The 57,478-nt window shown below is 68.3% G+C and carries 46 protein-coding genes and 1 tRNA gene (2 of these 47 only partly in view); 15 read left to right on the top strand and 32 right to left on the bottom strand.

Annotated features, from left to right (window positions below):
- The 4 genes in view from ureC to AC07V5_RS20220 are tightly spaced (at most 12 nt apart) and all read right to left on the bottom strand, a layout consistent with a single transcriptional unit that may run on beyond the window.
- A protein-coding gene (ureC, locus tag AC07V5_RS20235; protein ID WP_495117507.1) for an urease subunit alpha crosses the window boundary here: on the bottom strand, positions 1 to 677 show its beginning. Its footprint begins 1,042 nt before the window's first position; only the first 677 of its 1,719 coding nucleotides appear in the window; the start codon lies at positions 675 to 677; the stop codon falls past the left edge of the window.
- Positions 674 to 979: an urease subunit beta gene (locus tag AC07V5_RS20230; protein ID WP_495118014.1), complete on the bottom strand. Its 306-nt coding sequence runs from the start codon at positions 977 to 979 to the stop codon at positions 674 to 676. Before AC07V5_RS20230 ends, ureC begins: the two co-directional genes overlap by 4 nt.
- Complete coding sequence (locus tag AC07V5_RS20225) at positions 979 to 1,140, bottom strand: hypothetical protein (protein ID WP_495117506.1); 162 nt, start codon at positions 1,138 to 1,140, stop codon at positions 979 to 981. Before AC07V5_RS20225 ends, AC07V5_RS20230 begins: the two co-directional genes overlap by 1 nt.
- Before the next feature lie 12 nt (positions 1,141 to 1,152).
- On the bottom strand, positions 1,153 to 1,455 hold the full coding sequence (locus AC07V5_RS20220) for an urease subunit gamma (protein WP_495117505.1): 303 nt from the start codon (positions 1,453 to 1,455) through the stop codon (positions 1,153 to 1,155).
- A gap of 222 nt (positions 1,456 to 1,677) precedes the next feature.
- On the opposite strand from AC07V5_RS20220, the gene AC07V5_RS20215 reads away from it, so the two are divergent.
- Positions 1,678 to 3,177: a peroxidase family protein gene (locus AC07V5_RS20215; RefSeq protein ID WP_495117504.1), complete on the top strand. Its 1,500-nt coding sequence runs from the start codon at positions 1,678 to 1,680 to the stop codon at positions 3,175 to 3,177.
- Here AC07V5_RS20215 and AC07V5_RS20210 read toward each other — a convergent pair.
- The 12 genes from AC07V5_RS20210 to apbC all read right to left on the bottom strand — a co-directional run bounded on the left by AC07V5_RS20210 (position 3,161) and on the right by apbC (position 15,855).
- On the bottom strand, positions 3,161 to 3,751 hold the full coding sequence (locus AC07V5_RS20210; RefSeq protein ID WP_495117503.1) for a nitroreductase family protein: 591 nt from the start codon (positions 3,749 to 3,751) through the stop codon (positions 3,161 to 3,163). The genes AC07V5_RS20215 and AC07V5_RS20210 overlap by 17 nt on opposite strands.
- Positions 3,748 to 4,620 carry a putative selenate ABC transporter substrate-binding protein gene (locus AC07V5_RS20205; RefSeq protein ID WP_495117502.1) on the bottom strand — a complete coding sequence of 291 codons (873 nt, stop codon included), beginning with the start codon at positions 4,618 to 4,620 and terminating at the stop codon, positions 3,748 to 3,750. The genes AC07V5_RS20210 and AC07V5_RS20205 overlap by 4 nt, the downstream gene beginning before the upstream one ends.
- 34 nt (positions 4,621 to 4,654) lie before the next feature.
- Positions 4,655 to 5,032 carry a DsrE family protein gene (locus tag AC07V5_RS20200; protein ID WP_495117501.1) on the bottom strand — a complete coding sequence of 126 codons (378 nt, stop codon included), beginning with the start codon at positions 5,030 to 5,032 and terminating at the stop codon, positions 4,655 to 4,657.
- Entirely contained in the window at positions 5,029 to 5,454 is a 426-nt protein-coding gene (locus AC07V5_RS20195) for a glycine cleavage system protein H (protein ID WP_495117500.1), read from the bottom strand. The genes AC07V5_RS20200 and AC07V5_RS20195 overlap by 4 nt, the downstream gene beginning before the upstream one ends.
- 165 nt (positions 5,455 to 5,619) lie before the next feature.
- A tRNA-Sec gene (locus AC07V5_RS20190) sits at positions 5,620 to 5,712 on the bottom strand.
- A gap of 4 nt (positions 5,713 to 5,716) precedes the next feature.
- The gene (gene selB, locus AC07V5_RS20185; RefSeq protein WP_495117499.1) at positions 5,717 to 7,582 is read right to left on the bottom strand and encodes a selenocysteine-specific translation elongation factor; all 1,866 of its coding nucleotides are present in this window, start codon (positions 7,580 to 7,582) and stop codon (positions 5,717 to 5,719) included.
- Positions 7,579 to 9,003, bottom strand: a complete 1,425-nt coding sequence (selA, locus tag AC07V5_RS20180; RefSeq protein WP_495117498.1) for an L-seryl-tRNA(Sec) selenium transferase — start codon at positions 9,001 to 9,003, stop codon at positions 7,579 to 7,581. Before selA ends, selB begins: the two co-directional genes overlap by 4 nt.
- On the bottom strand, positions 9,003 to 9,995 hold the full coding sequence (gene fdhE / locus AC07V5_RS20175) for a formate dehydrogenase accessory protein FdhE (RefSeq protein ID WP_495117497.1): 993 nt from the start codon (positions 9,993 to 9,995) through the stop codon (positions 9,003 to 9,005). Before fdhE ends, selA begins: the two co-directional genes overlap by 1 nt.
- Positions 9,992 to 10,606, bottom strand: coding sequence for a formate dehydrogenase subunit gamma (locus tag AC07V5_RS20170; RefSeq protein WP_495117496.1), 615 nt, complete (start codon positions 10,604 to 10,606; stop codon positions 9,992 to 9,994). The genes fdhE and AC07V5_RS20170 overlap by 4 nt, the downstream gene beginning before the upstream one ends.
- Before the next feature lie 12 nt (positions 10,607 to 10,618).
- Complete coding sequence (fdxH, locus tag AC07V5_RS20165) at positions 10,619 to 11,509, bottom strand: formate dehydrogenase subunit beta (RefSeq protein ID WP_495117495.1); 891 nt, start codon at positions 11,507 to 11,509, stop codon at positions 10,619 to 10,621.
- Between the two features lie 2 nt (positions 11,510 to 11,511).
- A complete protein-coding gene (fdnG, locus tag AC07V5_RS20160; protein ID WP_495117494.1) occupies positions 11,512 to 14,583 on the bottom strand; it encodes a formate dehydrogenase-N subunit alpha in 3,072 nt (1,023 codons plus the stop codon).
- 177 nt (positions 14,584 to 14,760) lie between these two features.
- Positions 14,761 to 15,855 (bottom strand): iron-sulfur cluster carrier protein ApbC, encoded by a 1,095-nt coding sequence (gene apbC, locus AC07V5_RS20155; RefSeq protein ID WP_495117493.1) that lies wholly within the window; start codon positions 15,853 to 15,855, stop codon positions 14,761 to 14,763.
- 129 nt (positions 15,856 to 15,984) lie between these two features.
- Between apbC and AC07V5_RS20150 the strand changes: the two genes are divergently transcribed.
- The 3 genes from AC07V5_RS20150 (at position 15,985) to AC07V5_RS20140 (ending at position 19,621) form a co-directional block, all read left to right on the top strand.
- Positions 15,985 to 16,878 (top strand): DUF3034 family protein, encoded by an 894-nt coding sequence (locus AC07V5_RS20150; protein WP_495117492.1) that lies wholly within the window; start codon positions 15,985 to 15,987, stop codon positions 16,876 to 16,878.
- A 10-nt stretch (positions 16,879 to 16,888) separates the two neighbouring features.
- Positions 16,889 to 17,341: a group I truncated hemoglobin gene (locus AC07V5_RS20145; protein WP_495117491.1), complete on the top strand. Its 453-nt coding sequence runs from the start codon at positions 16,889 to 16,891 to the stop codon at positions 17,339 to 17,341.
- Positions 17,342 to 17,404: 63 nt separating this feature from the next.
- Complete coding sequence (locus tag AC07V5_RS20140; RefSeq protein WP_495117490.1) at positions 17,405 to 19,621, top strand: TonB-dependent receptor plug domain-containing protein; 2,217 nt, start codon at positions 17,405 to 17,407, stop codon at positions 19,619 to 19,621.
- A gap of 645 nt (positions 19,622 to 20,266) precedes the next feature.
- Here AC07V5_RS20140 and AC07V5_RS20135 read toward each other — a convergent pair.
- Together AC07V5_RS20135 and AC07V5_RS20130 are read right to left on the bottom strand one after the other, a co-directional pair.
- Positions 20,267 to 22,186, bottom strand: a complete 1,920-nt coding sequence (locus tag AC07V5_RS20135) for a bifunctional diguanylate cyclase/phosphodiesterase (RefSeq protein ID WP_495117489.1) — start codon at positions 22,184 to 22,186, stop codon at positions 20,267 to 20,269.
- 13 nt (positions 22,187 to 22,199) lie between these two features.
- Positions 22,200 to 22,835 carry a transglutaminase-like cysteine peptidase gene (locus AC07V5_RS20130; protein ID WP_495117488.1) on the bottom strand — a complete coding sequence of 212 codons (636 nt, stop codon included), beginning with the start codon at positions 22,833 to 22,835 and terminating at the stop codon, positions 22,200 to 22,202.
- Between the two features lie 111 nt (positions 22,836 to 22,946).
- Between AC07V5_RS20130 and AC07V5_RS20125 the strand changes: the two genes are divergently transcribed.
- Together AC07V5_RS20125 and AC07V5_RS20120 are read left to right on the top strand one after the other, a co-directional pair.
- Positions 22,947 to 23,855 (top strand): HDOD domain-containing protein, encoded by a 909-nt coding sequence (locus tag AC07V5_RS20125; RefSeq protein WP_495117487.1) that lies wholly within the window; start codon positions 22,947 to 22,949, stop codon positions 23,853 to 23,855.
- Entirely contained in the window at positions 23,855 to 24,427 is a 573-nt protein-coding gene (locus AC07V5_RS20120) for a hypothetical protein (RefSeq protein ID WP_495117486.1), read from the top strand. The genes AC07V5_RS20125 and AC07V5_RS20120 overlap by 1 nt, the downstream gene beginning before the upstream one ends.
- Positions 24,428 to 24,429: 2 nt before the next feature.
- Here AC07V5_RS20120 and AC07V5_RS20115 read toward each other — a convergent pair whose 3' ends face one another.
- From AC07V5_RS20115 to aceE, 5 genes are all read right to left on the bottom strand, one after another.
- Complete coding sequence (locus tag AC07V5_RS20115) at positions 24,430 to 24,642, bottom strand: hypothetical protein (protein WP_495117485.1); 213 nt, start codon at positions 24,640 to 24,642, stop codon at positions 24,430 to 24,432.
- Between the two features lie 63 nt (positions 24,643 to 24,705).
- Complete coding sequence (locus tag AC07V5_RS20110; protein ID WP_495117484.1) at positions 24,706 to 25,569, bottom strand: BPSS1187 family protein; 864 nt, start codon at positions 25,567 to 25,569, stop codon at positions 24,706 to 24,708.
- An 8-nt stretch (positions 25,570 to 25,577) separates the two neighbouring features.
- The gene (lpdA, locus tag AC07V5_RS20105) at positions 25,578 to 27,371 is read right to left on the bottom strand and encodes a dihydrolipoyl dehydrogenase (protein WP_495117483.1); all 1,794 of its coding nucleotides are present in this window, start codon (positions 27,369 to 27,371) and stop codon (positions 25,578 to 25,580) included.
- 14 nt (positions 27,372 to 27,385) lie between these two features.
- Positions 27,386 to 29,038 carry a dihydrolipoyllysine-residue acetyltransferase gene (gene aceF / locus AC07V5_RS20100; RefSeq protein WP_495117482.1) on the bottom strand — a complete coding sequence of 551 codons (1,653 nt, stop codon included), beginning with the start codon at positions 29,036 to 29,038 and terminating at the stop codon, positions 27,386 to 27,388.
- A gap of 20 nt (positions 29,039 to 29,058) precedes the next feature.
- Positions 29,059 to 31,770: a pyruvate dehydrogenase (acetyl-transferring), homodimeric type gene (gene aceE / locus AC07V5_RS20095; protein ID WP_495117481.1), complete on the bottom strand. Its 2,712-nt coding sequence runs from the start codon at positions 31,768 to 31,770 to the stop codon at positions 29,059 to 29,061.
- A gap of 195 nt (positions 31,771 to 31,965) precedes the next feature.
- On the opposite strand from aceE, the gene AC07V5_RS20090 reads away from it, so the two are divergent.
- The 6 genes from AC07V5_RS20090 to AC07V5_RS20065 all read left to right on the top strand — a co-directional run bounded on the left by AC07V5_RS20090 (position 31,966) and on the right by AC07V5_RS20065 (position 40,314).
- Complete coding sequence (locus AC07V5_RS20090; protein WP_495117480.1) at positions 31,966 to 34,557, top strand: PAS domain S-box protein; 2,592 nt, start codon at positions 31,966 to 31,968, stop codon at positions 34,555 to 34,557.
- A complete protein-coding gene (locus tag AC07V5_RS20085) occupies positions 34,554 to 35,177 on the top strand; it encodes a response regulator transcription factor (protein WP_056195018.1) in 624 nt (207 codons plus the stop codon). Before AC07V5_RS20090 ends, AC07V5_RS20085 begins: the two co-directional genes overlap by 4 nt.
- A 63-nt stretch (positions 35,178 to 35,240) precedes the next feature.
- The gene (folD, locus tag AC07V5_RS20080; RefSeq protein WP_495117479.1) at positions 35,241 to 36,098 is read left to right on the top strand and encodes a bifunctional methylenetetrahydrofolate dehydrogenase/methenyltetrahydrofolate cyclohydrolase FolD; all 858 of its coding nucleotides are present in this window, start codon (positions 35,241 to 35,243) and stop codon (positions 36,096 to 36,098) included.
- A 1-nt stretch (position 36,099) separates the two neighbouring features.
- Entirely contained in the window at positions 36,100 to 38,088 is a 1,989-nt protein-coding gene (locus AC07V5_RS20075) for a M3 family metallopeptidase (protein WP_495117478.1), read from the top strand.
- A 34-nt stretch (positions 38,089 to 38,122) separates the two neighbouring features.
- A complete protein-coding gene (locus AC07V5_RS20070; RefSeq protein WP_495117477.1) occupies positions 38,123 to 39,793 on the top strand; it encodes an amidohydrolase in 1,671 nt (556 codons plus the stop codon).
- 5 nt (positions 39,794 to 39,798) lie between these two features.
- On the top strand, positions 39,799 to 40,314 hold the full coding sequence (locus tag AC07V5_RS20065) for a DUF1697 domain-containing protein (protein WP_495117476.1): 516 nt from the start codon (positions 39,799 to 39,801) through the stop codon (positions 40,312 to 40,314).
- 217 nt (positions 40,315 to 40,531) lie between these two features.
- Here the strand turns inward: AC07V5_RS20065 and AC07V5_RS20060 are convergent, their stop codons facing one another.
- From AC07V5_RS20060 to AC07V5_RS20030, 7 genes are all read right to left on the bottom strand, one after another.
- Positions 40,532 to 41,680 carry a zinc-binding dehydrogenase gene (locus AC07V5_RS20060; protein WP_495117475.1) on the bottom strand — a complete coding sequence of 383 codons (1,149 nt, stop codon included), beginning with the start codon at positions 41,678 to 41,680 and terminating at the stop codon, positions 40,532 to 40,534.
- 206 nt (positions 41,681 to 41,886) lie between these two features.
- On the bottom strand, positions 41,887 to 43,008 hold the full coding sequence (locus AC07V5_RS20055; RefSeq protein ID WP_495117474.1) for a patatin-like phospholipase family protein: 1,122 nt from the start codon (positions 43,006 to 43,008) through the stop codon (positions 41,887 to 41,889).
- Complete coding sequence (locus AC07V5_RS20050; RefSeq protein ID WP_495117473.1) at positions 43,008 to 43,634, bottom strand: glutathione S-transferase family protein; 627 nt, start codon at positions 43,632 to 43,634, stop codon at positions 43,008 to 43,010. The genes AC07V5_RS20055 and AC07V5_RS20050 overlap by 1 nt, the downstream gene beginning before the upstream one ends.
- On the bottom strand, positions 43,631 to 44,152 hold the full coding sequence (locus AC07V5_RS20045; RefSeq protein WP_495117472.1) for a hypothetical protein: 522 nt from the start codon (positions 44,150 to 44,152) through the stop codon (positions 43,631 to 43,633). The genes AC07V5_RS20050 and AC07V5_RS20045 overlap by 4 nt, the downstream gene beginning before the upstream one ends.
- 8 nt (positions 44,153 to 44,160) lie before the next feature.
- Positions 44,161 to 44,691: a hypothetical protein gene (locus AC07V5_RS20040; RefSeq protein ID WP_495117471.1), complete on the bottom strand. Its 531-nt coding sequence runs from the start codon at positions 44,689 to 44,691 to the stop codon at positions 44,161 to 44,163.
- Positions 44,688 to 45,110, bottom strand: a complete 423-nt coding sequence (locus tag AC07V5_RS20035) for a VOC family protein (RefSeq protein WP_495117470.1) — start codon at positions 45,108 to 45,110, stop codon at positions 44,688 to 44,690. The genes AC07V5_RS20040 and AC07V5_RS20035 overlap by 4 nt, the downstream gene beginning before the upstream one ends.
- Positions 45,111 to 45,141: 31 nt before the next feature.
- Entirely contained in the window at positions 45,142 to 47,937 is a 2,796-nt protein-coding gene (locus AC07V5_RS20030; RefSeq protein WP_495117469.1) for a M16 family metallopeptidase, read from the bottom strand.
- Positions 47,938 to 48,103: 166 nt separating this feature from the next.
- Between AC07V5_RS20030 and AC07V5_RS20025 the strand changes: the two genes are divergently transcribed.
- Both AC07V5_RS20025 and AC07V5_RS20020 read left to right on the top strand, forming a co-directional pair.
- Positions 48,104 to 52,717, top strand: a complete 4,614-nt coding sequence (locus AC07V5_RS20025; RefSeq protein WP_495117468.1) for a beta strand repeat-containing protein — start codon at positions 48,104 to 48,106, stop codon at positions 52,715 to 52,717.
- Between the two features lie 41 nt (positions 52,718 to 52,758).
- A complete protein-coding gene (locus AC07V5_RS20020; RefSeq protein ID WP_495117467.1) occupies positions 52,759 to 53,352 on the top strand; it encodes a pyridoxamine 5'-phosphate oxidase family protein in 594 nt (197 codons plus the stop codon).
- Positions 53,353 to 53,355: 3 nt separating this feature from the next.
- Here AC07V5_RS20020 and AC07V5_RS20015 read toward each other — a convergent pair whose 3' ends face one another.
- The gene (locus tag AC07V5_RS20015) at positions 53,356 to 54,918 is read right to left on the bottom strand and encodes a hybrid sensor histidine kinase/response regulator (protein WP_495117466.1); all 1,563 of its coding nucleotides are present in this window, start codon (positions 54,916 to 54,918) and stop codon (positions 53,356 to 53,358) included.
- Entirely contained in the window at positions 54,896 to 56,404 is a 1,509-nt protein-coding gene (locus AC07V5_RS20010) for a DUF7125 family protein (RefSeq protein ID WP_495117465.1), read from the bottom strand. The genes AC07V5_RS20015 and AC07V5_RS20010 overlap by 23 nt, the downstream gene beginning before the upstream one ends.
- A 312-nt stretch (positions 56,405 to 56,716) precedes the next feature.
- Here AC07V5_RS20010 and AC07V5_RS20005 point away from each other — a divergent pair, with 312 nt between their 5' ends.
- Positions 56,717 to 57,478 carry the 5' end (the start) of a hypothetical protein gene (locus tag AC07V5_RS20005; protein WP_495117464.1) on the top strand. Its footprint extends 1,617 nt past the window's final position, so the window shows 762 of its 2,379 coding nt (coding positions 1-762); the start codon lies at positions 56,717 to 56,719; its stop codon lies beyond the right edge, outside the window.

The following is a 57,478-nucleotide window of genomic DNA, read 5'->3' as shown; positions in this document are numbered from 1 at the left end:
TGCAGTTTCAAGCCGATGGCGCCGGCGTCGATCTGCTGCATCAAGGCCTCGGGGCGGCTGGCGTTGCCCTTGCCCATGAAGCCAAGGTTCATCGGGAAGGCCTCAGCCGCCTTCAGCATCGTGGCGATGTGGTGCGGGCCGGGCGTGCAGGTGGTGGCCAGCGTGCCGGTGGCGGGGCCGGTGCCGCCGCCGATCATGGTCGTCACGCCGCTCATCAGCGCCTCTTCGATCTGCTGCGGGCAGATGAAGTGGATGTGGGTGTCGATGGCGCCGGGTGTGACGATGAAGCCCTCGCCCGCGATGATCTCGGTGCCCGGGCCGATGACGATGTCCACGCCGGGCTGCACGTCGGGGTTGCCGGCCTTGCCGATGGCCGCGATGCGGCAGCCGCGCAGGCCGATGTCGGTCTTGACGATGCCCCAGTGGTCGAGGATGACAACGTTGGTGATGACGGTGTCGACCGCGTCACCGGCGCCGGGGCCGTTGATGCGCTGGGACTGGCCCATGCCGTCGCGCACGGTCTTGCCGCCACCGAACTTGACCTCTTCGCCATAGCCGCCGGCACGCAGCGTCAGGTCCTGCTCGATCTCGATGATGAGGGCGGTGTCGGCCAAGCGCAGCTTGTCGCCAACGGTCGGGCCGAGCATCTCGGCGTAAGCACGGCGGGAAATTCTCATAGCTTGCCTTGAACCAAACCGCGGAAGCCGTAGACCGTGCGGTCACCGGCCAGGTCCACCAGCTCGACGGTGCGTGACTGGCCGGGCTCGAAGCGCACGGCGGTGCCGCTGCAGATGTTGAGTCGCATGCCGCGCGCGGCCTCGCGGTCGAAGCCGAGGGCCGCGTTGGTCTCAGCGAAGTGGTAGTGCGAACCGACCTGGATGGGCCGCTCGCCGGTGTTGGACACCTTCAGCGTCAGCGTGCGGCGGCCGGGGTTGAGTTCATGTTCACCTTCCGCGGTGATCAGCTCGCCGGGGATCATCACTTGCGGCCCTTGGCGAACCACCAGACGGCGATGCCGGCCGCGACGGCCAGGGCCAACGTGGCCATGCCATCCCAGCCATGCATGTGCGGGCCGCTGGGGCCGTGGCCTTCGTGCGCAAGCGCGGGGGCGGCGATCAGGAGCAGGGCAAGTGCGCGCATGGTTCGGGCTACTCAAGGAATGGGTTGGTGAACGGTGACGAGCTTGGTGCCGTCTGGGAAGGTGGCTTCAACCTGGATCTCCGGAATCATCTCGGCGATGCCGTCCATGACGTCGCCCCGGGTCAGGATCTCGCGGCCCTCGCTCATCAGCTGCGCAACCGTCTTGCCGTCGCGCGCGCCTTCGAGGATGGCGGCACTGATGAAGGCAACGGCCTCGGGGTAGTTGAGCTTCAAGCCACGAGCCTTGCGCCGTTCAGCCAAAAGCGCTGCCGTGAAGAGCAGCAGCTTGTCTTTCTCTCGGGGGGTGAGTTCCATCTCGCTTTGCTCGATTTCTTTCAGTCAGTCCGGGCGGCCGCAAAGGCCGCCTGAGCACGGGGAGTCAGCTCCATGTTGGCTTGGCGACAGCTTCAGGGCAACGGGTGCTACCTGACCCCTAGCTTGAAGCATGCCAGAGGCGTTTCTTCCGCAAGGCTGGGGATTTACCTGCGCAACCGCAGGTTCACGATGCCCTTCCGCTTGCTCATTCAGGAGACTGCCATGACATCCCCCAACAACGGCCACGGCCTGCTCGGCACGCGCGAACAGAAGTTCACCCGCCTGCTGCCCGAGAACCACAAACCCTTCAGCGACGCCAGCCTCGATGCCCTGGCCCGGCTGATGATCATGGAGGACGACGAACTCAACGACGGTGCCGATGCCGAGGAGAACCTGAAGGTACCCGCCGGCTATACCTATTTCGGCCAGTTCATCGACCATGACCTGACGCTGGACACGACCTCGTCCTTCTCCAGGCCCACAGACGCGGCCTCCAACCTGCGCACGCCGGCCATGGACCTGGACTGCGTCTACGGCGCCGGCCCGCAGGACCAGCCCTACATGTACGCCGCCGACGGCGCCACGCTGCTGATCGACCCGAGCGGCCAGGACCTGATGCGCCAGCCAGCCAATGGCCGCGCCATCATTGGCGACAAGCGCAACGACGAGAACTCCATCGTCTGCCAGATCCAGCTGGCGATGATCAAGTTCCACAACGCCGTCGTTGCCAAGCTGAGCGCCGGCGGCGACACCGGTAACCTCTTCGAGCGGGCCCGCGCCGAGGTCACCTGGACCTACCAGCGCGTCGTGCTGGAGGACTATCTGCTGCGCATCATCAACACCCACACCTACGACTTCTTCACCCAGCGCCGCGCGGCCCTCGGCGACGCCGCCTACGACCTCTACGTGCCGACGCTGCGCACCCAACTGCCCAAGGAATTCGTCGGCGCGGCCTACCGTTACGGCCATTCGATGGTGAGGCGTGGCTACCGGCTCAACACCGCAACCAAGAAGCTCATCTTCGACGGCGGCGACCTCACCGCCGACAGCCTCATCGGCTTCCAGCCATTGCCGGCGGCGCATGTCATCGACGACTGGGGCCGCTTCTTCACGCCAAGCTTCGGCATCCCCGTCAAGAACGGCCCTGAGCCGGTGGAAAACAACCCCGCCGTGCGCCTGCAATGGGCCTACAAGATCGACACCTCGCTGGTGGACCCGCTGGCCCAGCTGCCGCCCAGCGTGGGCAACGGTGCGTCGCTGGCGGCGTTGAACCTCAAGCGCGGCAACCTGCCAAGCTATGCCATCGCCACCGGCCAGGCCTTTGCGGCCAAGCTGCACGAGGAGCCGCTGGGCGCGGACAACCTGATGGTGCGCGCGGAGGGCGCCGACGGCTTCACCTTCAAGAGCATCGAGAGCGCCGACAAGCGCTTCCTGACCGAGACACCGCTGTGGTTCTACATCCTGGCCGAGGCGCAGAAGCCCGTGCTGGACTACTGGCGCGAGGTGGGCAAGCGCGACCTGAACGACGAAGACTTCGTCAGCGGCCCGTGCTCGGTCTCCCAGCTCGGCCCGGTGGGCGGGCGCATCCTGATGGAGGTGTTCAACGGCATCGTCGATGCCGACCCACGCTCCTTCCGCAATGCGGCACCGGCGGGCTGGGTGCCGATGATCGGCAAGGAAATCAGCTTCTGGAACGTCTTGAAGTTCACCGGCCTGGTTTGAACGGCTGCCACTCCACAAGCACCTGATCGGCAGCCGGCTTGCGCGCCGGCCCTGCCGGTTTGCGCACCGGCGTGCCGAGGGCAATCCAGCCGATCAGCGTCTCGCCAGGCTCGCAGAAGGCTGCCGCGATGGCGGGGTTGCGCACCTTGGCGCCGCTGAGCATCTTGCCGCCAAAGCCCAGCGCGTGAGCCGCCGTCAGGAAGTTGGCGATGGCGCCGCCGATGGCCGCCCACTGCTCGTGCGCGGGCACCTGGGGGTGGCCCGGGTCGATGCGGGCCACGACGGCCACCGTGACCGGCGGTTTCAGCGCGCGCTCGGCGTCCAGCGCGGCACCCTCCTCGCCCTTGCCGGCGGCACGGGCCGCGTCGGCAAACAGGGCGGCCATGCCCTGCTTTGCGTCACCACGCACCAGTTTGAATCGGTACGGCACCAGTTCGGCGTGGTCGGGTGCGCGCAGCGCGGCCTGGGCCATCAGCGCCAACTGCTCGTCGTTCGGCCCCGGCTCGACGAGGTGCTTGGGGCCGACCGAATAGCGCGTCAGCAGCGCTTCGAGGCTGAGCGGCGCCGTGCTCACTTCAGCAGGCCAGCGTTCTCGGCGGCGGCCTTGATGCCGGTGTAGTTCTCAGGCTTGCTGGGAATGAACTTCGTCGCGCGCTGCAGGCCGAGGATTTCCTTGCCTTGCGGGGTGTTCGGGTCCAGCGCCAGGAAGGCGGCCTTGATCTTGTCCTGCAGGGCCTGCGGCATGTCGGCGTGGACGGACCAGTTGTAGTCGAAGTAAGGCGGCGTCGTGTAGAAGACCTTGACCTGGGCCGGGTCCACCTTCTTTTCGGTGACGAACTTCTCCCACACCGAGATGTTCAGCGCGCCGGCATCCACCTTGCCGCTGGCAACGGCGGCGATGGTGGCGTCGTGCGCGCCGCTGAAGGCCACGCGCTTGAGGTCCGTGTCGGGGTCGATCTTGGCGGCCAGCAGGAAGCTGCGCGGCATCAGGTGGCCGGAGGTGCTGCTCTGCGAGCCGAAGGAGAGCGTCTTGCCCTTCAGGTCTTCCAGCTTGGCGACGCCGCTCTTGGCGTCGGTGATGAAGACGGAGCGGAACTTCTCGTCCTCCTCGCGCTGCACCAGCGGCACGATCTTGCCGCCCGAGCGCACATTGGCCTGCACGAAGGTGAAGCCACCGAACCAGGCCAGGTCGATCTTCTTGTTGACGACGGTTTCCACCGCGGCGGCGTAGTCGGTCACCGGCGTCCACTCAACCTTCATGCCGAGCTTGCTCTCCAGGTAGGCCCCCAGCGGCGCGAACTTGCGCGAGAGCTCGGTGGGCGACTCGTCGGGGATGGCGGTCACGCGCAGCACCTGCTGGGCCTGGGCCGCGGCGCCGGCCAAGGCCAGCACGGCCACCAGGCCACGCGCCACACGGGCGACGGAGAGGGGGAAGGCAGTCATCGTGAGTCTCCTGTTGAAGGCAAGCCGTTGGGGGTCAGAACACCAAGGCGGTCCAGGCCGGGTCGGCCGCGCGAACCGCGTATTGAACCGCACCGCCGTGCTGGCGGCCGGCAGGGATGAGATCGGCATGCACGAGGCCCTGGGCCGCGAGCGCATCGGTGCAGACGAAGAAGCGCGCGCCGTGGTCCAGCGCGTCCTGCATCCAGTCGGCGATTGACTTGTCGAAGCGCTCCGAAGCACGCAGCCCCTCGGCCACGCCGGGCAGCAGCAGGCGCACGGAGCGGGCCGAGAAATAGACCTCGACCTGCAGATCCATCGCCGCGGCCGCGGCGGCGTGGGCGAAAGGCGTGGCCAGCCGCACGGGGTCGTCGGGGTCAGCCGCCCAGAGCAGCAGCGCGAGGCCGGTCTTCATGCCGCACCGCCCAGTTGGTTGAGCCAGGCCCAGCGCGCCATCGCGTCGCGGATGGCCGCTTCGCCGATGGCGAGCCCGGGTTTTTCAGCGTCGAGCCGTGACGGCGCCAACTCGACCAGCCAGCCGGCCTCGTAGGGCGACTGATGGACCAGCTCGGGCCGCGCTTCCAGGGCTTCGTTCACGCGCGTGACGACGCCCGACAGCGGCGACTTCACCGCCACGATGGACTTGGCCAGCTCGACGACGCCGATGGAACGCCCCTGCTCCACCTCGCTGCCAACGGGCTTGGGGCGGCACATGTAGATGTCGCCCGAGGCCTTGAGCCCCAGCGCTGTGATGCCGACGCGAACGTTCCCGTCGGGCAGGGGCTCGGCCCAGGTCTGGTCTTCGGCCCAGAGCCAGAAGCTCTGGGGCATCGACATTGCAATCATCGACATGAACCCACGCGAATCAGACAAGAGCGTTGGGTGTTCAGTCGGCGTCGCGAGCGGCCCGAGGTTGCGTCGAGAAGCGGAGCCGTACTGGGGTACGGTGAGCATCGCAGGCGCAAGATCGGGCCGCGCAGTAGCCGAATGAATACCCAACGGCGGAGGGGCGAGGGAGTCGAACCCTCCCAGGAGCGCGTGGCGCCCCCCACCGGGTTTGAAGCCCGGCCGACACACCGGTGTCGTTGCCCCTCCAAGTTCATGCGGCGCCCTCCGCAAACAGCGCGCTGTCTGCCCGGACCCGATGTTCGTCGCCCACCCGCCGCAGCAGGCCGACGCGGTCGAAATGCTCCAGGTGCTGGATGGCGCGCTTGCGGCCCAGGCCCGTCGCGTCGCGGAAGGCTGCGGCCGTGACGTTGCCGTGCTGCGCACCGATGCCGCGCGCGATGGTCGCGAGCCGCGCCATCGTCGCGGTGTCGCAGTACAGGTCTTTCACCACCTGGTGCAGCTCGCCTTGCTGGGCCAGGCGGGCAAGCGTGGCGCGCATCAGCGGCTCGGGTTCGGCGCAGTCCTTGGCGAGATCGCGCGCCCAGGCGCCCTCGGCCCCGGCGGCAATCAGGCGGGGGGCGATCTTCTGCGCGATGCGCTGCTCCACGGCCGACAGCTGCACGCCATGCTCGGGCAGGTGCACGAAGGCGCCCCGCACGGCGACGCGGCCCGTGGCGCGCAGGTTGGCCAGCACCTCACGCCACAGCGGCTCAGCGATGCGCGGCGCCACCAGCCGGCGCAGGCGGGCGGCGTCGGGGCCGAGTTCGTCGGGCGACCTGGCGTGGAAGTCGGCCAGCGTGGCGAGCAGCCTGGCCGTCAGGGCCGCACCCGCTTCGTCGCCCAGGGCCCAGCCCTGTAGCGGCTCGGCCAGGCCTTCCGCCTGCGCAAAGCGGGCCAGGTCCAGGCCCAGCGTCGCCAGCGTCAGCAGGCGCTCGCGCCGGCGCGCAGCGGTGGGCAGTTCGCAGGCGGCCAGCTCGGCCAGGCGCTCGGGCGTGCGGCGATAGCGGGTGGGCGCGAAGGGGTCGAGCACCGTGCCGCCGGCCAGCGTGCGCGTGGCGCCGGCGTCGCGCAGCACGAGGCGGTCGCCCCGCCAGGCACCGACCGGCCCGTGGCAGACGAGCTGCACGCGGCCCGAAGCGCCGGGTTCGATCTGCTCGCCGTCCAGCACGGCGACGCTGGCCATCAAGCTCTGCGCGCCGAGGTGGAGGTGAACGCGTGCGCCGGAGCGCAGCGGCTTGGCCTCGCCGGGCCAGAGGCGCAGGTGGGCATCGACGCGCTCCGTGGCCAGGGCCACGTGAGGCGCCGTCAGCCAGGCGCCGCGCGGGGCGTCTTCCTTGGCGATGCCGGCCAGGGCCACCGCGCAGCGCTGGCCAGCGTGGGCGCGCTCGACCGCACGGTTCTGCGCGTGCAGGCTGCGCACACGGGCGCGGCGGCCGGCCAGCATGAGCTCGTCGCCCACGGCGATCTCGCCGGCATGCAGCGTGCCGGCAACGACGGTGCCAACGCCGTCCAGCGTGAAGGCCCGATCCACCGCGAGGCGAGGCGCCAGGCCGTGCACATGGCGCGGCGGCAGGTGGCGGGCAGCGTCGAAGAGCAGCTCGCGCAGCTCGGCCACGCCCTGCCCCGTCTGGGCTGACACGACGAGGATGGGCGCGACGGCCAGCCCCGTGCCGGCGAGCAGCGCACGGACCTCGTCGGTCAGCGCGGCGATGCGGGCGGGCTCGGCGCGGTCTGCCTTGGTGATGGCGACGGCGCCTTTGTTCAGTCCCAGCAGGCTGAGCACGGCAAGGTGCTCGCGGGTTTGCGGCATGACGCCGTCGTCGGCTGCGACGAGCAGCAGCGCGAAGTCGATGCCACTGGCACCGGCCAGCATGGTGTGGACGAGCTTCTCGTGGCCGGGGACGTCGATGAAGCCGAGGCGCTCGTCCAGGCCCGGCACGTCGAGGTAGGCATAGCCCAGCTCGATGCTGATGCCACGCGCCTTCTCCTCGGGCAGACGGTCGGTGTCGACGCCCGTGAGCGCACGGACGAGCGTGGTCTTGCCGTGGTCGATGTGGCCGGCGGTGCCAACGATCACGCCAGCGCCTCCTTCAGCGTGGCCAGTTGCGAGGTCAGCAGCGCGGGCTCTTCGAGGCAACGCAGGTCCAGCAGCAGGCGGTCGTCGTTGATGCGGCCGATGACCGGGCGGGGCAGTTCGCGCAGCGCGGTGGCCAGGGCTTCGAGGCTGCGGCCGCGGCCGTCGACGGCGGTGATGGCGAGCCCGGCGGATGGCAGGCGATCGACAGGCAGCGAGCCGGAGCCGATCTGGCTTTGCAGCGCAACAACCTCGACGGTGAAGCGCGGCGATACAGCGGCGGCAACCTCGTGCGACAGGTGCCGGGCCAGCGCGGCGATCTGCTCCTGCGGGCGGGTCAGCAGGCGCAACGTAGGCAGGTCCTGCACCAGGCGCTCGGGGCGCAGATAGAGCCGCAGCGTTGCCTCCAGCGCCGCGAACGGCAGCTTGCTCAGCCGCAGCGCGCGCTTCATCGGGAACTTGCGGATGCGCCCCACGGCGGCCTTGCTGCCCACGATGAGGCCGGCCTGCGGGCCGCCCAGCAGCTTGTCGCCGCTGAAGGTGACGACATCGCAACCGGCCGCGAGCATGGCCTGCGGCAGGGGCTCGGCGGGCAGGCCCCACTTGGCGAGGTCCACCAGCGCGCCGCTGCCAAGGTCGGTCATCAGCGGCAGGCCGGCGGCGTGGGCGATGGGCGCGAGCGTGGCCTCGTCGACCGACGCGGTGAAGCCCTGCACCGCGTAGTTGCTGGTGTGGACCTTGACGATGAGCCCGGTGCGCGGCGTGATGGCACCCTCGTAGTCGCGCGGGTGGGTGCGGTTGGTGGTGCCCACTTCCACCAGCGTGGCGCCGGCCGCGCTCATCACGTCGGGCATGCGGAAGGCGCCGCCGATCTCGACCAGCTCGCCGCGCGACACGATGGCCTCCTTGCCGCGCGCCAGCGCCGCAATGCCCAGCAGCACCGCGGCGGCGTTGTTGTTGACGACAGTGGCGGCCTCGGCGCCAGTGAGCTCGCAGAGCAGACTCTCGATAAGGTCGTCGCGGTCACCGCGGCTGCCGGTGTCGAGGTCGAACTCCAGGTTGTTGGGCGAACCCATCAGCGCCAGCACCTGCTGCAGCGCTGCGTCGGCCAGCAGCGAGCGGCCGAGGTTGGTGTGGATGACGGTACCGGTGAGGTTGAGCACCGCGCGCATGGCCGGCTGCATGCGCGCCTGCACGCGGCTGGCGAGGGCCTGGGGCAGCGTGTGCAGTTCGCTGCGCGGCAGTTCGCCGGCAACGGCGCGTGTGCGCAGGCCGTCCAGCAGCGCCCTCGCCTCGTTCGCCACCAGCGTGTGGCCGTGTTCGGCAACCAGCGGTGCGCAGTCGCGCAACAGCTTGTCCAGCGCCGGCAGGTCTTTTGGACTCGCCTTGGAACCGTGGACCACGGATTCGTCGGGCGTTGCCATCAGTGCTCTCGGCCGGGTGGGGGTGCTTCGTCGGGCTCGCCGAACAGCAGCAGCAGGTTGACGCCATGGCGCTGCAGGCCCGCCTCACTGACGAGCAGGTCCAGCGTCAGGCTGGCGAGGTCGTCGGCCAGGGGCTCGACGCCGTTGTCCCGCGCCGGATGCATGAGCTTGAGGTAGTGGCCGCACTCGCTGCAGCACTCGGCCTGCACGACAGCGCCGGTCGTCGTCGAGGCCTCGTCGGCCGCAACCACGCTTTGCAGCGAGATGCCCTTGGTGCTTTGGCAATGGGTGCACTTGATGCGCACGTAATGCCACTGCGTGGCGCACAGGCCGCAGGCGAGGTAGCGCGCACCCTCGGAGCCGAGGCGCTCGACGGAGGCGACCGGGTGCGAGCCGCAGCAAGGGCACACGGTTGCGTCATCAATGCGGCCGAAAGGCGCCAGCGCGGGGCCTGCGTGGGCTGCGGCTGTCTGCTGCACGAGGCGAACGAAGTAGAGCTGCAGGCCGGCGGCGATCAGCGGCGCCGTGGCCATGTCCAGGCCCAGCATGACGCCGGACAGCAGGCGGCCGGCCTGTGTTTCCAGGTGTTCGTCGCTCGCGGCGGCGAGTTCCAGGGCTACCGTTTTGGCGGGGCCGTCGGCGAGGTGGCTGGCCAGGTCGGTGAGCAAGGCCCGTAGTGAGTTGCGCCAGACGGGCGCACGCGCCCAGGTCTCTGCCGGCAGCAGCGGCAGCCCGGCGCGGGCGGCGGCGTCGATCTGCTCGGGCGTGGGCAGGGGCACCAGCCCACGGGCGGCCAGCGCGCGGTGCTGGGCGTCGGCCAGTTCGGCCACGAAGAGCAGGAAGTCGCGCATCGCGTGCCCGGCGCTGAGCGCCCGCAGGCGCAGCGCACGCTCGGCGAAGACGCCGGGTTCGGGCAGGTGCAGGAAGGTCAGCTGCTCGCCGGCGCGAACGGCGATCTGTTCCGGACTCAGTAGCTTGGTGCTGGTGGTCAACGCTTCTCCTGGTGCCACAGCGGGTGATTCTGGCGCGCCCAGCCGTCGGTGACCGTGCCGCGCGTCATCGCGCGCAGGGTGCCCTTGACCCAGATTGCCGCGTAGACGTGCACGATGACGCTCAGGATCAGCACCGTGGCCGACAGCGCGTGCAGCACGACGGCGATGCGCCGCGCGACGATGGGGAAGCTGTCGGCGAACCAGGGTTGCCAGAAGATGAACCCGGTCAGCACCAGCACGGCCAGGCTGACGACCATGACCCAGAACACCTGCTTCTGCCCGGCGTTGTAGCGGCCGGCCGGCGGCATGCGGCTCTTGTCGCCGCGCAGCATCTCGCCGGCGTGCTTCATCCATTCCTTGTCGGCCTCGTTCATCACGTTGTGCCGCCAGAACTTCAGGAACATGCCGAGGAAGCACAGCGCCATCAGCAACCCCATGAAGGGGTGCAGGATGCGCGCCCAGGTGCCGCCGCCGAAGAGCGCCGTCAGGAAGTAGAAGGCGGGGTGAAAGAAGGCCAGGCCCGACAGCCCGGCGCCGAGGAAGAACAGCACGATCAACCAGTGGTTGGTGCGCTCGCCAGCGTTGTAGCGCTGCAGAAGGCGGGTGGCCATGGCGTGCTCCTGTCAGGCGTTGGTGTTGCGGTCGGCTGCGGGGTCGTCCGGGTCTTCTATGGGGCCGACGCGCGTGTAGTGGAAGAAGCCGGCCACGGCCGCGCCGATCATGGCTGCCACGGCCAGCGGCTTGGCCACGCCCTTCCACAGGGAGACGAGGGGGCTGATCTTCGGGTCCTTGGGCAGGCCGTGGTACAGCTCGGGCTTGTCGGCATGCTGCAGCACGTAGACGACGTGGGTGCCGCCCACGCCCGGTGGGTCGTACACACCCGCGTTGGCGTAGCCGCGCTCCTTCAGGTCGACGATGCGTTCGGCGCCGTAGTCCAGCATGTCTTCCTTGGTGCCGAAGCGGATGGCGCCGGTGGGGCAGGCCTTGGCGCAGGCCGGCTCCAGGCCCACGCCGACGCGGTCGGAGCAGAGGCTGCACTTGTAGGCCTTGCTGTCGACCTTGCTGATGCGCGGCACGTCGAACGGGCAGCCGGTCACGCAGTTGCCGCAGCCGATGCAGTGCTCGGAGATGAAGTCCACGATGCCGTTCGTGTACTTCACGATGGCGCCGGGAGCCGGGCAGCTTTTCAGGCAACCTGGGTCTTCGCAGTGCATGCAGCCGTCCTTGCGGATCAGCCATTCCAGCTTGCCCTGCTCGACCTCCACCTCCGAGAAGCGCATGACCGTCCAGCTCTGGGGCGTGAGGTCGCGCGGGTTGTCGTAGGTGCCGTGGTTGTCGCCCACGTCGTCGCGCAGGTCGTTCCACTGCATGCACGCCACCTGGCAGGCCTTGCAGCCGATGCAGGAGGACACGTCGATGAGCTTGGCGACTTCAGCGACGTGCTGGCGGGCCTGCGTGGACGGCGTGGTGGTGGCCGAGCGCTTGGCGATGTCGAGGGATTGGAGTGATGACATGGTCAAGCTTTCTCAAGGTTCACGGTGAAGCTCTTGAACTCCGGCGTCTGCGTGTTCGCGTCGCCCACGAAGGGGGTCAACGTGTTGACGAGATAGCCGGGCTTGGCCACGCCGACGAAGCCCCAGTGGTTGGGCAGGCCCACGGTGTGCACGCGCTTGCCGTCCACGTCCAGCGAGGCGATGCGCTTGGTGACGACGGCCACGGCCTTGATGAAGCCGCGGTTGCTGCTCACCTTGACCCAGTCGCCGTTGGCAACCCCTTTCTCCTTGGCGAGTTCCTCGCCGATCTCGACGAACTGCTGAGGCTGCAGCACGGCCGAGGTGAGCACGTTCTTCGTCCAGTAGTGGAAGTGCTCGGTCAGCCGGTAGCTGGTGGCCACGTACGGGAAGTCCTTGGGCGTGCCGAAGGCCTCCAGGTCGCCCTTGAACACACGCGCCGCCGGGTTGGACTTGGCCTTGGCGTTGCCCGGGTGCATGGGGTTGGCCAGCAGCGGCGTCTCGAAGGGTTCGTAGTGCTCGGGCAGCGGGCCGTCCACCATGCCGGTGGGTGCGAAGAGCCGCGCCACGCCTTCGGCAGTCATGATGAAGGGGCGCACCGCGTCCTCGTCGGTCGGGTTGGCGTCGGGCCGGATGTCGGGCACGTCGGACCCGCCCCAGCGCTCGCCGTTCCAGCTGACCAGCTTGCGCTTGGCGTTCCAGGGCTTGCCGGTCGGGTCGCAGGAGGCCGTGTTGTAGAGCACGCGCCGGTTGGCCGGCCAGGCCCAGGCCCAGGCCAGCGTCTGGCCGATACCCCAGGGGTCGGCGTTGTCGCGGCGGGCCATCTGGTTGCCGGCCTGGGTCCAGGCGCCGGCGTAAATCCAGCAGCCCGACGATGTGCTGCCGTCGTCGCGCAGCAGGCCGAAACCGCCGAGCTGCTCGCCTGCCTTGGCCAGCACCTTGGTCGGGTCCTTGGGGTCGAGCACGTCGGCCAGCGCCTTGCCGTTGTACTCCTTGGCCAGTTCCTCGGCCGAAGGGTTGGTGGGCTGCAGATAGGGCCAGCTGAGGTTGACGATGGGGTCGGGGAAGGCGCCACCCTCCTTCGCGTAGGCGGCCCTCATGCGCATGAAGAGCTGGGCAATGATCTCGGGGTCGCCCTTGGCCTGGCCCGGGGGCTCGGCGCCCTTCCAGTGCCACTGCAGCCAGCGGCCGGAGTTGGTGAGCGACCCGTCCTCCTCCGCGAAGCAGGTGCTGGGGAAACGGAACACCGTCGTCTGGATCTCCTCGCTCTTCACGTCGTGGTGCTCGCCGTGGTTCTTCCAGAACTCGGCGGTCTCGGTGTTGAGCGGGTCGATGATGACGAGGAACTTCAGCTTGGAGAGGCCCGCGACGATCTTCTTCTTGTTGGGGAAGGAGCCGACCGGGTTGAAGCCCTGGCAGATGTAGCCGTTGAGCTTGCCCTGGGCCATGAGCTCGAAGGTCTGCAGCACGTCATAGGCCTTGTCCCACTTGGGCAGGTAGTGGAAGGCCCATTCGTTCTCGGCCGTGGCTGCCTTGCCCCACCAGGCCTTTTGCTGGCTGACGAAGAACTTGGGGTAGTTCTGCCAGAAGCTCATCTGGCCGGGGCGCAACGCCTTCAGCGCTCGGGGCTTGTAGTAGGTCTCCAGATCCTGCTCGCTGTCGCGGGCCAGGCTCATGTAGCCGGTCAGCGACGTGGACAGCAGGCCCAGGTCCGTCAGGCCCTGGATGTTGGAGTGGCCGCGCAGCGCGTTCATGCCGCCACCGGGCAGGCCGATGTTGCCCAGCAGCAGCTGCATGATGGCGCCGGTGCGGATCATCTGCGAGCCCTGGCTGTGCTGCGTCCAGCCCAGCGCGTACATGATGGTCATGACCTTGTTGGGCTTGGACGTCTCCGCGATCATTTCGCAGACCTTCAGGAACTTGTCCTTGGGCGTGCCTGTGATCTTGCTGACCTGCTCGGGCGAATAACGCGCGTAGTGCGCCTTCATCACGTTGAGCACGCAGCGCGGGTGCTGCAGCGTCGCGTCGACCTTGGCGAAACCTTTCTCGTCGAGCTCGTAGCCCCAGCTCTTGTTGTCGTAGCGGCGCTTGGCCTCGTCGTAGCCGCTGAAGATGCCGGCGTCGAACTTGTAGTCCTCACCGACGATGAAGCTGGCGTTGGTGTAGGTCTTGACGTACTCGTGCTGGATCTTGTCGTTGCTCAGCAGGTAGTTGATGACGCCGGCCAGGAAGGCGATGTCGGCCCCCGCTCGGATGGGCGCGTAGTAGTCGCTCATGGCGGCCGAGCGCGTGAAGCGCGGGTCCACGACGATGAGCTTGGCCTTGTTGTGGTGCTTGGCCTCGATGACCCACTTGAAGCCGCACGGGTGGGCCTCGGCGGCATTGCCGCCCATGATGAGCACGAGGTCGGCGTTCTTGATGTCCACCCAGTGGTTGGTCATCGCACCGCGCCCAAACGTCGGGGCCAGACTGGCCACCGTCGGGGCGTGTCAAACGCGCGCCTGGTTGTCGAAGACCAGCATCCCCATCGAGCGCATCGCCTTGTGGGTGATGTAGCCAGATTCGTTGGAGGAGGCTGATGCACACAGCATGCCGGTGGTCAGCCAGCGGTTCACCGTCTTGCCGTCGGCGTTCTGGGCGATGAAGTTGGCGTCGCGGTCGGCCTTCATCAGCTTGACGAGGCGGTCCATCGCCTCATCCCAGCCGACGCGCTTCCACTCCTTGCTGCCGGCTTCGCGGATCTCGGGGAACTTCAGCCGGTTGGGGCTGTGCACGAAGTCCAGCAGGCCCGCGCCCTTGGGGCAGAGGGTGCCGCGATTGACCGGGTGGTCCGGGTCGCCCTCGATGTGGATGATGGACGACGTGACGTTCTTCGCCCTGTCGCCCAACGAATACATGATGACGCCGCAGCCCACCGAGCAGTAGGGGCAGGTGTTGCGGGTCTCGGTCGCCCGGGAGAGCTTGAAGTTGCGCGCCTCGGCGAGTGCCGCCGTTGGCGAGAACCCCAGGGCCACGAGGCTGGACGCTGCCAGCCCTGCGCCGCTCACCCGGAAGAATTGCCTCCGGTTCATGTCCATATCGGCTTGTCTCCTGCGAGCCTCTCGCTCGCTCCGTTGCGAACAGAAAGCGGGACCGCACGCGGCAACCGTGGACCGATTTCTCCACAAAGGAAAGCCCTTGTCCATAGAGGGCATTCCAGGGGGACAAAGCCGCCCGGGTATCAACCCGGCGTCAGCAAGGCGTCAGGCGCCGGCTCAGGTGGACTTGGAGATCGAGATGCTCGGGAACTTGGCCGAGTAGTCCTTGCCTTGCGCCGCGATCTTGGATGCGACCTTGCGGGCCAGCGCCTTGTAGAGGGCCGCCACTTCGCCGTCCGGCTCGGCGGCGACGGTCGGCGTGCCCGAGTCGGCCTGGGCGCGGATGCTCATGGCCAGCGGCAGCGAGGCCAGCAGCTCGGTGCCGTACTGCACCGCCATCTTCTGGCCGCCTTCGGCGCCGAAGATGTGCTCCACGTGGCCGCAGTTGCTGCAGATGTGCACGGCCATGTTCTCGACGATGCCCAGGATGGGGATGCCCACCTTCTCGAACATCTTCAGGCCCTTCTTGGCGTCGATGAGGGCGATGTCCTGCGGCGTCGTGACGATGACGGCGCCTGTGACGGGCACGCGCTGCGAGAGGGTCAGCTGGATGTCGCCGGTGCCCGGAGGCATGTCGACGATGAGGTAGTCCAGCTCCTGCCAGCGGGTCTGGCGCAGCAGCTGCTCCAGCGCCTGCGTGGCCATGGGGCCGCGCCAGATCATGGCCTGGTCGTCTTCGACGAGGAAGCCGATGGAGTTGACCTGCAGGCCGTGGGCGATGTGCGGCTCCATGGTCTGGCCGTCATGGCTCTCCGGCCGGCCGCTGGCGCCCAGCATCAGCGGCTGGCTGGGGCCGTAGACGTCGGCGTCCAGCACGCCCACGCGGGCGCCTTCGGCGGACAAGGCCAGCGCCAGGTTGGCGGCCGTCGTGCTCTTGCCCACGCCGCCCTTGCCGGAGGCGACGGCGATGATGTTCTTCACACCCGGCAGCAACTGCACGCCGCGCTGCACGGCATGGGCGACAACCTTGGTTGAGATGGCGACGCTGACGTTGCCGACACCGCCCAAGCCCTTGGCCGCGGCAATGACGGCGGTGCGCAGGGCGGCGTGCTGGCTGGCGGCCGGGTAGCCCAGTTCGATGTCGACGGCCACGTCGGCGCCGTCGACCTTGATCGAGCGGATCGCCCTGGCCTCGCCCAGGGTGCGGGCGCAGCCGGGGTCGACAACGGCTTGCAGCAGGGGTTGAAGCTGGGCTTCGGTGGTCGAGGTCATGGCAGGGAACAGTTCACGGAAAACGGGGCAATCAGTCTAGCCCGCAGCCGGTTTGCACACAGGCTGCATCCGGTTGGAGGCTTTGTGCGTAGAGTGGACGAGAACCGAATTCCGCCCGGAGAACTACCCATGCGCCGCCCCGCCCTCCTGCTCATCGCTGCCGTCATCGGCTCCCCGGCCCTGGCGCAGTCCGGCGGGAAGCTGCTGCTGACCGGCGGCGTTTCCAGCATCGACGGCGCCGCCGGGGGTGGCCTGACGCCCTGGGCCGTGACCGGCAGCTACGCCACCGCCGGCGAGTTCGGCGCCACCGCCTTCATCACACGCGCCAAGACCGACAACTACGGGCTTTTGACCTACGGCGCGGCCGTCGCTTTCCACGACCGCGTCGAGGTGTCGCTGGCCAAGCAGGACTTCGACACCGAGAGCAATCTCGCGCCGCTGGGGCTTGATGGCCTGCACCTGAAGCAGAACATCTTCGGCGTGAAGGTACGCGTGGCCGGCGACGCCGTGCTGGACAGCGACACGCTGATGCCGCAGATCGCCCTCGGTCTGGAGCACAAGAAGACCAACGCGGGCAACCTCGGCCCCACCCTCTTCGGCCCGCTGGGTGCCAAGTCGTCGGGCACGGACTTCTACGCCAGCGCCACCAAGCTCTTCCTCGCCGACGGCGTGCTCGTCAACCTCACGCTGCGCGCCACCAAGGCCAACCAGAACGGCCTGCTCGGCTTTGGCGGTGCCCAGGGCAAGGGCTACCGGCTGCAGCACGAGTTCTCGGTCGCCAAGCTGCTGACCAAGAACCTGGCCTTCGGCTTCGAGTTCCGCGCCAAGCCGGACAACCTGAACCTGTCGGTGCTGGGCGCCGGTGCGCTGAAGGAAGACGACTGGAAAGACATCTTCGTCGCCTGGGCCCCGAACAAGCATTTCTCGCTGACCGCCGCCTGGGTGGACCTGGGCCGCATCGCTCCCGCGGTGCAGCCCAAGCGCCAGACGGGCAGCTATCTGTCTGCGCAATTTGCGCTCTGAAGGATTCACCATGCCCCGCGCCGTCGCCCTTGCCTGCCTGCTGCTTGCCAGCGCAGCCGCCTTCGCCCAGACACCGCCGGCCAACGACGGCGTCTACCAGGCCTGGGGCGGCAAGGCTGGCATCCGCGCCGTCATGGACGACTTCGTGCCGCGCCTCTTCGCCGACCCGCGCACGGCGCCCTTCTTCAAGAACGCCAACCGCGAGAACCTGGCAACCCAGCTGACCGAGCAGCTCTGCCAGGAGTCCGGCGGCCCCTGTGTCTACAAGGGCGTGCCGATGAAGCTGGCGCACCAGGACCTGGACATCGCCAAGCGCGACTTCAACGCACTGGTGGAGATCCTGCAGCAGGCCATGGACGCCAAGGCCATCCCCTTCGCGGCGCAGAACGGCATGCTGGCGCGGCTGGCGCCGATGCACCGCGAAATCGTCATGGCGGTGAGCGATTCGCAGCAGTCTCGGTAAAGAAAGCTTTCGTTAACGGCGCTGCCACAAGACGGCGCGGCCCGCATGGCAAGCTGGCGGGCTATGCATTCCCTCCGACTCACTGCGGCCGCTGCGTTGGTGGCCTGCGGCGGTTTTTCCGCTGCCTTCGCCCAGACCAACCCCACCCCGCCCGAAGCGGCTGCCTCCGCCCCGCCCGCCCGCCCCGCCGCCAAGCCTGGCGAGCAGCTCAAGCGCGTGGAGATCAGCGGCACCGCCAGCGACGAATCCATCCGCAAGGCCTCGACAGCCAGCAAGATCGTCATCACGCGCGAGGAGATCGAGAAGTTCGGTGACTCCACCGTCGGCGAGGTCTTGAAGCGCCTGCCCGGCGTGACCACCGGCGGCCGCCCGGGCCGCGGTGGCGATGTGCGCATGCGCGGCATGGGCGGCGGCTACACGCAGATCCTCGTCAACGGCGAGCGCATGCCGCCCGGCTTCTCGCTGGACCAATTGCCGCCCGAGCAGGTCGAGCGCATCGAGGTGCTGCGCGCCCCTACCGCCGAGTACGGCACGCGCGCCGTGGCGGGCACGATCAACGTCGTGCTGCGCGAGGCGCTGAAGAAGACGCTCAACGAGCTCCGCGCCGGAGTGGGCATCGAGCGCGGCAAGGTCAACCCCGGCATCAGTTGGAGCCGCAACGACGGCTTCGGTGACGGCCACGCCTACAACATCAGCCTCAATGCCATGCACGGCGAGCGCGTGGACGACATCATCAGCGACACACGCACGCGCACGCTGTCCACCAACACCGACGTGCTTCAGACGACGCGCGGCCAGACCGAGGACAAGCGCGAAGGCATCAACCTGACCGGCCGCGTGCAGCTCAAGCTCAGCGGCACGGACAGCCTGGCCATCCAGCCCTTCATCGTCACGAACAAGTCTGAGAGCCACTCGTCCATCACGCGCACCAACGACAGCTACGACCGCGCCGACACGCAGGGTGACAACCGCTTCACGATGGCGCGGCTGAACCTGCAGTGGCAGAGCCGTCTCGACAGCAGCACCCGCGCCGAGCTGCGCGGCGGCCTGGGCCGGGTCAACGGTGACAGCCACAGCCTGCGCCAGGAGACGGGCCGCATCAACCGCACGCAGGAAGACACGACCGACACCAGCGGCCGCAACTGGAACCTCGTCGGCAAGCTGTCGCGCAGCCTGGAGAACGACCACAGCCTCGTGTTCGGCGTCGAGGGCGAGGGCAACACCCAGCACCAGAACCGCGTCACCCTGGTCAACGGTTCACCGCAGGCCGGCCTGGGCGACTTCGGCGACGACCTGGACGCCTCCACCACCCGCTTCGCCGCCTACGCGCAAGACGAGTGGAATATCGGCAAGCAGTGGGACTTCTATGCCGGCGCGCGCTGGGAAGGCATCAAGACCACCAGCAGCGCGGCCAACTACGCGGCCAGCAACCGCTCCAGCGTCTTCACGCCGCTGGCGCATGCCCGCTACAAGCTCGACCCCAGCGGCCGCGAGAACATCCGCGCCAGCCTGACGCGCAGCTACCGCAGCCCGCAGGTGCAGGACCTGATCGCCCGGCCGAGCATCAACAGCCAGGTGCCCCACCAGGCCAACACGCCCGACCGCGCCGGCAACCCCGACCTCAAGCCCGAGTTGGCCACGGGCATCGAGATCGGCTACGAAAAATACCTCAGCAAGGGCGGCCTGCTGAGCGCCAACCTGTTTGCGCGCCGCATCAGCAACCTGATGCGCAACGTGACCGCCCTGGAGACCGTGCCCTGGAGCACGACGCAGCGCTGGGTCTCGCGGCCGCGCAACATCGGCAAGGCCAGCACCGCCGGCGTGGAGCTGGAGGCCAAGTTCCGGCTGGACGAGTATTTCGACGATGCGCTGCCGGTGAGTATTCGCAGCAACCTGAGCGTGTTCACGTCCAAGGTGCAGGACATCCCCGGCCCCAACAACCGGCTGGACGCCCAGCCCAAGGCGACAGCCAACCTGGGCTTCGACTACCGGCTGCGGTCGCTGCCGCTGTCGATTGGCGCGACGCTGAACTGGACGCCGCAGTCCACCATCCAGCAGAGCGTGCTGACCGAGGTGACGACGAGCCGCAAGTTGGTGACCGACGCGTTCGCGCTGTGGAACTTCACGCCTGAGCAGTCGGTGCGGCTGTCGGCGAGCAACATGACGCCGCTGGACTATTTCACCGGGAGCGTCATCAACACGGGTGACCAGCTGATCACGACGAATAGTGGGGGGCCGAGCTATACGCAGTGGCAGTTGAGGTGGGAGATGAAGATCTGAGGTTGGTTGGTTGCTTCTGCGACGAGCGCTCCTGATCGATGCATTGCCGGGAGTCCCGCCCGGCGGCGGGGTAACTTTCTTCTGCGGCGCCAGAAGAAAGTCACCAAAGAAGAGGCGCTGAACCGCACTCCATCGCGACGACGCCAGGAGCGTCGCGCGAAAACAGCCTGCTTCATTACGCCCAGACGCGACCCGCTGCGCTCTCGCTGCTGTCCCTATGGCGAGCACCATCCATTGCCCCTTCAAGCCGGTTAACGCCGGCTGCACGCCGGGCTCATCAGGGAATACCGCGTCGCTGGAGCGACGCCCTGGCGGATGCTGGGCAGCGATCGCGTCGCCCGAGCGACGCTGTCTTTGCTTTTCTGATGAGCTCGGCGTGCAGCCGCGCGTTAAGCGGGCAGGCGGTGCGGTGAGCGGCGCTCTTCAAAGGGACAGCAGCGAGAGCGCAGCGGGTCGCGTCTCGGCAGAGCACCGAAGCCGCTTTGTCCCCTGCCCACGGCGCTTGGCGCTCGTGTGCGGTTCAGCGCCTCTTCTTTGGTGACTTTCTTCTGGCGCCGCAGAAGAAAGTTACCCGCCCGCCGGGGCGGAATCCCGGCAACTCGGCCCCGAGTCGTCAGCACAACCGCAAAAGCAACCAAAAACAAATCAGGTCAGGCTCGCCGTCACCCACGGCCCCGTCAACCCATCCAACTCACAGTCCCACAGCGCCTGCGCATCCATCTCGTCAACGACGCCCTCGCCATAAACCTTCAGCGCCAGGCTCCTCAGCATGATCACCATGCCGCGCACAAAAGCCGCGCGCCCCGCCTCACCGGCCACGCCGAGCAGCACCGAGGCATCGAGCTTCACGTAGTCCAGCCCCGCCTGATAAAGCCGCTCGACCTGGGCCAACCCGGCCCCCGCATGCTCAAGCCCCAGCTTGACGCCCAACGGCCGCAACTGCTGCCCCAGCTCCAGCAGCCGCTCGAAATGCTCCGTCGCGGCGGCTTCGGTCAGGTCCAGCAGCAGCGCGCGGGCCGCCTGAGGCCATTGGCCCAGCAACTCGCGCAGCTGCAGCAGGAAACCGGCATCGGCCAGTGAAGCCGGCGCGACGTTGATGCAGCGCGCCCGCCCATCGGCAGCGATGGCCGTGAGCGCCAGGCTCACGGCAAAGAGATCGATCTGAGCCGTCAGCCGCGCCCGGGCGGCCAGCGGCAGCCAGTTCGCGGCGTGCAGGAACTCGGCGTCCAACTGCAATTGCAGCGGGCACTCCAGATGCAGCACGCGGCCGGCACGGTCGCGCACCGGGAATTCAACGAGACGGCCGCGCTGATGATTGACGGCCTCCTGCAGCTGAGCGCGCCACAGGCCCTCGCCCTGCTCGCGGCCGATGCCGGGGTCGGCAACAATCTCGACGACGAAGCCGCCACGCGCTTCGCTCAGATGCTCGGCCCGCGCCAGCGCCGCGTCGGCCTCGCCCAGCCAGACGCCGCTCGGGCGTTCGCGCGGCAGCTCGATGGCGCCCAGCGCCACCTGCACGCCAGGGCCGAAGGCCGGCAGGCTGGCGCGCAGCGCGTCGGCCAGTGCATGCGCCGTCTCGGCAGCCACGCCTTCTGCCGGCAGCCACAACGCGAAGTCGCCGCCGTTGAGCCGGCCGACGCGGCAACCGGCCACCGATTCCGGGTAGGCCTGCAACGCTGTGACGACGGTGAGCAGCACGTCGTCGACGGCGCCGCGTCCCAGGCGCGCGTTCAGCCCGGGCAGGTCGCGCAGGCGCACGAGCACGAGGCCGGCAATCGCCGGGCCGTCGTCGCGCTGCAGGGCCGCATCGAGCTCGGCGAGGAAATGCTTGCGCGTGGACACGCCGGTCAGCGGGTCGTGATGGACCTGCTCGCGCAGCACGAGGAGCTGGCCGGCCTGGGCCTCGAAGAGGTCGCGCACGCGCTGCACCATGGCGTTCATCGCTCGCGTCAGGCGTTGCAGCTCGGGCACACGCGGCTCGGCCACCTGGCCGTAGCTGCCGGAAAGCACGCCTTCGGCCTGGGCCACGGCGGCGTCCAGCGGGCGCCGGATGCGCCGCAGGCCGGCCCAGGCCGCGACGGCCGCGCCGATGCCAACGATGAGCAGCCAGGCCAGCACCTGGCGCGAGCTGCGCCACAGCGCGTCGTGGGCGTAGCTGGAATGGCTCTTCAGCTCGACGGTGCCGATGGCATTCCAGCCGCTGGACACCTGGGCAACGCCGGGCGCTGCCGCTATCGGCAGCAGCGAGCGGAACCAGGCCGGCGCCTGTCCGGACCGGGGCGCCTCGCCGCGCTCGAACAGCGTCTCGCCGCTCGCGCCGCGCCAACGGACGAATTCATAGGCCCCGGTGTCGAACTGGGCGGACACCAGCAGCTTGATGAGTTCGCCATCGCCCTTCTGCTGCGACAGCGCCAGTGCCAGCGTCTGCGCGTTGTCGGCGTTCTTCAGCTCGAGCTGGGTGCGCATCAACTGCCGCGTGGACAGCGTGGACAGGCCGACCGCGCCCACCAGCGCCGCCAGCACCACGCCCAGCACCAGCCAGGCGATCTGCCGCATCAACGACATGAGTCACTCCCCATCACAAGAACCCCTCTGCCTTGACTTTGGCCACCAGCTCGCGCCACAGCGACAGCCGCACCATCGGGTCGCCCGACGTGATCTGGCCTACGCCCTGCCACAGGCCGTCGGTGTTGAAGCTGAACACGGGCGTCAGGTCGGTGCGCTGCGATGCGGGCAGCACCTCGGGCCGCAGGTTGTCCAGAATCAACGGTTCGGCGCCCGGCTGGGCATAGTAGGCCAGCACCATGTGCGCCAGCGACTGGCCCTGCAGCCGCGCTCGCACGTAGACCATGCGCAGCTTGGCCGTTGGCACCCCTGCGGCGGCGAGGCTGAAGTACTTGGCGGCCGCATAGTCCTCGCAGTCGCCGGCGCGCTTGTCCAGGCTCTCCAGCGGCGAGGCCCAGTAGTCCGGCACGCCCCAGGTGACGGCGTCGTCCTTGAAAGCCAGGCGACGGTTGAAGAAGTCGTTGACTTCCTTGAGCCGCTGCAGCTCCTCATGCGTGCCGCTGCGCTCGATCTGCTGCACCAGGGCCTGGGCCTGCTCGACGACCCGCGGCCCGCGGGCCGCGGCCGCCTCCAGCACGCGCGCCGCGTCGTAGGCGGCAGCCGCCAGCAGGGGGCTGGCGACCAGTGCGGCCAGCCACCAGCGGCGCAAGCGGGGATCATGGGCGACGCGAGGCGGGGAAGTGGGCAAGATTGACGGCGGGCTGCTTTGAATTCACTGTACCCGGCCCGATCGCGCCCCCGGCGCCTCTAAGATTTTTGGATGATGCAGAACCCGGCACCTTCCCACGCCCCTGTCAGTCCCGGCGCCCGGACGCAGCAAATCCGCGACGACATCGACCAGTCGCGCCGCCGCGGCCCCTTGCAGCAGATCCAGATCCCACCTTGCCCCGAACTGCTGGCCCAGCTCCAGCAGGCCATGAGCCAGCCGGAGCCCGACCTCAACCTCGTCAGTCGCATCGCCTCCAGCGACGTGGCCATGGCCGCGACGCTGCTGCGCATCGCCAACGGCCCGCTGTTCAAGCCCGTCGGCCTGCCCTGCACCACCGTCGGCCAGGCCATGACACGCATCGGCCTGCGCGAGAGCGTGGCCGTGATGACCGGCTTTCTCGCCCAGCACGCCATCCCCGTCAACGCGCCGCAGCTGGCGCGCTTCTGGGAGCGCAGCACCAAGCGCGCCGTGGCCATGGCCACCATCGCCCAGCAGTTGCCGGGCCTGTCGCCCGACCTGGCGCACAGCTTCGGCCTCTTCCTGCACGTCGGCGTGCCGGTGCTGCTGCAGAGCATGCGCGGCTATGCGGCAACGATGGTGGAGGCCGGTGCGCGCATCGACCGCCCCTACATCGCCACCGAGAACGCCAACCACAAGACCGACCATGCCGTCGTGGGCGCTCTGGTCGTGCGCGTGTGGAACCTGCCGCCGCTGCTGATGGCGGCCATCCGGCTGCACCACGACTTCACGGCCCTGGGCCACGCCGACATCGACCCCGATGTGCACACGCTGGTGGCCGCCGGCCTCATTGCCGAGCACCTGATGCGCCGCCACGAGGGCCTGCCCGAGGACGCCGACTGGGCCAGCCACCACATCGCCGCGATGGACTGGCTGCAAATCGGCTGGGACGAACTGGGCCACTGGGAAGAGGTCGTCACGGCGCAGTTCGACGCCACTTGATGCCCTCACGCTTGCCGCGCCTGCGCGTCCTCGTCCTCGCCGCCATGGTGGTGGCAACACTGGGCGCCCTGGGCTGGTGGGTGTTCGGCCCGCCGGGCGTTGCCGTCGAGCTCACGAAGCGCAGCTGGCGCATGGAGATCGTCATCGAGCGGCTGCGCACCGAGGCCGGCTCGGACTGGTGCGACGAACTGCCGGCCGACGCCCGCGACGTGACCCGGCGCTTGATGGCCGACCCCAAGGGCAAGCGCGCCGAGCCGGCCGAGCATTGCCGCTACACCCAACTCGCCTGGCGCCGCCACTGGATCGCCAAGACCGAAGGGGGCCCCCGGGACCGGCCCGACTGGCCGCGCCCGCCGCTGCGCATGGCGCCGCCCGGCGAGCCAGGCAGCGAGCGCCTGGGCAAGCGCGAGGCTTACTTCGAGGTCGAGTTAAGCGACGGCGGCGACCACATCTGGACCTGCCGTGTCGATGTTGAGCGCTGGAAGCAGCTGCGCGTGGGCCAGCGCTTTCGCATCCCCGTGGACCGCTTCGGCACGGCCGACTGCCCGAAGATGTACGAGTCCAGGCTGTAGCGTTAGCGGAACAGATGCCAGGCAGCGACCAGGACGTTGCCCCAGACCGTGATGTTGAACGTCAGCAGCGTGAAAACGCGCAGGAAGTTCCACAGCTTGCGGGCGCGCTGCAGCGCCTCGTCCGCGCCCGTGAAGACATAAACGCCCATGTACAGCGCCGACGGCAACAAGGTCGCCACCATCACCAGCGCCATCAACCAATAGAAAAAGCTCATGCCGTCATTGTGGCGACACACAGCCCACGTCGGCCTTGACGTTAGCCCGCAGACACCTGGATGTCAGGGTCCTCTCGCCGCGCCCAGCATCTGCCGCCACAGCGGCGCATAGGCCGGGTTGCCGATGCCGTCGCCATGCGCCGTGCGGCGCACGACGGGCAGGTCCAGCGCATGCACCTGGGCGGGCGGCACGCCAAGCGCCCCGTAGGTCCGGGCCAGCGCGTCGGCCTGCGGCTCCTGCCGGTTGTAGGTGGCGTGCCAGCGCTCGGGTGGCGTCGCGCTGCCGCGGCGATACCAGGCCGCCGGCTCGCCGTTCGAGCCTTGGTCCCAGCCGCCCGAGAACATCAGCACGCCGGCCACCGGCCGCGTCTTGGCTAGATAGGCCGCCATGCCGCCGCCCTGTGATTGGCCGGCCAGCACGATGCGGCTCCAGCGGGGTTCGTCGCCTTCGAGGTAGCTGGCCCATTGGCCTGCCGCGTCATGCTCGGCCAGGTAGCGCAGCAGACGCGTCAGCCGCGACACGATGGCATCGGCGGGCTGGTCAGCGATGGGCGCCGCGGCCGCATCGCCCCAGATGCGTTGCTGGCGGAAGGCTGCTGCGCAGCCAGGCTGATCGCGCACGCGCCTGGCCGTGCAGACCTGGGACACGGCGGGCGTGTCGAGATAGGAGACGCCGACGAGCCGATAGCCGCTCGACCTGACCGTCTCGAAGAAGTCCCGCGGCCCGTCGGCCGGTCGGCCGTTGGTGCCAGGCAGCCAGACGAGCAAGGGCTCGGCCACAGCAGGGTCGTAAACGACCCAATGCGGCGACTCGTCGGATGCGAGCCGCGCATCGGTTGCCTGCGGTGCCACCGACAGCGACCGCTGCTGGGCTTGCGCGGTGAGCGCAGCCAGCAGCAGCGCCGCGAGGCCCAGCAGGCGGCGCATCGCCCCGCTTACTTCTTGCGTACCGGCGGCACGTCCGTGCAGGAGCCGTGCGCCACTTCCGCGGCCATGCCCAGGCTCTCACCCAGCGTCGGGTGCGGGTGGATGGTCTTGCCGATGTCCACGGCGTCCGCGCCCATCTCGATGGCCAGCGCGATCTCGCCAATCATGTCGCCGGCATGGGTGCCGACGATGCCGCCGCCAATGATGCGGTGGCTTTCGTCGTCGAAGATCAGCTTGGTGAAGCCTTCGTCGCGGCCGTTGGCGATGGCGCGGCCCGAAGCCGTCCAGGGGAACAAGCCCTTGGTGAACTTGATGCCCTTGGCCTTGGCCTCGTCCTCGGTGATGCCCACCCAGGCCACTTCGGGGTCGGTGTAGGCCACGCTCGGGATCACGCGGGCGTCGAACTGGCTCTTCTTGAGCTTCTCGTCGCCCAGCAGTTCGCCAGCGATGACTTCCGCCGCCACATGGCCTTCATGCACCGCCTTGTGGGCCAGCATGGGCTGGCCGACGATGTCGCCGATGGCGAAGACGCTGGGCACATTGGTGCGCATCTGCACGTCGACCGGGATGAAGCCGCGGTCGCCGACGATGACGCCCGCGTTCTCGGCACCGATCTTCTTGCCGTTGGGCGTGCGGCCCACGGCCTGCAGCACCAGGTCGTAGCGCTGCGGTTCCTTCGGGGCGCCCTCGCCTTCGAAGGTCACGTAGATGCCGTCGGGCTTGGCTTCGGCTCCGACCGTCTTCGTGTTCAACATGATGTTGTCGAAGCGGTGCGCGTTGAACTTCTGCCAGACCTTGACGAGGTCGCGGTCGGCGCCGGTCATCAGCGTAGGCAGCATTTCGACGACGTCCAGGCGCGAGCCCAGCGTCGAGTACACGGTGCCCATTTCCAGGCCGATGATGCCGCCGCCGACGATGAGCATCTTCTCGGCTTCGACCTGCATCTCCAGCGCGCCGGTCGAGTCGACGATGCGCGGGTCGTCGGGCAGGAAGGGCAGGCGCACGGCCTGCGAACCGGCCGCGATGATGAGGCGCTTGAACGCCACGGTCTGCGACGAACCCGTCTTGGCTTGGCTGACCGCACCTTCGGTCGCTTCGACCTTGAGGTTCTGGGCATCCAGCAGCGAGCCGACGCCACGTAGCACGGTCACCTTGCGCATCTTGGCCATGGCCGCGAGGCCGCCGGTCAGCTTGCCGGTGACCTTGTTCTTGTGCGCGCGCAGCTTGGTGATGTCGACCTCGGGCTCGCCGAAAGCCACGCCCAGGTCGGCCATGTGGCTGACCTCATCCATGACGGCCGCCACGTGCAGCAGCGCCTTGGACGGGATGCAGCCGACGTTCAGGCAGACGCCGCCGAGCGTTGCGTAACGCTCGACGATGGCGACCTTCAGGCCCAGGTCGGCGGCGCGGAACGCAGCCGAGTAGCCACCGGGGCCACCGCCGAGGACGACGAGGTCGAAGACTTGGTCGGCGCTGCCGGAGTAGGTCGCGGCGACCGGGGCCGGCGCAGCGGCCACGGGAGCAGGTGCCGCAGCGGCCGGAGCCGGCGCGGGGGCGGCGGCATCAGCCGACTCCAGCGTCAGCACGACCGAGCCCTTGGCGACCTTGTCGCCGATCTTGACGCGCAGCTCCTTCACCACGCCGGCGGTAGACGATGGGATCTCCATCGACGCCTTGTCGCTCTCGACGGTGATGAGGCTCTGCTCGACCTTGACGGTGTCGCCGGGCTTCACCAACACCTCGATGACGCCGACTTCGTCGAAGTCGCCGATGTCCGGAACTTGAACTTCAATGAGTGCCATGAGTCCAGCCCCTCTTACAGCGCGATCCGACGGAAGTCGGACAGCAGCGACGCGAAGTAGACGTTGAAGCGCGCGGCCGCGGCGCCGTCGATGACGCGGTGGTCCCACGACAGCGACAGCGGCAGGATCAGGCGCGGCTGGAAGGCCTTGCCGTCCCACACGGGCTCGATCGAGCTCTTGCAGACGCCCATGATGGACACCTCGGGCGCGTTGATGATGGGCGTGAAGTACTTGCCGCCGATGCCGCCAAGTGACGAGATCGAGAAGCAACCGCCGCTCATGTCCGCCGGACCGAGCTTGCCGTCGCGGGCCTTCTTGGCCAGCTCGCCCATTTCCTGGGTGATCTGGAAGATGCCCTTCTTGTCGGCGTCCTTGATGACGGGCACGACGAGGCCGTTGGGCGTGTCCGCCGCGAAGCCGATGTGGAAGTAGTTCTTCAGCACCAGCGTGTCGCCGTCCAGCGAGCTGTTGAACTCGGGGAACTTCTTCAGCGCCGCGACGGCCGCCTTGATCATGAAGGCGAGCATCGTGACCTTGATGCCGGCCTTCTCGTTCTCCTTGTTCAGCTGGACGCGGAAGGCTTCGAGATCGGTGATGTCGGCATCGTCATGGTTGGTGACGTGCGGGATGACGACCCAGTTGCGATGCAGGTTTGCGCCCGAGATCTTCTTGATGCGCGACAGCTCCTTGCGCTCCACAGACCCGAACTTCTCGAAGTCGACCTTGGGCCAGGCCAGCACGGACAGGCCGCCACCGCCGCCAGCCGCAGGAGCGGGCGCGACAGCCTTTTGCGCCACGGTCTGCACCGTGCCGCTCATGACGGCCTTGACGAAGCCCTGCAAGTCGCTCTCGACGATGCGACCCTTGGCACCGCTGCCCTTCACTTCGGCCAGCGGCACGCCCAACTCGCGGGCGAGCTTGCGGATGCTGGGCGAGGCGTGAGGCAGTTGGCCCGTGGGCGCGGTGGGCTGGTGGGCCGGCAACGCGGCAGCGGGTGCCGCAGCCTTGGCTTCGGCCGCAGCGGCAGCAGGCGCTGCAGCGGCCGGCGCCGGTGCCTGGGCGGGCGCTGCGGCAGGCGCGGGTGCACCACCGGTCGCCGCCACGCGTGCCAGCGGCGAACCCTTCTTGACCTTGTCGCCGACCTTGACGAGCAGTTCCTCGACGACGCCGGCATGCGACGACGGAATCTCCATCGAGGCCTTGTCGCTCTCGACGGTCAACAGGCTTTGCTCGACCTTGACGGTGTCGCCGACCTTCACCAGCAGCTCGATGACGGCCACTTCGTCGAAGTCGCCAATGTCCGGCACTTCGATGGTGACGGGACCGCTGCTTTGCGCAGGGGCCGCCGGTGCAGGCGCGGGTGCAGCTTGCGCGGGTGCCGCAGCGGCAGGCGCCGGAGTTGCCGCCGCGGGCGCGGGCGCAGCAGCACCCTCACCCTCGACGATCACCAGCACGCTGCCTTCCTTGACCTTGTCGCCCACGGCGATCTTGATCTCCTTGACGACGCCAGCCGACGACGACGGGATCTCCATCGATGCCTTGTCGCTCTCGACCGTCACGAGGCTTTGCTCGACCTTGACGGTGTCGCCGACCTTGACCAGCACCTCGATGACGCCGACCTCGTCGAAATCGCCGATGTCGGGAACCTTGACTTCAACCAATGCCATGTTTGTGTCTCCCCCGGGGCTCAGGCGTAGAGCGGGTTGATCTTGTTGACGTCGATGCCGTACTTGGCAATCGCTTCCGACACCTTCTCGACCGGAATCGCACCGTCATCGGCCAGCGCCTTCAGCGCGGCCACGACGATGTAGTGGCGGTTGACCTCGAAGTGCGCGCGCAGCTTGGAACGGAAGTCCGAGCGACCGAAGCCGTCGGTGCCCAGCACCTTGTAGGAACGGCCGCGCGGGATGAAGGCGCGGATCTGCTCGGCGTAGTTCTTCATGTAGTCGGTGGACGCGATGACGGGGCCCTTGGTGTGGCCAAGCTGCTGCGTCACGAAGGGCACGCAGGCCAGCTCCGTCGGGTGCAGCAGGTTCCAACGCTCGGCGTTCTGGCCGTCGCGGGCCAGCTCGTTGAAGCTCGGGCAGCTCCAGACGTTGGCGCCCACGCCCCACTCCTCTTCCAGCAGCTTCTTGGCGGCCTGGCTTTCGCGCAGGATGGTGCCCGAGCCCAGCAGGTTGACGCTGACCGCCTGGCTCGCGTCGGCCTCTTCCAGCAAATACATGCCCTTGAGGATCTGCTCCTCGGTGCCGGCCTTCAGGCCAGGCATCGGGTAGTTCTCGTTCAGCAGGGTGATGTAGTAGTAGACGTTTTCCTGGTCTTCCACCATGCGCTTGAGGCCGCGCTGCATGATGACCGCCACTTCGTGCGCGAAGGTCGGGTCGTAGGAGATGCAGTTGGGGATGGTGCCGGCCAGGATGTGGCTGTGGCCGTCTTCGTGCTGCAGGCCTTCGCCGTTCAGCGTCGTGCGGCCGGACGTGCCGCCCAGCAGGAAGCCACGCGCCTGCATGTCACCCGCCGCCCAGGCCAGGTCGCCGATGCGCTGGAAGCCGAACATCGAGTAGTAGACGTAGAACGGGATCATCACGCGGTTGTTCGTCGAGTACGACGTCGCCGCGGCGATCCAGCTGGCCATGCCGCCCGCTTCGTTGATGCCTTCCTGCAGGATCTGGCCGGCCTTGTCCTCGCGGTAGTACATCACCTGGTCCTTGTCGACCGGGGTGTAGAGCTGACCCTTGGGGTTGTAGATACCGATCTGGCGGAACAGGCCTTCCATGCCGAAGGTGCGGGCCTCGTCGACCAGGATGGGCACGACGCGGGGGCCGAGTTCCTTGTCACGCAGCAGCTGCGTCAGGAAGCGGACGTAGGCCTGGGTCGTCGAGATCTCGCGGCCTTCGGCGGTCGGGTCCAGCACGGCCTGGAAGGTGGCCAGCTCGGGCACCGTGAACTGCTCGTCGGTGCGGGCGCGGCGGCTGGGCAGGTAGCCGCCCAGGGCCTGGCGGCGCTCGTGCAGGTAGCGCATCTCCGGCGTGTCGTCGGCCGGCTTGTAGTACGGCACGCTGGCCAGTTCGCTGTCCGGGATCGGGATGCTGAAGCGGTCGCGGATGTACTTGATGTCCTCGTCTGTCAGCTTCTTGGTCTGGTGGACGGTGTTCTTGCCTTCACCGGCCTTGCCCATGCCATAGCCCTTGACGGTCTTGACCAGCAGCACGGTGGGCTGGCCCGTCTTGGTGTTGTGGGCAGCGTGGAAGGCGGCGTAGACCTTCTCGGGCTCATGGCCGCCGCGGCGCAGGTCGAAGATTTCTTCGTCGCTCATGTGGGCGACGAGCTTGGCGGTCTCGGGGTACTTGCCGAAGAAGTTCTTGCGGACGAAGGCGCCGTCGTTGGCCTTCATGGCCTGGTAGTCGCCGTCCAGCGTTTCCATCATCAGCTGCTTGAGCTTGCCGCTCTTGTCGCGCGCCAGCAGCTCGTCCCAGCCCTTGCCCCAGATCAGCTTGATGACGTTCCAGCCGGCACCGCGGAACTCGCCTTCCAGCTCCTGGATGATCTTGCCGTTGCCACGCACCGGGCCGTCCAGGCGCTGCAGGTTGCAGTTGACGACGAAGACCAGGTTGTCGAGGTTTTCGCGCACGGCCAGGCCGATGGCGCCCAGGCTTTCCGGCTCGTCCATCTCACCGTCACCCATGAAGGCCCAGACCTTGCGGTTCTCGGTATTGGCGATGCCGCGGGCGTGCAGGTACTTCAGGAAGCGCGCCTGGTAGATCGCCATCAGCGGGCCGAGGCCCATGCTGACGGTCGGGAACTGCCAGAAGTTGGGCATCAGCTTCGGGTGCGGGTAGCTGGACAGGCCCTTGCCGTCGACTTCCTGGCGGAAGTTGTCGAGCTGCTCTTCGCTGAGGCGGCCTTCCAGGTAGGCGCGGGCGTAGATGCCGGGCGCGCTGTGGCCCTGGATGTAGAGGCAGTCGCCGCCGTGGTCTTCGCTGGCGGCATGCCAGAAATGGTTGAAGCCGGCGCCGAACATGCTGGCCACCGATGCGAAGGAGCCGATGTGGCCGCCCAGGTCGCCGCCGTCAGCGGGGTGCAGCCGGTTGGCGCGCACCACCATGGCCATCGCGTTCCAGCGCATGTAGGCGCGCAGGCGCTTCTCGATCTGGATGTTGCCGGGGCAGCGGGCTTCGGCGTCGGACTCGATGGTGTTGACGTAGCCGGTGGTGGCCGAGAACGGCAGGTCGATGCTGTGCTGGCGCGCGTGCTCCAGGATCTCTTCGATCAGGAAGTGCGCACGCTCGGCACCTTCACGATCGATGACGGCGGACAGCGCGTCCAGCCACTCTTTGGTTTCCTGCGGATCGACATCGCTCGAGGCGGCGCCTAGAAATTCTTGCGGCTGGGCGGACATGGCCGGGTCTCCTGGTAATTCCGCCTCTAGCGGGCGGAAGTGGGTGTTCTAACAGGTGCCTCATGGGCAGAGAAGCGCAGGCGCTGGCCCGCGAGCGGCCGCAGTGTCTCACAAGCTTTGTCATTTCCCAAATGGTGCGAGACGATTTCTTATTACGAAATTCATCATCTCGACATCGACCCGGATAATTTGCCCATGCCCCCTGTTTCCGCCCCGCCCAACCGAAGCCAACGCTGGATCGCGACGCTGCGCCGCCTGGTCACCACCTGGTGGTTCCGGCAGTCGCCCTCGCGGCAGGACCGCCTGGCCACGCTGGGCCCGCTGATCTCGGTGCTGCTATTCCTGGCGGCCATCATTTCGGCCTTCTGGTACCTGCGCAACGAAGAAATCGAGCGCGAGACCGAGTCGGTCAAGCGCGACACCGAGATCGCCCAGCAGCAGATCCGCCTGCGCCTGATCGAGAACCAGGAGCAGCTGGTGCGCATTGCGCGCGAGGTCGTCACGCGCCAGATCGACGCCCACGAGTTCTCCGCCCAGGCGCAGGCCTTCGCCCGCGAGCGGCCGGAGCTGACGCATGTCACCTGGCTCAGCGCCAAGCGCGAGCGGCGCAGCAGCGTGGGCGCGGCGGGCTTCCAGGCCGACGGGCTGATGTCGGCGGACGGCAACGACCCGTCGATGCCCATGCCCAACCAGTCCAACGCCGCGGCCATCGCCTTCGAAGCGGCGAAGGACCGCCGCCAGCCCGTCTATTCGCCACCCTTCTCCGATGCCAACGGCGTCACCGTCTTCCAGCTGCACATTCCGCTGATCGACCGCGGCGGCTTTGCCGGCGTGCTGATCGCCGAGTACACGGTCGAGGCCCTGCTGCGCTACTACGTGCCCAGCGAGGTGGCCACGCGCCACAGCATCGCCGTGCTCGATTCGCGCGAACAGATCGTCAGCAGCACCGTCACGCCCATGCCGGGCCAGGTACTGCGCCGCGCCTCGCTGCTGCACGACGTGCCGCTCGCGCCGGCGCTGAACGGCCTGGTGCTACGCGGCCAGGGTTGGCGCACGTCCATTGGCCTCATCAACAACGCCCTGTTCTGGCTGGTGCTGGCGCTCGCGGGCATGACGGTGTGGATGCTGCTGGGCACCTGGCGTCACATGCGCCGGCGCACGCAGATCCAGAACGCGCTGACGCTGGAGACCAACTTCCGCCGCGCCATGGAGAACTCCATGCTGACCGGCATGCGCGCCATGGACATGGACACGCGCATCACCTACGTGAACCCGGCCTTCTGTGCGATGACGGGCTTCTCGGAGGCCGACCTCGTGGGCCGCACGCCGCCCTACCCGTTCTGGCCGTCTGACCGCCGTGAAGAGAACGCGCGCCTGCTGCAGCAGGAACTGCAGGGCCGTAGCCCGTCGGGTGGCGTCGAGGTCAAGATCCAGCGCAAGGACGGCAGCCAGTTCGACGCCCGCGTCTATGTGTCGCCCCTGGTGGACACCAAGGGCAAGCAGACAGGTTGGATGACCTCGATGACCAACATCACCGAGGCCAAGCGGGTGCGCGACCAGTTGTCGGCGTCGCACGAGCGCTTCACCACGGTGCTGGAAGGCCTGGACGCAGCCGTGTCGGTGCTGTCCGTGCAGCCGCCCGAGCTGCTGTTCGCCAACCGCAGCTACCGCCTGTGGTTCGGTGCTGACCCGGCCGGCCACGCGCTGCTGGCCGGCGGCCATCTGCTGGGCACGACGAGCCGGCGCGGCGGCCTGGGCGATGGCGCGGACGAAGTCGACGACTACTCCGGCCTGCCCGCCGAGGCGCTGACCGAGACCGGCTCCGACCCGCGCGAGGTTTATGTCGAGTCGCTGGCCATGTGGTTCGACGTGCGCGCCCGCTACCTGCAGTGGACCGACGGGCGCCTGGCGCAGATGCTGATTGCCACCGACATCACGATGCGCCGCCACGCCGAGGCCCAGGCCGCGCTGCAGGCCGACAAGGCCCAGGTCACGAGCCGGCTGATGACCATGGGCGAGATGGCCTCCAGCGTCGCCCACGAGCTGAACCAGCCGCTGACGGCCATCACCAACTACTGCAACGGCATGGTCAGCCGCGTGCGCAACGACAGCATCGACAAGGATGCGCTGATGGCCGCGCTGACCAAGACGGCCAAGCAGGCCGAGCGGGCCGGCCAGATCATTCACCGCATCCGCAACTTCGTGAAGCGCAGCGAGCCGCAGCGCCAACCAGCCAACGCGGCGGACATCGTCGAGGACGCGGTGGAGCTGGCCGGCATCGAGCTGCGCCGCCGCAACGTGGCCATCCACACCTATGTGGCCCAGCGCCTGCCGCAGCTGATGGTGGACCCCATCCTGATCGAGCAGGTGCTGATGAACCTGCTGAAGAACGCCGCCGAAGCCATCGACAACGCTTCGCTGCCGACCTCCCGCCGCCACATCGAGCTGCGCGTGATTCCCAAGCACAGCGCCGAGCTGGGCGGGCAGATCGAGTTCTCGGTGACCGACATGGGGCCGGGTTTGCCCGATGAGGTGCTGTCCCGGATGTATGAGGCCTTCTTCTCGACAAAAGCCGACGGATTGGGCATCGGATTAGGGTTATGCCGGTCTATCGTCGAGTCCCACCAGGGCCGGATAAAAGCCGAGAACCTCTACAATGGTTCCTTGGTCGTTGGTTGCCGATTCGCATTCACGATTCCCGTCACCATCACCTCAGAACACCTGCGTCAGGACGCCTCCCAAGGCGCTCCCGGCAGCGCTCCGAGAACCGAACCTACAGCACCATGAGCTTGATCCCGAAGAAGGGCAACGTCTACGTTGTCGATGATGACGAAGCGGTCCGCGACTCCCTGCAATGGCTGCTCGAAGGCAAGGACTACCGGGTCAAGTGCTTTGACTCCGCGGAATCCTTCCTCGCCCGCTACGACCCCCGCGAGGTCGCCTGCCTGATTGCCGACATCCGCATGGACGGCATGACCGGCCTGGAACTCCAGGACCGCCTCATCGAGCGCAAGAGCCCCCTGCCCATCGTCTTCATCACCGGCCACGGCGACGTGCCCATGGCGGTGCAGACGATGAAGAAGGGCGCGATGGACTTCATCGAGAAGCCCTTCAAGGAAGAAGAGCTGCTGGCCCTGGTGGAGCGCATGCTCGACCAGGCCCGCGAGGCCTTCTCCAGCCACCAGGAAGCCGCCAGCCGCGACGCGCTGCTGGCCCGCCTGACGACGCGTGAAGCGCAAGTGCTGGAGCGCATCGTCGCCGGCCGCCTGAACAAGCAGATCGCCGACGACCTCGGCATCAGCATCAAGACGGTCGAGGCCCACCGCGCCAACATCATGGAAAAGCTCAACGCCAACACGGTGGCGGACCTGCTCAAGATTGCCTTGGGCGCAACCGCCAAGGCTTGAGTACTTGATTTACCTGAGAGGCCGCTGCTGAAGCGGCCTTTTTGCTTTTTGGAGTTCCTTCTCATGACCGCCCAACTCATCGACGGCCTCGCCCTCTCCAAGTCCATCCGCGCTGAAGTCGCCACACGCGCCGCGGCGCTGACCGCCCAGGGTGTCCAGCCCGGCCTGGCCGTCGTCATCGTCGGCGACGACCCGGCCAGCCATGTCTATGTGCGCAACAAGGTCAAGGCCTGTGCCGACGCCGGCCTGCACTCGGTGCTCGAGAAGTACGAAGCCAGCTTCAGCGAGGCCGAGCTGCTGGCCCGCATCGATGCGCTGAACGCCGACCCGGCCATCCACGGCATCCTGGTGCAGATGCCGCTGCCCAAGCACATCAACCCCCACAAGGTCATCGAGGCCATCGCGACCACCAAGGACGTCGACGGCTATTCGACGCTGAGCGCCGGTGAGCTGATGACGCAGCTGCCGGGCTTCCGCCCCTGCACGCCCTATGGCTGCATGAAGCTCATCGAGAGCACCGGCTTCGACCTGCGCGGCAAGCACGCCGTCGTCATCGGTCGCAGCAACACCGTCGGCAAGCCCATGGCCCTGCTGCTGCTGCAGGCCAACGCCACCGTCACCGTCTGCCACAGCGCCACGCCCGACATCGGCCACCACACTCGCCAGGCCGACGTCGTCGTCGCCGCCGTGGGCCGCCGCAACATGCTGACCGCCGACATGGTCAAGCCTGGTGCCGTCGTCATCGACGTTGGCATCAACCGCAACGACGAGGGCAAGCTCTGCGGCGACGTCGACTTCGGCGGCGTCAAGGAAGTTGCCGGCTTTATCACCCCTGTGCCCGGTGGGGTCGGTCCTATGACCATTGCCATGTTGCTGGTGAACACGCTTGAATCCGCTGAGCGCAGCCTCAAGTCGAATTGATATGACCAATCCCCTGCTCTCCACCGCCGCCCTGCCCGACTTCGCGGCCATCCAGCCCGAGCACGTGCAGCCGGCCATCCAGCAACTGCTGGCCGCCGCCCAGGTGGCGCTCGACGAGGCCACCAAGCCCGAGACGCCCGCCGACTACGACGCGCTGTCACGCATCCTCGACACCAGCACCGAGCATCTGGGCGCCGCCTGGGGCGCCGTCGGCCACCTCAACGCCGTGGCCGACACGCCCGCGCTGCGAGAGGCCTACAACGCAATGCTGCCGGCCGTCACCGAGTTCAGCACGGCGATGGGCGCGAATGAAGCGCTGTTCGCCAAGTACAAGGCCGTCGTGGCGGCGCAGGGCTCCGCACTGAGCGCGCCGCGCCAGCAGGTGCTCAAGCACGCCATCCGCAACTTCGTGCTGTCCGGCGCCGAGCTGCAGGGCGCGGCCCGCGAGCGCTACGCGGCCATCCAGGAACGCAGCGCCGAGCTGCAACAGCAGTTCAGCGAGCATGTGCTGGACGCCACCGACGGCTGGAGCTACATCGCCTCCGCCGACGAACTGGCTGGCGTGCCCCAGGACGTGCTGGACGCCACCAAGCTGGACGACGGTGGCCACAAGCTGACGCTGCACTTCCCGGTCTACCTGCCCGTCATGCAGTACGCCGAGAACCGCGAGTTGCGCGAAAAGCTCTACCGCGCCTACGTGACCCGCGCGAGTGAGTCCGGCAAGCCGGAGTGGGACAACACCGCCGCCATGCGCGAGATCGTCGCGCTGCGCCAGGAAGAGGCCCAGCTGCTGGGCTACGCCAGCTTCGCCGAGGTGTCGCTGGCGCCCAAGATGGCGTCCACACCGGCCGAGGTAACGACCTTCCTCAGCGACCTCGCCAAGCGCGCCCGCCCCTTCGCCGAGAAAGACCTGGCCGAGCTGCGCGAGTTCGCCAAGGGACAGCCGCTGGAGTCCTGGGACGTGTCCTACTGGAGCGAGAAGCTCAAGGAAGCCCGCTACGCCTTCAGCGACCAGACGGTGAAGCAGTACTTCACGGCTACCCAGGTCGTCCCCGGCCTGTTCTCCATCATCGAGCGCCTCTTTGACGTGTCGATCTCCGAAGCCCAGGCCTCGGTCTGGCACGAGACCGTCAAGTTCTACGAGATGCGCCGCGGCGGGCAGCTCATCGCCCAGTTCTACCTCGACCTCTACGCCCGCACGGGCAAGCGCCCCGGCGCCTGGATGGACGAAGTGCGCAGCCGCTGGCTCAAGCCAGGCGGCGAGCAGCAAACGCCGGTTGCGCTGCTGACCTGCAACTTCGCCTCGCCCGTTGGCGACAAGCCCGCGTTGCTGACGCACGACGACGTCATCACCCTCTTCCACGAATTCGGCCACGGCCTGCATCACATGCTGACGCAGGTGAACGACCTCGGCGTGTCCGGCATCTCCGGCGTGGAGTGGGATGCTGTCGAGCTGCCCAGCCAGTTCATGGAGAACTTCTGCTGGGAGTGGGACGTGCTGCAGCAGTTGAGCGGCCATGTCGACAGCGGCGAGCCGTTGCCGCGCGACCTGTTCGACAAGATGATCGCCGCCAAGAACTTCCAGAGCGGGCTGATGACGCTGCGCCAGATCGAGTTCGCGTTGTTCGACATGCGCCTGCATGGCCAGCCCGGCGCGGAAGCCGATGTGCAGAAGGTGCTGGACGAAGTGCGCGCCGAAGTCGCCGTGCTGATCCCGCCCGCCTTCAACCGCTTCCAGCACAGCTTCTCGCACATCTTTGCGGGTGGCTACGCGGCCGGCTACTACAGCTACAAGTGGGCTGAACTGCTCAGCGCCGACGCCTGGAGCGCCTTCGAGGAGGAAGGCGTGTTCAACGCCGCCACCGGCAAGCGCTTCTTGAACGAGGTGCTGGAGCAAGGCGGGGCGCGCGACGCCATCGACAACTTCAAGGCCTTCCGCGGCCGCGAGCCGAAGATCGATGCGCTGCTTCGCCATCAGGGCATGAGCTGATGCTCACGCAGCCCGCGTCGCCGAGACTGCGGGCATGCGAATACAACGACTCTTCGCCGCCGCCCTGCTCACGCTGGGCGGCGGCGCCGTTTCTGCCCAGGCCCTGCTCGTCCACAACGCCCGCGGGCTGACCCTCGACGAGCGCGGCCGCGTCATCCGGTTCGACGCAATGCAGGTCGGCGCCGATGGCCGCGTGCTGGCCATTGGCACGCTGAAGGAACTCCCGTCCGGCGAAGTGCGGCGCATCGACGCCGGCGGCCGCGTGCTGATGCCCGGCCTCATCGACGCCCACGGCCATGTGCTGTCACTCGGCGCCGCGCGGCGCAGCCTGCAGCTGCGCGACACGGCCGACCTGGCGGCGGCGCTGGCCGCGATCAAGTCGCATGCCGAAGCGCGACCGCAAGCGGCGTGGATCACCGGCGGCGGCTGGAACCAGGCGGCGTGGAAGCTCGGCCGCTTCCCAACCGCGGCCGAGCTCGACTCGGCAGAGAGCCTGCGCCCCGCCTGGCTGTCCCGCGTTGACGGCCACGCCGGCTGGGCCAACAGCCGCGCGCTGCAACTGGCCGGCATCACGCGCGACACGCCCGACCCGGCCGGCGGCCGCATCGAGCGCGACGCGAACGGCGAAGCCACCGGCGTGCTCATCGACGCAGCCATGGGCTTGGTCGAACGCCATGTGCCGGCTGACGACACAGCCGAACTCGCCGCCAACCTCGACACCGCCGAGCGCGAGTTGCTGTCGCTGGGCATCACCAGCGCACACGACGCCGGCATCTCGGCCGCTGCCGATCAGTTGCTGCGCCAACGCGCTGCAGCCGGCCAGCTGAAGCTGCGCATCTACGGCATGGCCCGGGGCAGCGACGAGGCCTTCATGACGCGGCTGCGCACCGCCGGCCCCTTGCTCGACGCAGGCGACGGCCGCTACACGCTGCGTGCCGTGAAGCTCTTCGCCGACGGCGCCCTGGGCAGCCGCGGCGCGGCGCTGCTCGCGCCCTACAGCGACGCCCCGGCCACGCGCGGCCTGCTGTTTCGCAGCGATACCGAGCTGCTGGCGCAGATGCGCGCCGCGGCGCGTGCGGGTTTCCAGGTCAACGTCCACGCCATCGGCGACGCGGCCAACCGCCAGGCGCTGGCCGGCCTCGAAGCGCTGGCCAAGGAGATGGGCGCCCGCAGCACGGCGCTGCGCCACCGCATCGAGCATGCCCAGGTCATCGCGCTGGCCGACATCCCGCGCTTCGCCAAAGGCCAGGTCATCGCCTCCATCCAGCCCACGCACGCCACGTCGGACATGAACATGGCCGAGGACCGCGTCGGGGCCCAGCGCATCCAGGGCGCCTATGCCTGGCAGCGCCTGCTCAAGAGCGGCGCGCGCCTGGCCTGCGGCTCGGACTTCCCCGTCGAGGAGCCCAACCCCTGGGCGGGCCTCTACGCCGCCGTCACGCGTGAGGACGCCGCCGGCAAACCCATCGGCGGCTGGTACCGCCAGCAGGCACTCAACCCCGTGCAGGCGCTGGACTGCTTCACGCGCGGCGCGGCCTTCGCGGCCCATGCCGAGAAGGACGTCGGCTCGCTCACGCCCGGCCACCGCGCCGACTTCATCCTCGTCGACCGCGACCCGCTGACCTCGTCACCCGCAGCCCTGCTCAAGACCCGCGTGCTGCAGACCTGGGTCGGCGGCAAGCTCGTCCACACCTCGGAGCCTTGAACCTCATGCGCTACATCGCCCTCTGGCGCGGCATCAACGTCGGCAAGGCCAAGCGCCTTGCGATGGCCGATCTGAAAGCCCTGCTCACGGAGCTTGGCGCCACCGACGTCAAGACGCTGCTGAACAGCGGCAACGCCGTGTTCGACATCAAGAAGAAGCTCAGCGCCGACAAGATCCGCGCGGCCGTCCTCGACAAGCTGGGTGTCGACGCTTTCGTCATCCTGAAGACGGCGGCCGAATGGTCAGCCATCGCGGCGGGCCACGGCATCGACGAGGCGGATGACCCCAGCCGCCTGCTCGTCGCCGTCACAACGGACGCGGCGGCGCTGCAGGCCGCGGCAGCCATCACCGGCCAGGGCAGCGAGCGCTTTGTCGTCACCGAGCATGCGGCCTACCTGTGGTGCGCCCACGGCATCCTGGAAAGCAAGGCCGCCGTCGCGCTGCTGAAGAAGCTCGGCGACACCGGCACCACGCGCAACTGGGCCACGGTGGAAAAGCTGAACGCCCTCGCGAACGCCTGACTGTGGACGATGGCGGAGTCGAGGCAATTCGCCACATGCGACTGGCAACGCTGCGTCCTGCAGAAGACGCGCGCCGCCGACACGCGGGCGTTCGTCAAGGAACCATGGGCCCAGTCACTGCTGGCCCGCGTGATTGCTCAAGCGGACGATGCGGCGTGAGCTTGCGCTGATCGACTGCGGGGAACACCTGCGCCACTCGCCACGGAATTTCCTGTCCTCAATCCATCCCTTTGCGCGGGCAGATGAGGTACTTCGCCCCCGTGGCCCGCTGGCCATAGGCCTCGATCCACTTCGGATCCAACGCCTCGGCAAGAGACAACTCTCCTGCGTACCGGCTCGCGAAAGTCGTCTTCAACTCAGCGGCTACGCGCTGCTTGAGGCGAAGCGCGGCCTCAGGCCCGATCTTCTGCAGGAACGGGAAGACCAGCCAGCCGCCCATCCCCCATGCCATTCCGAAGTTGCGGTTGAACTCGGTGGGCCGCGTGTCGAGACCGCCGTACAGGTAGACCTGCTTGTGCGTTGTCGAGCCGTACCGGCTGTACTCCTTGGCCGCTCTGCTGATTGCCGCTTCCATGCACCCGAGGATCTGGCCGGCCAGCGGCCCTCCTCCGGTCGCATCGAAGGCAATCGTCGCGCCCGTAGCCACAAAAGCCTCGGTCAGGTCCTGCAGGAAAGTCTCGGAGCTGGCATCGCACACGTGCTGCGCACCCAGCGACTTCAGCAGGTCGACCTGCTCCGCTCTGCGCACAATGTTCACAAGACCGATGCCGTCTTGCTGGCAGATTCGATGGAGCATCTGCCCGAGGTTTGACGCAGCAGCGGTGTGCACGAGAGCGGTATGACCTTCTCGTCGCATCGTCTCCACCATGCCCAGCGCCGTCAGCGGATTGACGAAACTGGAAGCACCGTCGGCCGCCGTGGCGCCGTCCGGGAGCACCAGGCACTGCTCGGTTGGCAAGGTCCTGTACTGCGCGTACATGCCACCGCCGAGCATGGCCACGGTCTTGCCCAAAAGCGCCTGAGCCTCGGGAGAACTGCCCGCCGCGATGACCAGGCCGGCGCCTTCGTTCCCGACGGGCAGCGAAGCGCCAACTCGGCCGGCCATGCTCTTCAGCGCCGCCTCAGGAATTCGGGCGACGACAACCGGGAGTTCCGACGTTCCCGACACTGCAACCGACCTCAGATCGGCGGCACCAAAGAGCAAACCGATGTCGGAAGGATTGATCGGTGCCGCCTCCACCCGTACCACCACCTCGCCACTCGCCGGCTGCGAGACCGGGACGCTGTCGAGCGACAGGGACAGTTCTCCCGTCGGCTTGACCAGGGAGCGCAGTTGCAGCCCGGTGCTTGGAGCTTGAATAGGCATTCGATGTCCCTCGACGTAGGTGAGCAGCTCTTGAGCGAGGCGCCCTGCAGCCCATTTGCACACACAGCGACGTGTCGCAGGGACAACGGCACCTTTGTCACTTCCCGCTTCAGGGGGATTGGCTTTTGGGCTGCCACACCACCGTTACCTGGGAAGACCGGCCCCACTCGGTTCAGGACACTTTTGACGCGAACCCAACCTGGCCCTCAGTCCGCGCCTTCGAGCGTGTGCACCCGCATGCCGACACGGTCGCGCGCGGGTTCCTTCCACGGCGCGCGCGCCAGCACGCGGCGGCCGTCCTTGAGGCCCGTGGTCCAGCGGGCGCGCAGGCGTGAGTCACTGAAGTCGATGTCGCGCCACGAGTCCTCGCCCGGCAGTGCGCGCATGACGAGGTGGACGATGTCGATGCGCGAGTCGCAGCCCAGCGCCAGCAGCTCCTTCACGGCCGGGTCGGCGGCCGTCTTGGCGTCCAGCTTGCGGCCGACAAGGCGCAGCGCACGGCGCAGGTTCTGCAGGCGTTCGTGGTCGTCCAGATGCTCCAGGATGCGGCTGGCGTACTGGATGTCCTTGTAGCGCGTCAGCGCCTGGGCCATGGTCTGCGGTGCGGCCTCGCTGGCGTCCCACAGGTCCACCATGAAGCACAACGTGTCGCGCCGCTCGCTGTCGTCCAGCACGACGTCCAGCGGCGTGTTGGAGTAGATGCCGCCGTCCCAGAAGGCATCCTTGCCGATCTGCACCGGCGCGAAGCCCGGCGGCAATGCGCCACTGGCCATCACGTGCTCGGGGCCGATGCGCGTGTGGCCGTCGCGGTTGTCGAACAGGGCCAGCTCGCCCGAGCGGACGTTGACGGCACACAGCGTCAGCCGCGTCTCGGCTCTAGCGATGCGTTCGAAGTCCACCAGCTCGCGCAGCGTGGCGGCCAGCGGCGCTGTGTCGTAGAAGCCCAGCTCGGGCAGGGGCGCGCGGCGGTTCATGTCCCAGGCCTGGGGGCCGCGCGGCTTGAAGAAGCCGGGAATGCCGCTCGTCAGCGTCTGCCAGGTCTGCAGGCTCTGCTGCCAGACAGCGGTGAACGGGTTGACCGGCAGGTGCGGCGACAGCCCCGGCCGCGTCACACGGTCCCAGAAGCTGCGCAGCGCCTTCAGCCGGTCCGCCGGCGCATTGCCGGCGATCAGCGCCGCGTTGATGGCGCCGATGGACGTGCCCACCAGCCAGTCGGGCTGCAGGTTCGCATCCTCCAGCGCCTCGACGAAGCCGGCCTGGTAGGCACCCAGTGCACCACCGCCCTGGAAGACGTAGACGGTTTGCGGCGGGCGCTTGGGGGTGGCCATCAGCCGAGCGTCACCGTGTCGTCGCAGGGGATGGCCCGGAAGACCTCCAGGGCCTCCGCAGCCGCCGCGTGCGCAACGAGCCGCGGGAATGCATCAACCGGCGCGGCCTCGGGCAGCACAAACTGCGTGAAGGTCCAGGCCACGCCGACCGTGATGCCCGACTGGCGGATGCCGGCTTCGCTCGTGTCCAACGGTTGCGCCGCCAGCTCGGTCTCCAACTCGCGGTAGGCCGCGTTCAGCTGGCCGGAGACGCGCGCTATCCACGGCTCGTGCCGCTTCTCGGCCGGGCGCAAGCCGCGTTCGTAGATGATCTGCGCCGTCTTCTCGCAGGCCGCCAGCGCCAGGCCGATCAGGCGCAGCTCGCGCACCAGCAAGGCCGGGTCGCTCGGCATCAGGCTGCGGCCGGCCAGGGCCTCGGCGTAGATCAGCTGCAGCGTCGAGTCCATCAACGTGCTGTTGTCATCGCAGATCAGCGTGGGCGCCTTGACGACCGGGTTGATCTGCCGGAAGGCATCGAAGCCGCGGAACACCGAGATGGCCGCGTGCTCGAAAGGCAGGCCCAGCAGCCGCATCGAGATCGCGACGCGGCGCACGAAGGGCGAGTCGAGCATGCCAATGAGCTTCATGAGACGCCCTGCTTCGCGATGACAAAGTCGAGGTCACGCAATATCTGCTCCAGCGCCTTGAGCCCATGCTTGCGCTCGATCTCGGCTTCCATCACGCGGTTGTAGGCGTCCGCGTGGGCCTGGGTCAGGGTCGTGGGTGTCTTGCCCTTGTTGACCGAGGTGATGCCATAGCGCTGTTTCAGCCGCTCGGCCTTGGCGGGCGACACCGCGGCACCGAAGGTCTCCAGCTGCAGCAGGCCGGCCTCGATGTCGGCACGCGCCTTGGCCTCGCCACGCTCGGCGGCCCCGGCCGGGTTGCCGATGCGCAGGTCGACGGCCGCGATCAGCTGCCGCTCCGGCTTCGCCTCGCCCTCCCGAACCCGAAACCGGTTGAAGAGAGCGAACACGATGGCCACGGCCAGCAGACCGCACAGAACGGCCACCGTGCGGATGCCGGTGCGAGACCGGCGCCATCCCGCGCCCAGGCGCTCGTCGGCCAGGGCCACGGCCATTGGCGCGGCGGGTTTTGCTGAATCCATGGACTGCATCAGTTGCTAAACCCCCGATTGTCGGCCAGCGGCGCCAGAGCGGCCCGCACGCGGGCTTGCCATGCGCCATGTTCGGCCGCGCTCCAATCCGGCCAGTGCCCAGACTCCGCTTCGAGTTCGGCCGCCAGGGCTTGCAGGTCAGCGAGGCCAGACACCACGGCCGCCAGACTGAGCTGGGCCAGCCATTCCTGCGCTTCACGAGCGCGCGGGTAGGCCGCAAACAGCCAGGCGGCAACCTCGGGCCGGGCCCGCCAGTCCGCGCTGCCGAAGCGCTCGATGGCCTGGGCGGTGAGGCGCTGGCCGGCGCCCAGGCAGTCGAAGGCAACACAGCCGGCAAAGCCGCGGTCGATCAGCTCGGCATGGATGCCGCAGCGGTGGTCGGCGCAGAGGTGTTGGCAGGGCGTTTCGGCAGGCTTGTCGAAGCCGAAGCCCTGGATCTGATCGAAGGGCGGGATCACGCAGCACAGCGCCGCGCAGGCCGAGCAGTCGGCCTTCAGGTGCGGTGGCAACTGCCACGGGCGAAGGGTCACTGCGCGTCGTCCGACACACCCACCATCCAGCCCACGCCAAAACGGTCGTTGACCATGCCGAACAGCGGTGCCCAGAAGGTCTTGCCCAGCGGCATGGAGATCTTGCCGCCCTCGGCCAGCGCGGCGAAGGCCTCGCGGGCGGTGTCCGCGTCCGGGCAGTCCAGCGACAGCGAGAAGCCCTTGAAGCTGCCTTCGCCGCTGCACATGCCGTCGGACATCATCACCAGCGCGCCGCCGATGTGCACCGAGGCATGCATGATCTTGTTCTCCGAGCCCGGGGGCAGCATGCCGGGCGGCGGCGGCTCGGGGCTTTCGGAGTTGCGCATCATGAATTCCACCGTGGCGCCAAGCGCCTTCTTGTAGAACTCGATGGCTTCTTCGCAGCGGCCGTCAAAGAACAGGTAGGGGTCGATCTTCATCGCGGTCTCCGGTGATGAGAGTTGGACAACTCTACGGATTCTTGAAGTCGCCGGCTGTCGAAATGATGAAACTCTCGGCCTTGATGTGTTTGCGCCAGGCTGCGTTGGCCTGCTCGACGGTGACCGCACTCAGCTTGTCGTCACGCACTTGCGCGGCCGCCCAGGTTTCGCCACGTTCGGCCAGGCTGCTCAGGCCGCCGGCCAGCGAACCGGGGTCGGAACGGCCCTGCTTGCGGCCCTCCAGGATGTCTTTCTTCGCGCGCGCCAGCTCGGCGGCCGTCACGCCGTCAGCCGCCATGCGGGTCACCTCTTCCTGCACGACGGCGATGACGCGCTCGCGCTTGTCCGGCGCATAGCTCGCCTGGATGGCGAAGCTGCCGGCATTGCCCCAGTAGCCGGCGTTCAAGGACGAGCCGACACCGTAGGTCAGGCCCTCCTTCTGGCGCACGCGCTCGGACAGCCGGCTCTCCAGCCCACCACCGCCGAAGATGTGCACGGCCAGTTCGAGCGCCGGATAGTCAGCGTCCTCGGCATTCAGCGGCAGCGTCTGGTGCAGGCGCACGATGGCATTGGCCTTGTCGCGCGCGATGGCGTCGAAGCGCGCCGGCGGCACGGCCAGGTGCTGCGGGATGTGGCGCACGAACTTCGGCGCGGCGGGCTTCTTCCAGTCGCCGAAGAGCTTGTCCACCTCGGCGGCCAGGCCGTCGGGCAAGGCGCCGACGACGCTGACCTGGGCCTCGTTGGTGCTCCAGTAATCGGCATAGAAGCGCTTGATGTCGTCCAGCGTCGTCGCCTTCAGGTTGGCGATGCGCTCGTCCACGCTCATCACGTAGTCCGGGTGGCCCAGCGTGACGCCGCGCGCCTTGTTGTAGTGGCCGCGCGTGGCCTCCTGGCGCAGCACGCCGGGCTCCTGGCGCGAGGCCTCGATGCCGGCCAGCGCAGCCTTGATCTCACGGTCGAAGGCGTCCTGCGGCATCAGCGGCTTGCGCAGCGCATCGGCGGCCACGCGCAGCGCCGGCAGCAGCGTGTCGCGCTCGGCGCTGATGAAGATGCTGGCGCCCTGGTCGTAGCTCGTGATGTTGAGGTTGGCGCGCAGCTTGATGAGCGCGTCCTGCAACTGCTGCTTGCTGTAGCCGGCGCTGCCCTCGTCCATCAGCTGGCCCACCAGGCCGGTGCCGTTGCGTGCAAAGGTAGCGTCGCGCTCGCCCCAGCGCAGTTGCATCTGCAGCACCACCGTGTTGCCGCGCGTCTGCTTTTGCAGCGTGTGCATGGCGATGCCGCTGGGCAGCGTCGCGCGCTTCATGCGCGACTCCAGCACCGCCGGCACGGGTTCGAGCTGCTCGCCCTCCTCCACCTTCGGCGGGCCCTGGAGCGAGGCCAGGCGCTGCGCCAGTGGCGGTGCGGCCGGGATCTCGACGCGCTCGACGGCGTCGGCCGGCAGATAGCGGCCCAGCGTGCGGTTGGCGGGCCGGAAGTAGGCGGCGCGCACGCGCTCGACGTCGGCCAGCGTGACCTTGGGAATGTCTTCCATCAGTTGAAAGAGCAGCCGCCAGTCGCCCGCCGCGATCAGCCCCGAGATCTGCTGGATCAGCGCCTCGGGGTTCTTCATCTGCTGGCGGTAGCTGTTGACTGCGATGTCTCGCACGCGCGCCAGCTCGCTCTCCTCGAACGGCTTGGCCGTGCGGCCCTCGGCCAGGTCCAGCAGCAGGGTCTCGACCTTGGCCACGTCGGCACCCGGCGGCAGCACGGCGTAGGCGCTGGTGGTGCCGGGTTCGGCGCCGCCCGCGCCGCCAATGCCGGCAGCCACCGTCAGCTTGGGCTCGACGAGCTGCTTGTAGAGCTGGCCGCTGGGCTGCAGGCTCATCAACAGGCCGTAGACGATCAGCGCTGCGGTGTCGGGGTGGGTGATGGCCGGCACGTGATAGGCCGCCAGCAGGATGGGCTGGCCGCCCACGCGGCGCACGACGACCGTGCGCTCGCCGTCCTGCGGCGGCTCCACGGTGTAGGGCTGGGGCACGGCCGCGGCCGGCTTGGCGAGGCCGCCGAATTGCCGGCCGATCAGCGCCAGCGTGGCCGGCTTGTCGAAGGCGCCGGCGATCAGCAGCGTCGCGTTGTCGGGGCGGTAGTAGCGCTTGTAGAAGCCCTGCAGCTTCTCGATGGGCACGTTCTCGATGTCGCTCTTGGGGCCGATGGTGGCGTGGCCGTAGGAGTGCCAGGCAAAGGCCGCGGCGCCGACGCGCTGGTTCAGCACGGAAAAGGGCTGGTTCTCGCCGCGCTCGAACTCGTTGCGCACCACCGTCATCTCGGTGTCCAGGTCTGCCTTGGCAACGCGGCTGTTCACCATGCGGTCGGCTTCCAGGTCGAGCAGGAAGGCCAGCGTGTCGGCGTTCGCGTTGAAGCTCGCGAAGTAGTTGGTGCGGTCCACCGTCGTCGTGCCGTTGAAGCGCACGCCGCGCTGGGCCATCGCGCCGGGGATGTCCTTCTGGCGGGCCGTGCCCTTGAACAGCATGTGCTCCAGCAGGTGGGCCATGCCGTACTCGCCCGGCGCCTCGTGGCGGCTGCCGACGCGGTAGGTGATGTTGACGGTGGTGGTCGTCTGCGTCGCGTCTGGGAAGAGCAGCAGCTGCAGGCCGTTGGGCAGCGTGTATTCCTCGATGCCGCCGAGCTCGCGCACCGGTGTCGGTTGCACCGCCACCGGCGCGGCGACAGCCTTGGCCGCGGCAGGCTTGGCCTTGGGCGCCAGTTGAGCCTGCGCCGTACCTAGCGCCAGGCTCAACAGGGCGATGCCCAGGGTCTGGGGCATCCACCCATCCATCTTGGAACTCATCTGTCTCTCTCCAGGCAGCCGCATGCTCGGCTTGGCGGCGATTCTGCGTGCTTTTTCCCGGCCGGCCGTTCGTCAGTTCCCAACGCCCAGTTTGGTGCGATTGCGGGCACCCGATCCGGGGTTCACACTGCTGGGCCGGCGCGTGACGCCCCGGCAGGGGGTTGCCATGACACATCGCCTCTCACCCCGGCGGCGGCGCCACGCCGTGGCGTTGCTGCTATTGGGCCTGCTGGCCCTTGCCGCACCCAGCGCCCTGGCCCAGTACCCGGCCGTCTGGGTCGGCGGCAGCGGCGCCTGGCTGGCCAAGAAGCCCGGTGACTGGCTGATCACCAACTTCAGCAGCCCCTGGCAGCTCTTCCCGGACAACAACGGCAGCAACTACTTCTTCGCCACCATCCCGAGCGGCCACGTGGCGCTGAACGTGGACATCATCCCGGGCGACAACGGCGTGCCGATCAGCTTCCTCGGCGTCGAGGTGTCCACGCTGGCACTGGGCAACGGTGCCGAGCTGACGCTGCAGAACCAGGCGACGCTGGCCGTCCAGGGCATCAGCCAGGTCGGCGGCCTGCTGCACAACGACGGGCTCATCCGCCTGACCGGCACCTCGGCGCTCAGCCTGCCCTTCGTCATGCCCATCACCGGCGGCGGCGAGATCGTCATGGCCAGCGAGGATTCCTTCATCAGCGGCGTGGTTGGCGTGCTGACGCACAGCTCCGGCCACACGATCTCCGGCTTCGGCCAGATCACCGTCGCGACGATGTTCAACCAGGGCCTCGTGATGGCCGACACGCCGGGCAAGGCGCTGAAGTTCACCGGCGGCTACCTGGACAACAGCGGCCTGCTGCGCGCCGGCAACCGCGTGGCGGGCGACCCCGGCGGCGAACTGCGCATCAAGGCCGTCATCGGCATGAAGAACAGCGGCGAGGTCATCGCCGAGAACGGCTTCCTGAAGATCGAGGGCCGCACGCTGGACAACAGCGGCCTGGTCGAGTCGCAGCTGCTCGGTACCGTCGTGCTGCAGGACACGGACATCAGCAACAGCGGCGGCGTGCTGCGCGTGCTCACCGGCGGTGCCTTCGCCTTCAACGGCAGCAACATCGTGCGCGGCGGCACGCTGGAGGCCGAGCCCGGCAGCCTGCTGTGGGTGGCCAGCGGCCGCACCGAACTGCGCAACGGCATCACGCTCAAGGGCCTGCTCAGCGCCGACGGCGGCACGCTCAACTTCCATGATGCCGACATTACCCTGCCCCAGGGCCGCATCGCGCTGGCGGCCGGCACGGTGGCCACCACCAGCGGCACCAGCAACAGCTTCCACGGCGGCACCTGGCAGGGCAGCGGCCGGTTCAACGTCACGGCCGCCAGCTTCTGGGACGGCGTGGCCAACCCCATCACGCTGAACGGCCCCACCATCGACCTGCACAACAACACGCACCGCGTGGCCGGCAGCCTGGTCAACAACGGCCGCATCTCGCTGCTGGCCGACACCGGCTTCAACCAGGAGCTGCGCCTGCTGCTGCAGGCCGACACCGCGTTGACCGGCACCGGCGAGCTGGTGTTTGCGGCGTCAAACGGTGGCCCCACGGTCATCCGGGCGGCAGACCCCAGCTTCAAGCTGACCAACGGGCCGCAGCACCGCATCGCCGGCAGCAACGGCGTCAACGCCACCATCTACGCCGACCTCGTCAACCAGGGCCTGGTGGACAGCGCCAGCGCCGCGCTGCAGCTGTGGAGCGCGCGGGTGGACAACACCGGCACGCTGCGCTCCAGCGGCGGCCAGCTGCAACTCACGCGCGGCGGCGGCAGCTTCATTGCCAACGCGGGCGGGCGCATCGAGTCGCTGGCCGGCGGCAGCGTGCTGTTTGCCGGCCCGTCCATCACCGTGGCCGGCGGCACGCTGGGCGGCAGCGGCGACTTCCGCAACGGCGGCAGCCTGCTCCTGGACGGCGCCAGCCTCGGCCCACTCGCCATCGAAGCCGGCACGGCGCTGACCTCCTACAACGCGCAGCTGACGCTCGCCGGCCGCATCGTCAACGACGGCACGCTCGGCATCCTGGATGGCACGCCCTGGCTGTCTGGCCCCGTGCGCCTGCAGGTTGCCGGCATCGTCGATGTCGACGGCAGCGGCCGGCTGCTGGTGGCCGGTGGCAACGAGAACCTGATTTCCAAGGCCAGCAGCGACGCGCTGCTGCGCATCGGCAGCGCGCAGGCCCTGACCACCCTCGCCAACAGCTCGGCAACGCTGCAGGTCGACCTCGTCAACCAGGGCCTCGTGGAGTCGCGCGGCGCCAACACCAGCCTGTTCGCCCCGGTGGCCAGCATCCGCAACACCGGGGTGGTGGGCGCCTTCGACGGCGCCACCTTCAACATCGGCCTGGGCGACGCCGACTCGCTGATCGACAACCGCGGCGGGCGCATCGAAACGAACGCCGGCAGCGTCATCAGCCTGTCGGGCAGCCACCCCTCCAACGTCGGCACGACGACCATCCTCGGCGGCACGATCGCCGGCGCCGGCCGCATCGACGCCTACCGCTTCGCCGTGCTGGACAGCCTCGCCATCGACGCGGGCGCCACCGTGCGCACCGGCAGCGGCAGCAACCTCGGCCTGCTGGGCAGCATCACCAACGACGGCCTCATCGAGGTGAACGACGGCACGCCCTGGCTGTCCGGCAACGCGCGGCTGTGGATAGGCGGCGACGTGCTGCTGAGCGGCAGCGGCCAGGTGAAGTTCTTCGGCACCGAAGGCCTCATCGACCCCGGCAGTGCCGGTGGCAAGCTGACGCTGGGCAGCGGCCAGACCCTCACGACCGCCGTCGGCGCGCAGGGCACCATCAAGGTCGACCTCGTCAACCAGGGCCGGGTCGAATCGCGCGGCGCGGCCTCCAGCCTGCTGGCCCTCGTCTCGAGCATCCGCAACACCGGCGTGCTGGGCGCGGCCGACGGCGCCAGCTTCAACATCGGCCTGGGGCAAGCCGACACGCTGATCGACAACACCGGCGGCCGCATCGACGCAGGTGCCAACAGCGTCATCACGCTGTCCGGTGGCCATCCGTCCAACACCGGCACGACGACCATCCTCGGCGGCACGCTGACTGGCGCTGGCCACATCGACGCCGCCCGCTTCGCCATGCTGGACGGCAGCGGCACCGAAGCACTGACGATTGCCGCCGGCGCTACCGCGCGCACCTACAGCGGCAGCAACCTGGGCCTGGTGGGCAGCATCATCAACAACGGCACCATCGAGGTGTTCGACAACACCTACTGGACCTCGGGCCCTGCGCGGCTGTGGGTCTCGGGCGACGTGCAGCTGACCGGCTCGGGCCGCGTCCAGTTCATCGCCACCGAGGGCCTGATCGACAAGGCCGGCAGCGGCTCGCTGCTCAACATCGGCGCGCAGCAGACGATCACGACCGACGTGGGCGCAGCCGGTCTCATCACGGTGAACCTCGCCAACCAGGGCCGCGTCGAGTCGCGCGGCGCCAACGCCTATCTGCAGGCCCAGGTGGCCAGCATCCGCAACACCGGCGTGTTGGCCGCGGTGGATGGCAGCCTCTTCAACATCGGCATCGGCAACGCCGACACGCTCATCGACAACGCCGGCGGCCGCATCGAAGCCGGCGCGGGCAGCTTGATCTCGCTGTCCGGCGGCCACCCGTCGGTCACCGGCGTCGTCACGATCAGCGGCGGCACGCTGGCCGGCGCCGGCCGCATCGACACCAACCGCTTCGCGGTGCTGGACAGCCTGGCCATCGACACCGGCGCCACGGTGCGCTCCAACAGCGGCAGCCGCCTCAGCCTCAACGGCACCATCGCCAACAACGGCACGGTGGAGATCTACGACGGCACCTACTGGCTGTCGGGCAATGCGTACCTGCTGGTCAACGGCCAGGTCAATGTGCAGGGCAGCGGCCGGCTGCTGGTGGCGGCGGGCAACGAGAACGTCATCGCCAAGGGCACGAGCGATGCGCTGCTCGCCATCGGCAGCGGCCAGACGCTGACGACCGCCCTCGGCAGTGCGGGCGTCGTGCAGGTCGACCTGCTCAACCACGGCCGCGTCGAGGCGCGCGGGGCCAACTCGACGCTGGACCTGAAGCTGCTCGCCGTCACCAACCGCAGCATCCTGGCCGCGGCGGACGGCGCCGACCTGCGCATCGGCCCGGGCAATGCCAACACCGTCATCGACAACCACGGCGGCCGCATCGAGGCCGGCACCGCCAGCCGCGTCTTCCTGGCCGACGCGGGCCACCCGGCCAATGTCGGCGTCACCACCGTGCAGGGCGGCGTGCTGGGCGGCACCGGCACCTTCTTCATGCAGCGCGCGGTGCTGTCCAACGGCGTGCACATCGCGCCTGGGCAGTCACCCGGCCGGCTGGACTTCAACGGCACGCTGGCCATGGACCCGCTGGGCAGCCTGCAGATCGAGATCGGCGGCACCGTGGCCGGCAGCGGCCACGACCGAGTTCACGTCACCGGCCAGGCCCTGCTGGCCGGCGCGCTGGAGCTCAGCCTATGGGGCGGCTTCATGCCGGCCGCGGCCGATGTCTTCACCATCCTCAGCGCGAATGCCGTGAGCGGTGCCTTCGCCAATGTCGTCAACGGGCAGGTCACCTTCTCAAGCGGCAGCTTCGACGTGCTTGTCAGCGCCGTGGACGTGAAGCTGCTGCACTTCACGGCCGCCGCCGTGCCTGAGCCCGGCACCATGCTGCTGTGGCTGGCCGGCGCCCTGCTGTTGATGGCTTGCAGGCGGCCCGGCAGCCACCGCACGTCTGCATTCGCGCCCTGACCCGCCGCCGAGACCCTCTGACCCTCCAACAAGGAACGCTCATGGACACCTCCCCGTACCACGACGGCATGCGTGCCCTTCAAGATGCCCGCGACACGCGCGGCATCGCCGACCGGCTCGCGGAGGTCACGCTGCGCTCCGCGTTCACGGACGAGGACCGCGCCTTCATCCAGGGCTGTGCGATGTTCTTCGTCGCCAGCGCAGACGCGCAAGGCCAGCCGGACTGCTCGTACAAAGGCGGCTTGCCCGGCTTCGTGCGCGTGCTGGACGGCCACACGCTGGCCTTTCCGGACTACGACGGCAACGGCATGTACCGCTCCTGGGGCAACGTCGCCGTCAACCCGCAGGTGGGCCTGCTGTTCATCGACTTCGAGAAGCCCCGCCGGCTGCGCGTGAACGGCACCGCGCGCATCAGCGCCGATGACGAGCTGATGCCGCAGTTCCCTGGCGCCGTCTTCATCGTGCGCGTCACGGCCGAGGGCATCTTCCCCAACTGCCCGCGCTACATCCACAAGATGGCGCTGACCGAGCATTCGGTCTACGCACCGCACGAAGGCCACACGCCGCCGGTGCCGGCCTGGAAAAGCTTCGACGTATTCCGCGACGCGCTGCCGGCACGTGACCGTCAGGGCTGAGTTTTAGAGCCTGGCCAGCAAGGCCGACACCGCATCCACGCTGGCCGGCTTGGTCAGGTGCTCGTCGAAGCCCGCCGCGCGCGAGCGCTTCTTGTCGTCCTCCGACCCCCAGCCCGTCAGCGCCACCAGCAGCGTGGCTGCGAAGCGTGGGTCCTGGCGCAGCAAGGTCGCGAACTCATGGCCGCTCATGCCCGGCATGCCGACATCGCAGAACACCGCCTCGGGCAGAAAGTCATCCGCCTTCTGCAGCGCCGCCTGGCCGCTGTTCTCCACCTCGACCGCATGGCCCGACAGCGACAGCAACATGGCCAGCGACGTCGCTGCGTCGTCGTTGTCGTCCACGACGAGGATGCGCATCGCCTTGGCCGGCACCGGCTCGGCCGAGGCCGGCTTTGCTGCCGGCTCGGCCTCCTGCGCCGCCAACGGCAACTCGATGGTGAAGGTGCTGCCCATGCCCGGCCCCGCGCTCGCGGCGCCGACCCGGCCACCGTGCAAGGACACCAGGCTCCTGACCAAGGCCAGGCCGATGCCCAGGCCGCCCTGGGCGCGCTCCAGCGAGCGGTTGACCTGGGCGAACATGTCGAAGACGCGCGCGATCATGTCGTGCGGCAGGCCGACGCCACTGTCGCGCACGGTCAGCACGGCCTCGCTGCCAATACGGCCCAGCGTGACCTGGATGCTGCCGCCGTCCGGCGTGTACTTGGACGCGTTGTTCAGCAGATTGCTCAGCGACTGCGAGAGCCGGGTGAGGTCACCGTCCACCCAGAGTGGCTCGTCCGGCAGCGCCACGGTGAGGTGGTGGCCGCCGCGGGCCACCAGCGGCTCACAGGCCTCCAGCGCCATCTCGACAACACGCCGCATGTCCAGCCGCTCGCGCTGCAGCACCAGCTTGCCGGTGGAGATGCGCGACACCTCCAGCAGGTCGTCGACGAGGCGCAGCAGCTGGCTCATCTGCCGGTCCATCATCTCCGTGACACCCTTCAAATGCGCTTCGTCCTGCCCGGGCCGTGACAGCAGCTGCAACCCCGTGCGGATCGGTGCCAACGGGTTGCGCAGCTCATGCGCCAACGTGGCCAGGAACTCGTCCTTGCGCTGGTCGGCCAGGCGCAGCGCGCGGTCCGCGCGCACCAGGGAGTCGATCTGGTCGCGGATCTGGTATTGCGAGCGCCGCCCACGCAGCGCCGTGCGCACCGCACTGACCATGGCGCGCGCCGACGTCGGCCTGTCCAGCATGGTGAGGTTGCGCAGCCTGGCCTCACGCAGCGCGGGCGTCTCCATGCCTTGGCGGCACAGAGCCAGCACGGGCAGGTTGGACCACGCGGGCTGGCGCTCCAGCGCGTTCAGCAGCACCCCGAAGCCCGGATCGGCAAGGGTGACATCGGTGATCATCAGCGCACCGGCGCCTTCGAGCATGAGCTCCTCGGCATGCCGCCAGCCCTTGCCCACGACCGCGGCAACGCCGGCCTCGCCCAGCAGCTTGCGCGTGACGGCGCCGTCACGCGCCGTCGGCGCCAGCACGATGACGCATTCGCTGTAGGCGCTGTCAGCGTCTTGCGTCTCGGTCATCGTCGAAGTCAGCCTTGTGCTTCACGGGCGTCTGGATCTCGACAGGCACACCGGTCAGCACGCCACGCAGATGCGTCAGCGGCGGGCCCAGGTGCACACCCCGCTCGTTGAACCAGAGCTGGCGAATGGTGTCCTCGTGAGGGCCGCTGCGCTTCTTGATCACCGAGATGGCCTTGCGCACCGCGCCGGCATGCTCATACATGCGGAACAGCACGACGGCGTCGGCCAGATAGCTGGTGTCGACCGGACTGCGCATGCCCATGCCCAGCATGCCGGACTGCGCCGCCACGAGGAAGGTCGCCACACCGTGGTTGTTCAGATAGCTCAGCAGCTCGTGCAGCTGGATGGTCAGCGCGCGCTCCTCGGGCATCGCATTCAGATAGCCATTCAGGCTGTCGATAACGACGACGGTCGCACCATCCCTCTCGACAGCCTCCCGCACGAGGTTGGTGAACTGGCTGGGCAGCACCTCGGCCGGGTCGAGCTGGCGCACATTCACCTGGCCCGGCCCACTGCCCTCAACGATCGAAATGCCCAGGCCTTTCAGCCGGTCCAGCAGCAGGCTGCGCGACTCCTCGAAGGTGAAGACAGCGGCATGAGCACCGCGCTCGGCAGCAGAGATCGCATATTGCGTGGCGATGGTGGACTTGCCTGAGCCTGCCGGGCCGATGAGCAGCGTCGCCGTGCCGCGCTCAATACCGCCGCCGAGCAGTTCGTCCAGCGCGGCCACGCCGCTCGGCACCACATCGCGTTGGTAGGGCACGCTGTGGTCGCTCGGCGTCAGGCGCGGAAACACGTGCATCCCACCGCGCCGGATCAGCGTGTCCTGATGCCCACTGATGAAATCGCTGCCGCGGAACTTGGTGACGTGCAGTTGCCGCAGCGCAGGGCCGTAGGCCGGCACGATGCGCTCCAGCGCGATGACACCGTGGGCGATGCTGTGCGTCTGGGCGTCGATGCCATCGCCGGATCGGTCATCCAGGAACAGTGCGGTGCAATTGCGGCCGACGAAGAACTGCTTCAGCGCCAGGATCTGGCGGCGGTAGCGCAGCGAGGTCTGGGCCAGCAGGCGCAACTCCGACAACGAGTCCAGCACCATGCGGCGCGGCTTGCAACGTTCGACCGCCTCCAGGATGCGCTTGGTCGTCTCATTGAGCTCCACCTCTGACGGGTGGTACATCGTCAGTTCGGAGTCGCCGAGCAACTCATCCTCGCCGACGACGAGCTCAAGGAGTTCGATCCCGTCCAGGGACCAGCCATGCGAAGCGGCACTCGCGCGCAGCTCGTTCGCCGTCTCGCTGAGCGTCACATACAAGGTCGGCTCACCCTCGCGCGCGCCCTGCATCAGGTACTGCAGCGCCAGCGTCGTCTTGCCGGCACCCGGCACGCCATCGATCAGATAAAGCCGACCGGCAATCAAACCGCCGTGAAGGACATCGTCTAAGCCCGGCACGCCACTCGCTGATCGGGTGTTTCCCGCGGTCATCAGGTTCTCCTGTCGGCATGGGGAGAGCCAGGGATTGGCAAGCCGGTACCGCTTGCAAATCAGTGTATGCGGGCAGGGTGCGTGGGGCGGCCCTCTAACGGCGGAGGCCGTGTCAGACAAACACCCTGTAACCCGTAGGCCACCACGCGCCGGCGCGCACGTGAATATGCCCCGGCAGCCCTAGGGAGGCGCCTGCGGCAGGCCCCGCCTAGCTTTGTTGCGAGGCCCTGGGCACCTCGCCGCCCACCGCCTGCCGAAGAGCCGCACCGCGTGCGGCTCGCCCCATTTCCATGCATTTCAAGGAGGCACACCATGGCCACCACTCCCAAGCCGACCCGCCCCGGCCTCAACCCCATTTCCACCGCGGCCGAGCTGCTTCGCCCCACGGCCGCCGACGACAACGAGCCGCTGGACGACGACTTCCACTTCGTCCTCGGCGAGCTGCTGGCCGCCTACAAGCCGGTGCTGGAGGCCGACCTCAAGCGGGCCGACTCACCCGACGCCCTCATCAAGGACGCACTGGCCAACCCACCCAGCTGCGAAGACGAGTTCACGCAGGCCTTCGCGCTGTTCGAGCGCTTCAGCAACGAGGAGGTGGCACAGCGCCTGTTGCCCGCCGACGTGCGCGCCGAGCTCGGCTCCATCGAGCGCTGGCGCTGGTGCCTGCTGCACCTGCGCTGCTGCATCGTCTTCGGCTGGCTGATGTGCCGCGGGCCGCGCTCCTTCCGTGGCTCCAGCTACTACCTGTACCGCTACTGGCGCTGCGTGCGCGAGGTGCTGGGCGCGCCGGTGAGCAACCCGCCCACGGCCGTCGAGCGCGCCGACTTCAGCCAGCTCGTGAAGGCGCTGGCCACGGCCTACAAGCCGTATCTTGACGACCAACTGGCCAACGTCGAGTTCGCGCAAGGCCTGCCCGAGCAAGTGCTGTCCGGCCAGGTCGACTGCTTCGAGGACGGCGACGCCAACACGCAGATCCTGGAGCGGCTGCTCAGCACAGACACGGCCGCCGCGCTGATGGGCCGCGAGCTGATCGCCAAGCACCGCGCCGACCCCTTCTTCTGGTTCTGCCGCTGC

The sequence above is a fragment of the Roseateles sp. GW821-FHT02E12 genome (assembly GCF_059421665.1).
This window is presented reverse-complemented; position numbering and strand designations above follow the sequence as displayed.

Bases quoted from the DNA above. Each gene is read 5' to 3' on its own strand.
- aceF (WP_495117482.1), bottom strand. From the start codon at position 29,038: ATGGCATTGGTTGAAGTCAAGGTTCCCGACATCGGCGATTTCGACGAG.
- AC07V5_RS20090 (WP_495117480.1), top strand. From the start codon at position 31,966: ATGCCCCCTGTTTCCGCCCCGCCCAACCGAAGCCAACGCTGGATCGCG.
- AC07V5_RS20200 (WP_495117501.1), bottom strand. From the start codon at position 5,032: ATGAAGACCGGCCTCGCGCTGCTGCTCTGGGCGGCTGACCCCGACGAC.
- AC07V5_RS20135 (WP_495117489.1), bottom strand. From the start codon at position 22,186: ATGTCGTTGATGCGGCAGATCGCCTGGCTGGTGCTGGGCGTGGTGCTG.
- apbC (WP_495117493.1), bottom strand. From the start codon at position 15,855: ATGACCTCGACCACCGAAGCCCAGCTTCAACCCCTGCTGCAAGCCGTT.
- AC07V5_RS20060 (WP_495117475.1), bottom strand. From the start codon at position 41,680: ATGCCTATTCAAGCTCCAAGCACCGGGCTGCAACTGCGCTCCCTGGTC.
- AC07V5_RS20065 (WP_495117476.1), top strand. From the start codon at position 39,799: ATGCGCTACATCGCCCTCTGGCGCGGCATCAACGTCGGCAAGGCCAAG.
- AC07V5_RS20025 (WP_495117468.1), top strand. From the start codon at position 48,104: ATGACACATCGCCTCTCACCCCGGCGGCGGCGCCACGCCGTGGCGTTG.
- AC07V5_RS20215 (WP_495117504.1), top strand. From the start codon at position 1,678: ATGACATCCCCCAACAACGGCCACGGCCTGCTCGGCACGCGCGAACAG.
- AC07V5_RS20230 (WP_495118014.1), bottom strand. From the start codon at position 979: ATGATCCCCGGCGAGCTGATCACCGCGGAAGGTGAACATGAACTCAAC.
- lpdA (WP_495117483.1), bottom strand. From the start codon at position 27,371: ATGGCACTCATTGAAGTTCAAGTTCCGGACATCGGCGACTTCGACGAA.
- AC07V5_RS20050 (WP_495117473.1), bottom strand. From the start codon at position 43,634: ATGAAGCTCATTGGCATGCTCGACTCGCCCTTCGTGCGCCGCGTCGCG.
- AC07V5_RS20045 (WP_495117472.1), bottom strand. From the start codon at position 44,152: ATGGATTCAGCAAAACCCGCCGCGCCAATGGCCGTGGCCCTGGCCGAC.
- AC07V5_RS20085 (WP_056195018.1), top strand. From the start codon at position 34,554: ATGAGCTTGATCCCGAAGAAGGGCAACGTCTACGTTGTCGATGATGAC.
- AC07V5_RS20075 (WP_495117478.1), top strand. From the start codon at position 36,100: ATGACCAATCCCCTGCTCTCCACCGCCGCCCTGCCCGACTTCGCGGCC.
- AC07V5_RS20205 (WP_495117502.1), bottom strand. From the start codon at position 4,620: ATGACTGCCTTCCCCCTCTCCGTCGCCCGTGTGGCGCGTGGCCTGGTG.
- folD (WP_495117479.1), top strand. From the start codon at position 35,241: ATGACCGCCCAACTCATCGACGGCCTCGCCCTCTCCAAGTCCATCCGC.
- AC07V5_RS20140 (WP_495117490.1), top strand. From the start codon at position 17,405: ATGCATTCCCTCCGACTCACTGCGGCCGCTGCGTTGGTGGCCTGCGGC.
- AC07V5_RS20020 (WP_495117467.1), top strand. From the start codon at position 52,759: ATGGACACCTCCCCGTACCACGACGGCATGCGTGCCCTTCAAGATGCC.
- AC07V5_RS20010 (WP_495117465.1), bottom strand. From the start codon at position 56,404: ATGACCGCGGGAAACACCCGATCAGCGAGTGGCGTGCCGGGCTTAGAC.
- AC07V5_RS20170 (WP_495117496.1), bottom strand. From the start codon at position 10,606: ATGGCCACCCGCCTTCTGCAGCGCTACAACGCTGGCGAGCGCACCAAC.
- selA (WP_495117498.1), bottom strand. From the start codon at position 9,003: ATGGCAACGCCCGACGAATCCGTGGTCCACGGTTCCAAGGCGAGTCCA.
- AC07V5_RS20035 (WP_495117470.1), bottom strand. From the start codon at position 45,110: ATGAAGATCGACCCCTACCTGTTCTTTGACGGCCGCTGCGAAGAAGCC.
- AC07V5_RS20220 (WP_495117505.1), bottom strand. From the start codon at position 1,455: ATGGAACTCACCCCCCGAGAGAAAGACAAGCTGCTGCTCTTCACGGCA.
- AC07V5_RS20015 (WP_495117466.1), bottom strand. From the start codon at position 54,918: ATGACCGAGACGCAAGACGCTGACAGCGCCTACAGCGAATGCGTCATC.
- AC07V5_RS20115 (WP_495117485.1), bottom strand. From the start codon at position 24,642: ATGAGCTTTTTCTATTGGTTGATGGCGCTGGTGATGGTGGCGACCTTG.
- AC07V5_RS20110 (WP_495117484.1), bottom strand. From the start codon at position 25,569: ATGCGCCGCCTGCTGGGCCTCGCGGCGCTGCTGCTGGCTGCGCTCACC.
- AC07V5_RS20125 (WP_495117487.1), top strand. From the start codon at position 22,947: ATGATGCAGAACCCGGCACCTTCCCACGCCCCTGTCAGTCCCGGCGCC.
- AC07V5_RS20055 (WP_495117474.1), bottom strand. From the start codon at position 43,008: ATGGCCACCCCCAAGCGCCCGCCGCAAACCGTCTACGTCTTCCAGGGC.
- aceE (WP_495117481.1), bottom strand. From the start codon at position 31,770: ATGTCCGCCCAGCCGCAAGAATTTCTAGGCGCCGCCTCGAGCGATGTC.
- AC07V5_RS20070 (WP_495117477.1), top strand. From the start codon at position 38,123: ATGCGAATACAACGACTCTTCGCCGCCGCCCTGCTCACGCTGGGCGGC.
- fdxH (WP_495117495.1), bottom strand. From the start codon at position 11,509: ATGTCATCACTCCAATCCCTCGACATCGCCAAGCGCTCGGCCACCACC.
- AC07V5_RS20120 (WP_495117486.1), top strand. From the start codon at position 23,855: ATGCCCTCACGCTTGCCGCGCCTGCGCGTCCTCGTCCTCGCCGCCATG.
- AC07V5_RS20195 (WP_495117500.1), bottom strand. From the start codon at position 5,454: ATGTCGATGCCCCAGAGCTTCTGGCTCTGGGCCGAAGACCAGACCTGG.
- AC07V5_RS20145 (WP_495117491.1), top strand. From the start codon at position 16,889: ATGCCCCGCGCCGTCGCCCTTGCCTGCCTGCTGCTTGCCAGCGCAGCC.
- AC07V5_RS20030 (WP_495117469.1), bottom strand. From the start codon at position 47,937: ATGAGTTCCAAGATGGATGGGTGGATGCCCCAGACCCTGGGCATCGCC.
- AC07V5_RS20225 (WP_495117506.1), bottom strand. From the start codon at position 1,140: ATGCGCGCACTTGCCCTGCTCCTGATCGCCGCCCCCGCGCTTGCGCAC.
- AC07V5_RS20150 (WP_495117492.1), top strand. From the start codon at position 15,985: ATGCGCCGCCCCGCCCTCCTGCTCATCGCTGCCGTCATCGGCTCCCCG.